Origin of the sequence: Streptomyces longispororuber (assembly GCF_014656095.1) — a bacterium.
Taxonomy (GTDB): Bacteria; Actinomycetota; Actinomycetes; order Streptomycetales; family Streptomycetaceae; genus Streptomyces; species Streptomyces longispororuber.
Genome location: NZ_BNBT01000060.1, coordinates 1 through 44,612, shown reverse-complemented (window position 1 = coordinate 44,612; position 44,612 = coordinate 1). Strand labels below are relative to the sequence as shown.

General features: G+C 74.8%; 33 protein-coding genes and 2 pseudogenes. 16 read left to right on the top strand and 19 right to left on the bottom strand.

Features of this window, described 5'->3' with window-relative positions; translation table 11 throughout:
- The 14 genes and pseudogenes from IE330_RS40150 to IE330_RS19695 all read right to left on the bottom strand — a co-directional run.
- Positions 1-1,113 (bottom strand): annotated as a pseudogene (locus IE330_RS40150) (FHA domain-containing protein); the annotation flags it as partial.
- Between the two features lie 184 nt (positions 1,114-1,297).
- A complete protein-coding gene (locus tag IE330_RS19755) occupies positions 1,298-2,641 on the bottom strand; it encodes a vWA domain-containing protein (protein WP_190137384.1) in 1,344 nt (447 codons plus the stop codon).
- A gap of 141 nt (positions 2,642-2,782) precedes the next feature.
- Positions 2,783-4,372: a protein phosphatase 2C domain-containing protein gene (locus IE330_RS19750; RefSeq protein WP_190137383.1), complete on the bottom strand. Its 1,590-nt coding sequence runs from the start codon at positions 4,370-4,372 to the stop codon at positions 2,783-2,785.
- A gap of 2 nt (positions 4,373-4,374) precedes the next feature.
- On the bottom strand, positions 4,375-7,050 hold the full coding sequence (locus tag IE330_RS19745) for a serine/threonine-protein kinase (protein WP_190137382.1): 2,676 nt from the start codon (positions 7,048-7,050) through the stop codon (positions 4,375-4,377).
- A complete protein-coding gene (locus tag IE330_RS19740; protein WP_190137381.1) occupies positions 7,047-8,366 on the bottom strand; it encodes a coiled-coil domain-containing protein in 1,320 nt (439 codons plus the stop codon). The genes IE330_RS19745 and IE330_RS19740 overlap by 4 nt, the downstream gene beginning before the upstream one ends.
- Positions 8,367-8,522: 156 nt before the next feature.
- The gene (locus tag IE330_RS19735) at positions 8,523-9,575 is read right to left on the bottom strand and encodes a glutamate ABC transporter substrate-binding protein (protein WP_190137380.1); all 1,053 of its coding nucleotides are present in this window, start codon (positions 9,573-9,575) and stop codon (positions 8,523-8,525) included.
- A 283-nt stretch (positions 9,576-9,858) separates the two neighbouring features.
- Positions 9,859-11,250, bottom strand: coding sequence for a GlnX family signal transduction membrane protein (locus IE330_RS19730; RefSeq protein WP_190137379.1), 1,392 nt, complete (start codon positions 11,248-11,250; stop codon positions 9,859-9,861).
- Positions 11,251-11,759: 509 nt separating this feature from the next.
- Complete coding sequence (locus tag IE330_RS19725; RefSeq protein ID WP_229925780.1) at positions 11,760-12,752, bottom strand: N-acetylglucosamine kinase; 993 nt, start codon at positions 12,750-12,752, stop codon at positions 11,760-11,762.
- Positions 12,743-14,008: a 6-phospho-beta-glucosidase gene (locus IE330_RS19720; protein ID WP_190137378.1), complete on the bottom strand. Its 1,266-nt coding sequence runs from the start codon at positions 14,006-14,008 to the stop codon at positions 12,743-12,745. Before IE330_RS19720 ends, IE330_RS19725 begins: the two co-directional genes overlap by 10 nt.
- A gap of 7 nt (positions 14,009-14,015) precedes the next feature.
- Positions 14,016-14,927: a carbohydrate ABC transporter permease gene (locus IE330_RS19715; protein ID WP_190137377.1), complete on the bottom strand. Its 912-nt coding sequence runs from the start codon at positions 14,925-14,927 to the stop codon at positions 14,016-14,018.
- A 6-nt stretch (positions 14,928-14,933) separates the two neighbouring features.
- Positions 14,934-15,869, bottom strand: a complete 936-nt coding sequence (locus IE330_RS19710) for a carbohydrate ABC transporter permease (RefSeq protein ID WP_190137376.1) — start codon at positions 15,867-15,869, stop codon at positions 14,934-14,936.
- Between the two features lie 13 nt (positions 15,870-15,882).
- Positions 15,883-17,223: an ABC transporter substrate-binding protein gene (locus tag IE330_RS19705; RefSeq protein WP_190137375.1), complete on the bottom strand. Its 1,341-nt coding sequence runs from the start codon at positions 17,221-17,223 to the stop codon at positions 15,883-15,885.
- A 134-nt stretch (positions 17,224-17,357) separates the two neighbouring features.
- Positions 17,358-18,536, bottom strand: a complete 1,179-nt coding sequence (locus IE330_RS19700; protein WP_190137374.1) for an ROK family transcriptional regulator — start codon at positions 18,534-18,536, stop codon at positions 17,358-17,360.
- Positions 18,537-18,770: 234 nt separating this feature from the next.
- On the bottom strand, positions 18,771-19,865 hold the full coding sequence (locus IE330_RS19695; RefSeq protein ID WP_190137373.1) for a mechanosensitive ion channel family protein: 1,095 nt from the start codon (positions 19,863-19,865) through the stop codon (positions 18,771-18,773).
- A gap of 289 nt (positions 19,866-20,154) precedes the next feature.
- Here IE330_RS19695 and IE330_RS19690 point away from each other — a divergent pair, with 289 nt between their 5' ends.
- On the top strand, positions 20,155-20,691 hold the full coding sequence (locus tag IE330_RS19690) for an HNH endonuclease (protein ID WP_190137372.1): 537 nt from the start codon (positions 20,155-20,157) through the stop codon (positions 20,689-20,691).
- Between the two features lie 136 nt (positions 20,692-20,827).
- Here the strand turns inward: IE330_RS19690 and IE330_RS19685 are convergent, their stop codons facing one another.
- Positions 20,828-23,770, bottom strand: a complete 2,943-nt coding sequence (locus tag IE330_RS19685; protein ID WP_190137371.1) for a glycoside hydrolase family 84 protein — start codon at positions 23,768-23,770, stop codon at positions 20,828-20,830.
- 454 nt (positions 23,771-24,224) lie between these two features.
- On the opposite strand from IE330_RS19685, the gene IE330_RS19680 reads away from it, so the two are divergent.
- From IE330_RS19680 to IE330_RS19660, 5 genes are all read left to right on the top strand, one after another.
- Positions 24,225-24,461: a hypothetical protein gene (locus tag IE330_RS19680; protein WP_190137370.1), complete on the top strand. Its 237-nt coding sequence runs from the start codon at positions 24,225-24,227 to the stop codon at positions 24,459-24,461.
- 8 nt (positions 24,462-24,469) lie between these two features.
- Complete coding sequence (malQ, locus tag IE330_RS19675) at positions 24,470-26,827, top strand: 4-alpha-glucanotransferase (RefSeq protein WP_190137369.1); 2,358 nt, start codon at positions 24,470-24,472, stop codon at positions 26,825-26,827.
- Between the two features lie 48 nt (positions 26,828-26,875).
- On the top strand, positions 26,876-27,115 hold the full coding sequence (locus IE330_RS19670; protein ID WP_190137368.1) for a hypothetical protein: 240 nt from the start codon (positions 26,876-26,878) through the stop codon (positions 27,113-27,115).
- A 370-nt stretch (positions 27,116-27,485) separates the two neighbouring features.
- Positions 27,486-28,376 carry a DMT family transporter gene (locus IE330_RS19665; protein WP_190137387.1) on the top strand — a complete coding sequence of 297 codons (891 nt, stop codon included), beginning with the start codon at positions 27,486-27,488 and terminating at the stop codon, positions 28,374-28,376.
- 48 nt (positions 28,377-28,424) lie between these two features.
- On the top strand, positions 28,425-29,315 hold the full coding sequence (locus IE330_RS19660) for a LysR family transcriptional regulator (protein ID WP_190137367.1): 891 nt from the start codon (positions 28,425-28,427) through the stop codon (positions 29,313-29,315).
- A 405-nt stretch (positions 29,316-29,720) separates the two neighbouring features.
- Here the strand turns inward: IE330_RS19660 and pepN are convergent, their stop codons facing one another.
- Positions 29,721-32,297, bottom strand: coding sequence for an aminopeptidase N (gene pepN, locus IE330_RS19655; RefSeq protein ID WP_190137366.1), 2,577 nt, complete (start codon positions 32,295-32,297; stop codon positions 29,721-29,723).
- 190 nt (positions 32,298-32,487) lie between these two features.
- Between pepN and IE330_RS19650 the strand changes: the two genes are divergently transcribed.
- The 5 genes from IE330_RS19650 to IE330_RS19630 all read left to right on the top strand — a co-directional run bounded on the left by IE330_RS19650 (position 32,488) and on the right by IE330_RS19630 (position 37,398).
- Entirely contained in the window at positions 32,488-33,498 is a 1,011-nt protein-coding gene (locus tag IE330_RS19650; protein WP_190137365.1) for an ABC transporter substrate-binding protein, read from the top strand.
- Between the two features lie 24 nt (positions 33,499-33,522).
- Positions 33,523-34,392, top strand: a complete 870-nt coding sequence (locus IE330_RS19645) for an ABC transporter permease (protein WP_190137364.1) — start codon at positions 33,523-33,525, stop codon at positions 34,390-34,392.
- Positions 34,392-35,153 carry an ABC transporter permease gene (locus IE330_RS19640; protein WP_190137363.1) on the top strand — a complete coding sequence of 254 codons (762 nt, stop codon included), beginning with the start codon at positions 34,392-34,394 and terminating at the stop codon, positions 35,151-35,153. Before IE330_RS19645 ends, IE330_RS19640 begins: the two co-directional genes overlap by 1 nt.
- Before the next feature lie 149 nt (positions 35,154-35,302).
- Positions 35,303-36,127, top strand: coding sequence for an ABC transporter ATP-binding protein (locus tag IE330_RS19635; protein WP_190137362.1), 825 nt, complete (start codon positions 35,303-35,305; stop codon positions 36,125-36,127).
- Positions 36,124-37,398, top strand: a complete 1,275-nt coding sequence (locus IE330_RS19630; protein WP_229925778.1) for a flavin-dependent oxidoreductase — start codon at positions 36,124-36,126, stop codon at positions 37,396-37,398. Before IE330_RS19635 ends, IE330_RS19630 begins: the two co-directional genes overlap by 4 nt.
- A gap of 569 nt (positions 37,399-37,967) precedes the next feature.
- Here IE330_RS19630 and IE330_RS19625 read toward each other — a convergent pair.
- Positions 37,968-39,146: an MFS transporter gene (locus tag IE330_RS19625; protein ID WP_229925777.1), complete on the bottom strand. Its 1,179-nt coding sequence runs from the start codon at positions 39,144-39,146 to the stop codon at positions 37,968-37,970.
- A gap of 293 nt (positions 39,147-39,439) precedes the next feature.
- Between IE330_RS19625 and IE330_RS19620 the strand changes: the two genes are divergently transcribed.
- Positions 39,440-40,327: a LysR family transcriptional regulator gene (locus IE330_RS19620; RefSeq protein ID WP_190137385.1), complete on the top strand. Its 888-nt coding sequence runs from the start codon at positions 39,440-39,442 to the stop codon at positions 40,325-40,327.
- 19 nt (positions 40,328-40,346) lie between these two features.
- On the opposite strand, the gene IE330_RS19615 is transcribed toward IE330_RS19620, so the two are convergent.
- Positions 40,347-40,880 (bottom strand): DUF1203 domain-containing protein, encoded by a 534-nt coding sequence (locus tag IE330_RS19615; protein WP_190137360.1) that lies wholly within the window; start codon positions 40,878-40,880, stop codon positions 40,347-40,349.
- A gap of 150 nt (positions 40,881-41,030) precedes the next feature.
- Between IE330_RS19615 and IE330_RS19610 the strand changes: the two genes are divergently transcribed.
- Both IE330_RS19610 and IE330_RS19605 read left to right on the top strand, forming a co-directional pair.
- Positions 41,031-41,615, top strand: coding sequence for a DUF2975 domain-containing protein (locus IE330_RS19610; RefSeq protein WP_190137359.1), 585 nt, complete (start codon positions 41,031-41,033; stop codon positions 41,613-41,615).
- Positions 41,615-41,872, top strand: coding sequence for a helix-turn-helix domain-containing protein (locus IE330_RS19605; RefSeq protein ID WP_190137358.1), 258 nt, complete (start codon positions 41,615-41,617; stop codon positions 41,870-41,872). The genes IE330_RS19610 and IE330_RS19605 overlap by 1 nt, the downstream gene beginning before the upstream one ends.
- 483 nt (positions 41,873-42,355) lie before the next feature.
- Here IE330_RS19605 and IE330_RS19600 read toward each other — a convergent pair whose 3' ends face one another.
- Positions 42,356-43,369 carry an aspartate-semialdehyde dehydrogenase gene (locus IE330_RS19600; protein WP_190137357.1) on the bottom strand — a complete coding sequence of 338 codons (1,014 nt, stop codon included), beginning with the start codon at positions 43,367-43,369 and terminating at the stop codon, positions 42,356-42,358.
- 331 nt (positions 43,370-43,700) lie between these two features.
- On the opposite strand from IE330_RS19600, the gene IE330_RS19595 reads away from it, so the two are divergent.
- Together IE330_RS19595 and IE330_RS19590 are read left to right on the top strand one after the other, a co-directional pair.
- Positions 43,701-44,228: a sigma-70 family RNA polymerase sigma factor gene (locus tag IE330_RS19595; RefSeq protein ID WP_190137356.1), complete on the top strand. Its 528-nt coding sequence runs from the start codon at positions 43,701-43,703 to the stop codon at positions 44,226-44,228.
- Positions 44,225-44,612: pseudogene (locus tag IE330_RS19590) on the top strand (hypothetical protein); the annotation flags it as partial. The gene IE330_RS19595 and the pseudogene IE330_RS19590, both read left to right, overlap by 4 nt.

Sequence of the window (44,612 nt, the reverse complement as noted above, 5' to 3'; positions counted from 1 at the left end):
GAACGGACCGGGCCCGCCGGGCCCACCGTGCGCGCCAGGACCGCCGGGGCCACCCGGGCCGCCGGGCCCGTCGGGACGGCCGAACGGACCCGGACCCCCAGGACCGCCAGGGCCCCCGGGCCCCCCGGGCCCCTCAGGACGCCCGAACGGACCGGGCCCGCCGGGACCACCCTGCCCACCGTGCGCGCCAGGACCGCCGGGGCCCCCAGGACCACCGGGCCCGTCCGGACCGCCGAACGGACCGGGACCGCCAGGCGCACCGGGACCGCCAGGCCCACCAGGACGACCGGGCGCGCCAGGGCCACCGGGACCACCGGGACCGTCGGGCCCACCGAACGGACCGTGCCCACCAGGCCCACCAGAGCCCCCGGGACCACCCGGCCCCTCAGGGCGGCCGAACGGACCAGGCCCGCCGGGCCCACCGTGCGCACCAGGACCACCAGGCCCGCCGGGCCCACCGGGACCGTCAGGCCCACCGGGCCCACCGGGACCGTCAGGCCCACCGGGCCCACCCGGACCACCGAACGGACCGTGACCACCGGGCCCGCCGGGACCGCCAGGCCCGCCCGGACCCCCGGGACCGCCAGGCCCACCCGGGCCACCGGGATGACCACCGGGACCCGAGGGCCCACCAGGCCCCGCAGGCCCGCCCGGGCCCCCCGGCCCGTCGAAAGCAGGGCGGCCCCCAGGTCCGTCGAAACCGGAGCGGCCCCCGGGCCCGTCGAAGCCGGGACGCCCGCCGGGGCCGCCCGGGCCCCGGCCGCCGGCGGGCATGCCGGGGGATGTGGGCAGCGGGGGGTTCGGCGCGGCGGGGGTGTAGGACGTCGCCGTGTTCGTCAGGAAGTTCCAGCGGCACTCCTCGCAGAACGGCGCGTTCGCCTCGCGGGGGGTGCGGCACTGGGGGCACAGCTCGGGCTCGGCGTCCGGAGCCGCCGAGGGGTGCGGGCGGCCGGGCGGCGGGCCGGGCTGTCCGGCCGCAGGCGGCGGATAGCCGTACCCGGCGGCCGGGGGCGGCGGGGGAGGCGGCGGTGGTACGGCACCAGCCATGCGGTGACCGCAGACCTCGCACCAGTCGTCGGAACCCGACTGGTGTCCGTTCGGGCAGGTCGGCATGTCGGCGCTTCCCCCTCTCCTTCTTCGGCCCGAGGGCCGTGTGCGGTGCTTGTCCGGTACGGGCGTACCTGCCGCTGCGGCAGACGTACTGCGCCGTCGTATCACGACGCCCCGTACCGTCGTATGACGAGGGACACGTCGCTTGCTCGTGCTACTCCACTACAGCGTGAGGCGAGCGGTCGTTCTACTTCTTCACACGAACGGTTTTCGTCGAGCGCGTCTCGAGTGTCATCTCGTCGGCCTCGGCGACGCGCGCCTTCAATCGAACAGTACCCGTCGTGGCGTCGACGACGTCCACCACCTTCGAAAGCAGCCGCGCGGTGTCCTCGTTGCCGGAGGCGCCGGCGAGCTGAACGGCGCGCCCCAGTTTGGCCGTTGCCCCGTCGAGGTCGCCCAGCTTGCGGGCGTCGAGGCCCTGCTGGATCACCTGGGCCAGCTCGGCCTGGCCGGTGTAGTGGGCGACCTGCGGGTTGATGGAGGTGGAGGCGGCCATGTCGTCCGTCCACACGGCCCGGACCAGGCCCTGGGAGAGCGTCTGCGCGGTGCCGTCGGCCGCCGGTACGACGAGGGAGACGCGGGCGGCGAGCATCTCCTGGCCGATCTCGGCGCCGGGGACGCGCACGCAGATGTGGTAGTCGCGGGACTCGTCGCCCCAGGAGCCGGTGGGGTAGTCGCCCGCGCGGGGCCCGGCCTCGGTGCGCCGGGCGGTCAAGTCCTCGACGGTCGGGGCCACTTGCTTGACGAAGACGATCTCCACGCCCATGGGGGTCCACAGCCGCAGACTGACGTCGGCGACCTCCTTGCCCATGGCGGCCTCCATCATCCGCGTGAAGTCGGCGGCGAGCCCGGCGGGGTCGGCGACGATGTCGGCGGTGCCGAGGAGCGCCGAGGCGATGCCTGTGACCTCTTTCACTTCCCAGTCGGTGCCGACGCCGCGGGCGTCGCAGGTGAAGCGGCCCGCGCAGGCGTCGAGGCTGGCGCGCAGCGCGTCGGGTGACTCGTGTTCGTTGCGGCCGTCGGTGAGCAGGATGCCGTGGCGGATCGATACGTCGGCGGTGGCGAGGAGCCGGTCGGCCAGGCGCAGCCAGGTGCCGATGGCGGTGCCGCCGCCCGCGCTGAGCTTGCGCAGGGCCTCCTTGGCCTGGGCGCGGGTCTGCGGGCTCGCGACGGCGAGGCGGCCGTCGCCGGGGTAGACCTCCGTGGCGACGTGGGTGCCGCCGATGACGGCGAAGTGCACGCCGTCGCGCAGCGCGTCGACGGCGGCGGCGGTGGCGTCGCGGGCGCCGCGCATCTTGGTCGGCGGGTAGTCCATGGAGCCCGAGCAGTCGACCATGACGGCCACGGCGGCGCTCGGGCCCGCGCCCGCCGCGTACAGGTGGGGCGCGCTGACGGCGGAGCCGATGGTGCCGCCGCCGGTGGAGGTGACGGTGGCGATCGCGTTGACCTCGCGGCCGCCCTCCGGCAGGTACGCGTTCTGGTAGACGTCGACCGTGAACTGCGGGACGGGCGACTTCGAGAAAATGGCCATGGACGCTGTTCCCCCCTCAGACTGTTCCCACGGCTGCCCCCACGGTGTGGGCGCACGGGTGACGTGCGGGCGTACGGCGGCCGGTCGCGGGCCGCTGTCGTCCGCGAACCCCGGCGCGGGCGTGGCGTCGCGCCCGGACCGCTAGGCCGATCCTGCCCCTCGCGGCGCGGCGGGGAACGGCAGGACCGCCACTGTTACGTTGTCGTGCCCGCCCCCGTCGAGCGCGTGGCCGACCAGGACCTGGGCGCTGTGCAGCGGCCGCTCGGCGGCGTCGGCGGGCACGGCCGCGGCCATCTCCTCGGCCGCCTCCGCGTAGTTCCACAGGCCGTCGGTGCACACCACCACTACACCCGCCCGGTCCGGTTTGAAGGAAGCGGTGTGCGGCTCCAGTTCGTAGGCGTCGGCGCCGAGCCAGCCGGTGATGGCGTGGGCGCGCTCGTCGGCGTAGGCCTCGGCCTCGCTCATCAGGCCCGCGGCGACCATCTGGGCGGCCCAGGAGTCGTCCTCGGTGAGGCGGACGGCGGGTCCGGTGCGGTCCACGGGCACCCAGTAGACGCGGCTGTCGCCGACCCAGCCGACGACGAGCAGGCCGCCGGTGACGACGGCGCCGACGAGGGTGCAGGCGGGCGCGTTCTGGTGCGGGTGGTGCTCGCGGGCCGGGACGGGCTCGTCGGCGAGGGCGTTGACGGCCTCCCCGGCGGCGAGGATCGCGTCGTGCATGGCCTGCTGCGGGTGGGTGCCGCGGACCAGGGCCGCCTCCAGGGAGGCGCTGGCGGCGCGGGAGGCGGCCAGGGACGCCTCGTCGGGGCGGGTGGCGGAGGAGACGCCGTCGCAGACGATCGCGACGGCGGCGGGGGTGCCGTCGGCGAGGGCGGCCGAGGAGATGGCGAAGGCGTCCTCGTTGCGGTGGTGGCGCAGCCCGCGGTCGCTGACGGCGGCGACGGCGTCGAGCTCCTGCTCCATGTGGTCGCGCTCGCGCGGCTGGGCGTGCCCGCAGTTCTCGCAGTAGCCGTCCGCGGCGACGCTGCCCGCGCGGCAGGCGACGCAGACCTTGGCGGGCGCGGGGGCCGCCGCGGGGGCGGTGGCGCGGGGGTCGGGGGCGGGCAGGGGGTAGTCGTCGGGCCCGGCCCCGGCGGGACCGTCCCAACCGTCCCGGCCACCCCGGCCGTCCCGCCCGTCCCGTGAGTCCAGACCATCCCGTACGCCCGGTACGTCCCGGCCGTCACCCACGCCCCGTACGCCGTCCAACCCCTGTCGGCCGTCGAGGCCTTGTCCGGTCGGCCCGGTCGGCCCGGTCTGCCCGCTCGGACTGCTCGGCACGCTCGGACTGCTCGGCCCGGCGTGCCCGAGCCGCCCGTCCTGCCCCTGGCCCTGACCCGGCCGCTGATTCTGACTGTGACTCTGATTCTGGTGGTGCACGTGCTGCCCGTTCCGCTCGTCGGCGCTGTCCCGTACGCGTACGTCGCCCGCGTCCTGCGTCTCGACCGTGCCGAGGCCGTTGTCCGGCTCCGCGGCGGCCCCGGGCGCGGTGGGCCAGTCGGCCGGGGCCGCGGGGGGCGCGGCGGCGTCGCCGGGGCGGCCGTTGACGGCCAGGGTGGGGTGGTCCCGCGGTGGCTCGGGGGCCGCCGAGAGGTCGTAGCCGCACGCGCCGCAGTACAAATCGCCCGATTCCAGGGGCCACTCGCAGCTCGGGCACGTCGACAGGGCCGCCGGTTGGTGCATCTCCGACATCCTCACACCCACGTCCGGGGGCGGAAGCGGTTGGCCCGCTCCACCAGTTCGATCCTTTCCTCGCCACCCTGGGCGAGCCGGGCGAGCGTCCGGTACGCGCGCTCCAGACCGAACCGGAGGCCGCGTTCGTCCAGATCGCTGCCGAGCAGTACGGTCCGCGTGTGCCCGTCGCCCGGGGGCGTCGGCGGGGCGGGGGCGCGACCAGAGTGCCTACCGGAGAGTACCCAGTCGAGCGCCGTGCCGAGGACCTCGGTGGACAGGCGTTCGCGCCGCACCGCGTCGAGGCCGAACCCGGCGAGCGCCTCGACCTGCCGGGCGGCGGCCCGCAGGTCGTCGAGGAACGCCGCGCCCGGGTCGCCCGTCGTGTCGAAGCTCATACGCCGGCGCAGCCGCGCCCGTACCGCCGCGACCCGGGCCGCCGTGTAGTGGATCGACGACTCCGGTACGGACTCCAGGGTGCGGACCGCGCCCGGCCGGTCGCCGGTGGCGAGCTGCACCCGGGCCAGGCCGAAGGCGGCGCTGACGTAGCTCGGGTCGGTCGTCCACACCAGGCGGTAGTACTCGGCGGCGTTGTCGAGCTGGCCGAGTATCTCGGCGCACAGGCCGAGCGCCAGCTTCGGCGCGGGCTCGCCGGGGAACGCGTCGTAGATCGCGTCGAAGGACAGCGCGGCGTGCTCGTGGTCGCCGGTGGCGAGCGCGGCGACGCCGCGGTACCAGACGACCCGCCAGTCGTCGGGGTGGTCCTTCTCCAGCTCGTCCAGGGCGTGCGCGGCCGCGACGTACTCGTGGAGGGTGAGGCGGGCGCGCAGTTCGCGCAGGCGCAGTTCGGGGGAGCGGGCCGGGGCCGCCTGGAGGGCGGTGATCAGCTCGCCGCCGCCCGCGGTGTCGACGAGACCGGCCAGGAAGCCCGCGTTCGGGTCGCCGGGGTCCACGCGCGGCACGGGCAGGGCCAGGGCCGCCGCCGGGGCGTCCAGGGGGCGGACCGGGACCGGCACCGGGACCGGCACCGTGGCCGAAGCCGAAGCCGAAGCCGAAGCCGAAGCCGAAGCCGGGGCCTGGGCCTGGGCGGGGACGGTGCCCGCGGCGGGAGCGGTGCCCCCGGCGGCGGTGCGCGGGGCCGGGACGGTGGCCGCGGCGGGCGCGCCGAGGAGGGAGACCTCGCCCTCCAGCTCCTCGAACAGCTCGGTGTCCGTCACCTTCAGCTCCGGGCCGAACAGGGTCGAAAGGGCCGGGCGCGGGCGGCCGCTCTGCAGGGCGACGACCTCGCGCAGGACCCCCGTGAGCTGTTCGGACATCTCCTGCGCGGAGCCGAAGCGGCGGGCCGGGTCGGGGTCGGTGGCCCGGACGAGCAGCCGGTAGAAGGACTCGTACCGCTGGAAGACCTCGATGTGCTCGGGGTCGGGCAGGGAGTCCACGAAGACGTTGGTGTAGCCCTGGAAGTCGAACGTGAGGACCGCGAGCGTACGCGCCACCGTGTACAGGTCGGAGGCGACGGACGGGCCGACCTCGGCGACCTCCGGGGCCTGGTAGCCCACCGTGCCGTAGATCGCGGACTCTTCGTCGTCCATGCGGCGCACCGCGCCCATGTCGATGAGCTTGAGCTGGTCCTCGGTCTGGATGGCGTTGTCGACCTTGAAGTCGCAGTAGAGCAGGTTCCTGCTGTGCAGGTGGCCCAGCGCCTCCAGGGCCTCGATGCCGTAGGCGCAGGCCTGCTCCACCGGCAGCGGGTCGCGCTTGCCGGACTCGGTGCGGCGGCTGTTGGCGATCTCCTTGAGGGACTTGCCGCCCACGTACTCCATGACGATGTAGCCGTCCATGGAGCCGGTGCGCTGGTCCAGGTGCTCGACGAAGTTGTAGATGCGCACGATGTTCGCGTGTTCGATCTCGGCGAGGAAGCGGCGCTCGGCGATCGCGGCGGCCATGGCGTCCTGGTCGCCGGTGTCGAGCAGCCCCTTGAGGACCACCCACCGGTCGGAGACCGCGCGGTCCACGGCGAGGTACACCCAGCCGAGGCCGCCGTGCGCGAGGCAGCCCACGACCTCGTACTGGCCGTGCACGATGTCGCCCGGGTTCAGCTTCGGCACGAAGGAGTAGGGGTGGCCGCACTTGGTGCAGAACCCCTCCGTGCGCCCGGGCCGGTCGCCGCGCGGCCGGCCCACCGGGGCGCCGCAGTCGGAGCGCGAGCAGAACCGCTTCCGCTCGGGCACCTCGGGGTCGTGCTGCACCGCGCCGCGCGGGTCCGGGCGCGGCACCGCCGGCACCGTGACGAGGCCCATGCCGAGCCGGGAGCGGGCCGAGGCACCGGTGGACGAGCCCGAGCTGCGCACCGACACCGACCGCGACGACGCCCGGCCCGACAGGGAGCGGGAGAGGCGGCCGGAGACCGAGCGGCGCGAGGACTGGGAGCGCGAGGAGCGCGCGCTGCCGCGCGTGGAGCGGGACGCGGCGGACGACCGGCTCGAACCGCCGGGGGCGCCCGCGCCCCCGGCGGCGTCCGCGTCCGCGCCGGGGAGCCCGGCCCCGGCCGGGACCGGCACGCCGTGCTGCGGCAGGACCGGGGCGAGACCGCAGGTGTCGCAGTACAGCTCGCCGCCGCCCACGTCCTCGTACGCGCCCGCGCAGCCGGGCCGCTGGCAGGGCGCCCGCCCGCCGGCGGACCCGCCGTTCCGCTCGCTCATGCGTCCTCCCTCCGGTCGACGGGCCCGCCCGGCCGCGGGACCCTCGGCGCCAGTGCCTCGGCCGCCGCCTGCTGGAAGCGGAGCACCGCCTGCTCGGCGACGCGCAGGTCGCAGGGCGCGCTCCACAGCATCCGGCGGGCCGCGTCGTACCGCTCGATGAGCAGCGGGTCCTCGGCGAGACCGTGCCGGGCGACCTTCGCCTTGTACGCGTCCAGGCGCCCGCGCAGCTCCGCGCGGACCGCGAGCGGCGCGGTCACGGCGGTCAGCGACGCGCGGGCGCGCTCCAGTTCGTCCTCGGCCTTGCGCTCAAGGGACTCCAGGAGCGGCGACAGGCGGTGCCACTGGGCGTTGCGGCGGTACTCCGCGGCCTGGGCGAGCTGTTCCTGGAGCGCCGTCGGCGGCCCGGAGACCGCGGGCACCTCGGAGGCGGCGATCTTCGCCAGCACCTCGCCGCGCGCGGAGCGGGCCTCGGCGAGGGTGCGGTCCGCCCGCGACAGCAGGTCACGCAGCTTGCCGAGGCGGGCCTCGGCGTCCTGCCTGACGGTCAGGACGGCGTCGATCTCACGGCGTACGTCCTCCAGGGCGCGGGCGGCGTGGTCGTAGCGGTCGGTGTGGGGGCGGCCGCCGCCGGGGGCCGAACTGCCCGGCGCGGGCTGCCAGAACGCCAGCGGGTCGGAGATCACCTGCTCGCGCAGCAGGGCCAGCTCCGCGGTGATGTGCTCCAGGTCGTCGCCGGAGGGGTGCTCGCCGGGGCGCACGCCCACGGAGTGCGCGAGCTGCCGGGTGCGCTGGAGCTCGGCGGCGAGCAGGTCGATGCGCGCGGGCAGCGCCGACCACACCGCGTCGGCGGCGACGACCGTGTCCAGGGAGCGCGCGTACAGGTCGTTCATGCGCGCGACGAGTTCCTCGAGGGTGAAGCGCTCGGTGAGCTTGGCGGGGCCCGTGGCCGACGGGTCGGCGCCGGACGTGGAGCTGCCCGCGACGGTGACGCTCTGCCCGCGCAGCAGCAGCGTCAGCTCGGCCAGGTCGTCGCGGTTGGGCCAGCGCCGGCGCTCGCGCACCTCGCGGGCGGCGCGCAGGGCGCCCGCGTACGCGTCGAAGTACGTCCACAGGAGCGTGATCCGGCGCTCGGTGGCCTGCCAGCGCTCCTGGGTGGTGCCGGTGAGCCGGGCACCTTCCAGCAGACGGCGGCCGGCGTGGTCCTGGAGGGCGAGGAGCGACGTCTCGATCGCCTCGTGTTCGGCGTCGAGGCGGGCAAGGGCACGGTCCACCTCGTCCCGGTCCAGCACAGGCCCGGGGGGTCCCGCGACGCTCATCGATCACCTCTCCGCTCTGCGCTGCCGCGCGTGCCCGGTCCGCCCCGGGGTCCGGGCGTCTCCGGCGTCTTCCGTAACTCTTCAGTGGTATCAGGTCCGTTACCCACCCCAGGGGGGCCGGGATGCCCCGGGGCGCCGCCTTCCTCCGGGGGCGGATCAGTCCTTGTACAGCGGCTTCGGCGGGCGGGCGTCTTCGCGCAGGCCGGCGGCGAGCCACCGGTCGTAGGACTGCTTCCAGCCGTCCTCGCGGTAGTCCTCCAGGACGTCGTTCACGCGCCGCACGAGGTCGTCGGCGCCCTTCTGCATCGCCACGCCGTAGTACTCCCTCGTGAACGGCTTGCCCTTGAGTTCGACCGTCGGGTCCTGCGCGGCCTGGCCCGCGGCGAGCGCGCTGTCGGTGAGGACCGCGTCCACCTCGCCGAGCTGGAGCCGGACCAGACAGTCGAGTTGGTTCGGCACCGTGGTCTTGGTGTCGGCACCGAAGCTCTTCTCCTTGAGGGCCTGCCACGCGATGGAGCCCTCGGCCGTGCACACCCGCTTGCCGCGGAGGGACGCGTCGTAACCCGTGATGGCCGAGGACTTGGGCGCGAGGATCTGCTGACCGGTCTCGAAGTAGGCGGTGGAGAAGGCGACGTCCTTGATGCGCTCGCAGTTGATCGTCATCGTGCGGACGACCATGTCGACCTGGCCGTTCTGGATGGCCCGGATGCGCTGGCTGGTGGGGATCGCCCGGAACACCACGGCCTCCCGGTCGCCGAGCAGGCGTTCGGCGATCTCCCGCGCGAGGTCGATGTCGAAGCCCTCCAGCCGGCCACGCTCCTTGTTGGGGTCGCGGTAGCCCCAGCGGTAGCTGTTCTGGTCCACGCCGACGACGAGCTTCGCGACCTTGCGCTTCTTGATGGCCGCGAGGACGGGGCCGTCCTTGGGCGAGGGCCGCAGGCTCGCCTCGGGCGTCCTGCACTCCTCGGCGCGCGTGGGCGCGGCCTGCGCCATCCGCCGCACGTCCTGCGCGCCGCCCGCGGCCGCCGTGCCGCCGGTGTCGCTCAGCCGGGGCAGGACCAGCACGAGCGCGGCGGCGAGCAGACAGGCGAGCGCCATGGTGGCCACGCCTCCCCAGCCGCGCAGCCGCGCCACGCCCCCGCGCGGGGGCGCCCCGGCGCCGTGCTCCCGTGCCCGTACCCGTGCCCGTGCCTCGCGTCGTGCACGCATCGTCCCCATGCCTCCCTTCACCGTGTCACCTGCGTCGTGTGCGTCATGCACTGCACGTGCGTCATGTGTGTCATGCACTGCACGTGCCTCATGTACGTCATGAGCGTCGTCCGAGTCGACCGCGTCACCCGCGGCACCCATGTCACCCGTGTCACCTGCGACATCCACGTCACCCATGTCGCCCGTATCACCCGCGACATCCGTGTCGTCCGCGTCACCCGTGCGGCGGGTGTGGCGCGCGCCGCGGGTGCGGCGGGTGCCGCCCAGGTTGCCCGTGCCCCGGTCACCGGTACTCCGACAGCCTGCGGCCGATGCCGAGGACGGCGGCGACCGCGCCGAGCACCGCCAGGATCGCGGCGCCCACGGGCAGGCCCGCCATCGCGCCCTTGCCGTCCTCGGCGGCCCGCTGGAACTCCCGCTGCTCGTGCGCGAGGGCGGCGTCGAGGGCCGCGTCCACGGTGTCGAAGGACTCGCCGGTCGACTCCTTGTTCGTGGCTGTGGGGGAGCCGATGACCTTGTTGAGCGCGCCCTCGTAGTCCCCGGCGTCGTCGCTCGCCCGGGCCGACTTGTGCCGCGCCTTCCACTCGCTCACGCTGCTCGCGGCGGTCCGCACCGGAGCCAGGCCCTTGTCGTCGTCGGCGAGGCGCGAGGCCCGGGACAGCAGCCCGGAGTCCCCGGCCAGCTTCCGCATCTGGTCCTGGTAGGCCATGTCGAACTTGTCCTTGGCCCCGCCGGCCGTGGCGACCGTCTCGGCGCCCCTGCTGACCAGGGTCAGGTTCTCGTTGCCCCGGGCCTTCAGGGAGTTGACGCGGGCGTCGTTGAGGACGTGCAGGGAGCGTACGCCGTCGTCGTACGACTGGCCGAGCCCGGCGCGGGCGACGGTGTGGCCCACGAGCAGCCACAGCAGGGCGACGGCGGTGGCCGTGGTGGCGGCTACCAGGCCGGGGTTGAACACCCGGTTGGTACGGCGGTAGTTGCGGCGCTGGGCCCAGCCGAGGGCGGCCAGGGTGAGCACGCCGAGGCCGATCGCGGCCCACGGGTAGGGCTCGGCGTCGTCGTAGTCGTCGTCCAGGCGCTCGTTCTCGGCCTGGTAGAGCTTCTCCGCGGCCGGGAGCATGCGGGTCTGCATGGTGTCGTTCGCGTACCGCAGGTAGGCGCCGCCAAGCGGCAGGCCCTGGCGGTTGTTGGCGCGGGCCCGCTCGATCAGGGACGTGTACTGGGGCAGCAGCTTGTTGAGCTCGCTGATCGCGGCGGCCGAGGAGCCGCTGCCGCCCGAGCCCGCGTTGGAGGCGGCCGTGGCCAGCTTCTCGCTGGCCCGCTCGATGTCCTCGCGGTAGCGGTCGCGGACCTTCGGGGGCTCCTGGCCGCCGCCCAGGAATCCGGTGGACGCCGCGGTGTTGGCGTCCGCGAGCGAGCGGTAGATCGCGGCGGCGTCCGCGCTCAGGGGCTGGCTGCGGTGCAGGACGCGGTCCGCGGCGTCGGCGCGGGACGTCGTCTCCCAGGTGGTGACCGCGCCGAACGCGAGGATCAGGGCGGCCAGGACCGCGCCGATGACGCGGAGCCTGCCGGGCTCGGTGGTGGCCGCCCTGCGCAGCCGGTCGACGCCTTCGGACCAGGCGCTCTGCCGGGCGGGCGCCTTGGGTGGTGCCTCTGGTGCTGCGGGCGGGTGTGTCACCTCGGCCTCGACCTCCCCCTCGGTCAGCGGACGTGGCGCCGTCTCCCGGCCCTCGGCCCGGGGCGGGGAAGCGGTGCTCGGCCGCAAGTATCGCCGTCGGGGCGGGGTTGCGCACGGGGCTTGCCCTGATCTTGCGCGGATGGTGGACGGGCCGGGCATAGGGGAACACGCACCGGAGAAGTGTTCGGTTCCCTGCGGGTGCCCCCATGCCCGCCCCTTTCCCGAAACCAGGGGGCTCCGCCCCCTGGACCCCCTTTTACGGCGCTCCGCGCCTCGTCCTCAAACGCCGGACGGGCTGGAACTGCCGTGCCCCGGCGCAAGGCTGGCGATACTGGCTGGGCCGCTGGGTATCGGCGCTCCGCGCCTCGTCCTCAAACGCCGGACGGGCTGGAACTGCCGTGCCTCGGCGCGGGGCTGACGACGGCGGTGCGAGCCGCTAGGTCGGGGCCGGGGTGGGGCGCCGGGGCCGGGCGGGTGGGTGGGTGGGAAAGAAGGGCCCCGGCGGCGGCTCAGCCCGAGGCGTAGTGTGCGCGGAGCCGGGCGTGGACGTGAGGCGGAGCCCCGAGGTGGTCGAGGCCCAGGAGGGCCGCGCCCAGGACCGGCCGCTCGGTCACCACGCGGGGCACCGCCTTGGGCGCCCGCTCCGCGAGGCGTACGCGGACACCGGTGTCGAGCCGCGGGTGCCGCGCGGCCAGGACGCCGCCCCCCAGCAGCACGGGTGCCGCCTCCTCCAGGAGGCCGAGCCGCTCCAGCGCCACCACGGCCATGGTGACGACCTCCTCCGCCATGCGGTCCACCAGCTCGCGGGCGATCGCGTCGCCCCCGTCCGCGGTGGCGAAGAGGACCGGCGTCAGCTCGTGCCGGCGCGCCGCCTCGATGCGCCCCAGGTGCAGCGCCTCGATGAGCGCGTACATGGAGTCGAGCCCGAAGTGCGCGGGCAGGCTCCGCATCAGGGCGGTGGGCCCGCCGCGGCCGTCCTCGGCGCGGGCGGCGTGCCACAGCGCCTCCAGGGCGAGCCCGGCGCCCCCGCCCCAGTCGCCGGAGATCTTGCCGATGGCGGGGAAGCGGGCGGTGCGGCCGTCGGGCAGCATGCCCGCGCAGTTGACGCCGGCGCCGCACACCACGGCGACACCGCGCGGCTCCGCGTCCTCCAGGAGGCCGGCCCGCAGCACCGCGAAGGTGTCGTTGCGCACGGCCACGCCCGCACCCCAGCCCCGGCGGCGCAGGGCGGCGGCCAACTGCTCCTCCTCGACGGGCAGGTCGGCGTTGGCCAGGCAGGCGGAGACGTGGTCGACGGACGGCGTCCCGGCCTCGGCAAGCGCCCGGTCGACCGCCTCCGCCAGCACGTCCACCGCCGGCTCCACGCCGACCAGCGGCGGCTGGAACCCGCCGCCGCGGGCCGCGCCGACGACCGTGCCGTCGGCCGCGACCACCGCGACGTCGGTCTTGCTGTTGCCCGCGTCGATGGCGAGCACGGTGCCCCGTGCGGTCCTCAGGCCCACGCGAGGTGCTCCCGGTTGTGGGCGAGCAGCTTGTCCGTGAGCTGGTCGGCGTAGGCGTACTGGCCGATCAGCGGGTGCGCGAGCAGCGCCCGGAAGACGCGCTCGCGCCCCCCGTGCAGCGCGGCGGCCAGCGCCAGGTCCTCGTACGCGGTGACGTCGGCGATCAGCCCGGCGAACAGCGGGTCGAGGGCGGGCACGGACAGGGGGGCGGCGCCGTCCCTGCCCACCGCGGCCTGGACCTCGATCACCGCGTCGTCGGGGAGGAACGGCAGCGTGCCGTCGTTGTACGTGTTGACCACCTGGTACGGGCTGCCGCCACCGCCGAGCAGCGACGCGGCGAGGTCCACGGCGGCCTCGCTGTAGAAGGCCCCGCCCCGCTTGGCCAGCAGCTCGGGCTTCTCGTCCAGGGACGGGTCGCCGTACATCTCCAGCAACTTCTCCTCCATGGCGGCGACCTCGGCGGCGCGGGACGGCTTCGTGGCCAGCTCCCGGACGACCTCGTCGTGCTGGTAGTAGTAGCGCAGGTAGTAGGAGGGGACGACGCCGAGGCGGTCCACGAGGGAGCGCGGCATGCGCAGGTCGTCGGCGACGGCGTCGCCGTGGTCGGCGAGCAGCTTCGGCAGGACGTCCTCGCCGTCGGGGCCGCCGAGGCGGACGCCCAGCTCCCACGTGAGGTGGTTGAGGCCCACGTGGTCCAGGTGCACCCGGGCCGGGTCGACGCCCAGGTGCGCGGCGAACTTCCGCTGGAAGCCGATGGCGACGTTGCACAGGCCGACGGCCTTGTGCCCGGCCTGGAGCAGGGCGCGGGTGACGATGCCGACGGGGTTGGTGAAGTCGATGATCCAGGCGTCCGGGTTGGCGCGGCGGACGCGTTCGGCGATGTCCAGGACGACGGGGACCGTGCGGAGGGCCTTCGCCAGGCCGCCCGCCCCCGTCGTCTCCTGGCCGACGCAGCCGCACTCCAGCGGCCACGTCTCGTCCTGCTGCCGGGCCGCCTGCCCGCCGACGCGGAGCTGGAGCAGCACCGCGTCGGCGTCGGCGACGCCCGCGTCCACGTCGGAGGTGGTGACGATGCGGCCGGGGTGGCCCTGCTTGGCGAAGATGCGGCGGGCGAGGCCGCCGACGAGCTCCAGGCGCTGGGCCGCCGGGTCGACGAGGACCAGCTCCTCGATGGGCAGCGTGTCCCTCAACCGGGCGAAGCCGTCGATGAGTTCGGGTGTGTAGGTCGAGCCTCCGCCGACCACTGCGAGCTTCATTGCTGGATCAGCCCTTTACTCCGGTGAGGGTGACGCCTTCGACGAAGGCCTTCTGTGCGAAGAAGAAGATGACGATGACCGGAGCCATGACCAGGAGCGTCGCCGCCATGGTCATGTTCCAGTTCACCATGTGGGCGCTCTTGAAGGACTCCAGGCCGTAGGAGAGGGTCCAGGAGCCCGGGTCCTGCGCGGCGTAGATCTGCGGGCCGAAGTAGTCGTTCCAGCAGTAGAAGAACTGGAACAGCGCGATCGCCGCGATGCCGGGCTTGGCCATCGGTACGACGATCTTCAGCAGCGTGCGCAGCTCGCCGCAGCCGTCGACGCGGGCGGACTCCAGGTACTCCTGGGGGATGGTGAGGAGGAACTGCCGAAGGAGGAAGATCGAGTACGCGTCGCCGAAGGCCATCGGGATGATCAGCGGCCACAGCGTGCCCGACAGGTGGAACTGCTGCGCCCACACCAGGTACATCGGGATCACGATGACCTGCGGCGGCAGCATCATCGTGGAGATGACGAGGAGCATCGCGGTGCGCCGGCCGCGGAAGCGGAACTTGGCGAGCGCGTACGCCACGGGGATCGCCGAGCACACGGTGAACAGGGTGCCGAGCCCCGCGTACAGCAGCGAGTTGCGCCACCAGGTGAGGAACCCGTCGGTCTCGAAGACGGTCCTGTAGTTCTCCCAGTGCCAGGAGCTGGGCCACAGGTCACCGCTCATGGCCTGCTCGTCGCTCATCACGGACGTCAGGAAGACGAACACGAACGGCAGGACGAACAGCAGGGCCACGGCGATCGCGACGCTGTGCACCGCGATCCAGTGCAGGACGCGCTTGCGGCGGGCGCGGGCGGCGGCGGGCCCGCGCTCCGTGACGGGGGCGGCGGCCGGCGTGGACGCGGGCGCGCCGAGGGTCGTGGATGTCATCGTCGATCAGTCCTCCGCCGCGAGCAGGCCCGAGCGCTTGCGCATGAGCAGCAGGGTCGCGGCCATGGCGATGGCGAAGAGCACGAGCGAGAGCACGCACGCCGCACCGGTGTTGAAGTTCTGGAAGCCCATCGAGTAGACGAGCTGGGGGACCGTGAGGGTCGAGTGGTCGGGGTAGCCGGGCTGGATCACCGAGCCGGGTCCGATGGACACCCCGGAGGCGACCTTTCCGGCGACCAGGGCCTGCGTGTAGTACTGCATGGTCTGGACGACCCCGGTGACCACGGCGAACATCACGATCGGCGTGATCGACGGCCAGGTGACGTAGCGGAACTTGGCCCAGGCGCCCGCGCCGTCCAGGTCGGCGGCCTCGTACTGCTCCTTGGGGACGTCGAGCAGCGCCGCCATGAAGATCACCATCAGGTCGCCGATGCCCCACAGGGAGAGCATCACCAGCGACGGCTTGGCCCAGGTCGGGTCGTTGAACCAGGCGGGCGCGTCGATGCCCACCTTGCCGAGGATCTCGTTGACGGGTCCTGTGCCCGGGTTGAGCAGGAACACGAAGGCGACCGTGGCCGCCACCGGCGGGGCGAGGTAGGGGATGTAGAAGGCGGTGCGGAAGAACCCGACGCCGCTCTTGAGCTTCGTCACGAGCAGCCCGAGCGAGAGCCCGAAGACCACGCGCAGGGCCACCATCACCACGACCAGCCACAGCGTGTTCCACAGGGCCGGGCCGAACAGCGGCATCTGCTCGAACACGTACCGCCAGTTCTTGAGCCCGACGAACGTGGGCTCCTTGATCTGGTTGTAGTGCATGAACGAGAAGTAGACGGTGGCGATCAGCGGGTACGCGAAGAAGACGCTGAAGCCGATCAGCCAGGGGGAGAGGAAGCCCAGCACGCGCAGTCGGCGGCGCGCGGGCCTGGAGAGGGTCAGGGCCATGGCGGGGCGCTCCTCAGTTCTCGGCCTGGACGTTGTCGGCGTCGATCTGGTCGTCGAGCTCCCGAAGGCCCTTGCGCAGGTCCTTCTCGCGCCCGGCCTCGACGGAGTACGCGAAGTCCCCGAGCGAGACGATGTACGCGCCGCCGTTGGTGGAGGGCGGCATCGCCCGGCTGTGCTCGTTCTCCAGGATCCGGAAGAACGTGCGGAAGCGCGGGTCGGCGTCCAGGCGGGGCGACTTGAGGGCCGCGTAGGTGGACGGCACGTTGTGGATGGCGTTGGCGAAGTCCACGACCTGGTCGGTGTCGGCGGTCAGGAACCGGACCAGTTCCCACGCCGCGTTCTGGTGCCTGCTGCTGTGCGCGATGCCCGCGACGGTGCCGGTGACGAAGCCCCGGCCGTAGGTGTCCGCCTGGTCGTCGGGGACCGGCAGCGGCGCCACGCCCCAGTCGAACTTCGCCTTGGCGTCCTTCAGCATCAGGCCGCGCCACTCGCCGTCCAGGTGCATGGCGAGCTTCCCGGTCAGGAAGGCGTTCTGGCTGGACATCTCGTCGCCGAAGGTGGCGCGGAACTTCTCCAGGTCCGCGTAGCCGCCCTGGGCGTCGATCAGCTCGTTGGTGGTCTTGAAATAGTCGTACGTCTTGGGGTCGTCGGCAAGGCGCGACTTGCCCTCGGCGTCGAAGTAGCGGGGGCCCCACTGGGCGAACAGCCGGTCCGGGCTGTTCTGGTACAGGCGGAAGTTGGGCATGAAGCCGACCCGCTCGTACGAGTCCTTGCCGCGGCGCACGGTGAGCTTCGCGGCGGCCTTCTTGAACTCGGACATGGTGCGCGGCGGGCGGGCGATGCCCGCCTCCTCGAAGGCGTCCTTGTTGTAGTACATGCCGAACGCGTCCGCGAGGAGCGGCAGCGCGCACTGGGTGCCCTCGTAGCTCGTGTAGTCGAGCAGGGTCTTGGGGAACGTCTTCTTCTTGTCGAGCCCGGTCTTCTTCATGAACGGGTCGAGGTCGACCCACATGCCGGAGTCGCAGTACTGGCCGACGTTGTTGGTGGTGAAGGAGACCACGACGTCGGGGCTCTCGCCGCCGCCCGCCCTGAGGGCCTGGTTGATGGTGGCGTCGGTGACGTTCTCGGTGGCCTTCACCGTGATGTTGGGGTGCAGCTTCTCGAACCGGTCGATGCTCTCGTTGATCGCCTCGACTTCGCTGGGCGCGGACCAGCCGTGCCAGAACTTCAGCGTCACCGGCTTGGTGGGGTCGTCGTCGGCGCTGCCGGTGCTCGGGTTGGCGCAGCCGGACAGGAACAGCCCGGCGGCGGCGAGCGCGACCGGCACGCGTGCGCGTATGCGCCATCGCGGCATGGCGGACTTCCTTTGCGGGAGGGGGCGGGGAGGAAGTGCGGGGTGCGGTGGTGCGGGGGCCCGGGGACAGGGAGACCCGGGGGGCGGAGAAGCGGGCGTACGCGCGTTCGGGGCGTACGGGTGTGCGGTGCGGCTCAGGCCGTGTCGAAGACGGTGTCGCGGGCCTGGGTGAGGGCCGTGCGCAGGGCGCCGGTGAGGATCGGGTCGCCCTCCAGTTCGCTGATGCGCAGCAGCGGGCACGGCAGGGCGAGGCCGGTCAGCTCCTCCGTCACGCGCAGCCGCAGCTCCTCGCCGCCCGCCTTGGCCACCTGGCCGGACAGGACGACCAGCTCGGGGTCGACGACCGCCACGACCGCGGCGAGGGCGGTGGCGATGTGCTGGGCCAGCTCGTCGCGCACGGCGGGGTCGGCGAGGGCGTCGGGCAGCTCCTTGCCGCCCGCGCGCTCGCGGACGACCGCGCCGGAGACGAGGCTCTCGAAGCCGCCCCGGTACGAGCCGGGCGTGCCCTCGGGGCCGCGCAGCAGCGGGGCGCCCGGCACCGGCATGTAGCCGATCTCGCCCGCGCCGCCGGTCGCGCCGCGCAGCAGGGTGCCGCCGAGCACGATGGCCGCGCCCACGCCCTCGTCGAGCCAGGCCAGCACGAAGTCGTCGTGGTCCTGGGCGGCGCCCTCGTACTGCTCGGCGATGGCGGCGAGGTTGACGTCGTTCTCGATGGTGACCGGGGTGCCGAGCACCTCGGCCAGCTCGGCGCGCAGGGTGCGCGAGTGCCAGCCGGGCAGGTGCGGGGCGTAGCGCAGGCGCCCGTCGTGCGGGTCGATGGCGCCGGGGGTGCCGATGACGGTGGCGCGCAGGTCGTCGTGGCCGAGCCCGGCCTGCGCGAGGGCGCCGTCCACGGCCTCGACGACGAGCTGGGCGGTGCGGTGGCGCACGTCCTCGGCGACGGCGTCGGCCTCCACCCGGAAGCGGCCCACCTCGCGCCCGGTGACGTCGGCGACCAGGGCGGTGAGCCCGTTCGGGTCGGCGGACAGCGCGGCGACGCTCCCGACGGCGGGGTCGATCTCGTACAGGACGGCGTTCGGGCCGGGGCGCCCGCTCTGCCGGCCCGTGGTGCGGACCAGGCCCGCGCTCTCCAGGCGGCTGAGCAACTGCGAGGTGGTGGGCTTGGACAGGCCGGTGAGCTCGCCGATGCGGGTGCGGGTGAGCGGCCCGTGGGCGGCGAGCAGGTCGAGCGCGGCGCGGTCGTTCATGGCGCGGAGCACGCGAGGCGTGCCCGGCACACCGGGCGACCCCGCGGAGGGGGAGGTTCCAGCCATCGCTGACGACACCTGCCTTTCGGCGGCCCGCCTCCCCACTTGACTGTTAGGAAGGCTTCCTATTGGTTGCGAGGAACGTAAGCCGCCGTGAAGGAACCGTCAAGAGTGGGCGGCGCGGGGGCAACCAAGTCGTTATCTCCGGCGGGCGCGCGGGGGCACACGCATACGAAGGGGGCGCCCGGCAGATGCCGGGCGCCCCCTCAGGGACGGTGTGGAGGGTGTCCGAAAACGCTCCTACTTCGACAGGTTCGGGTTCGGCGGCGGCGGGGGTATCGGGGACGCCGTCAGCGACTGCGGGGACGTCGCCGAGGCGAACGCGGACGGCGCGGCCATACCGGCCGTCGGGTCCGCGGCGGGTGCGTCCTCCTGCTGCGGCAGCGGGACGCCGCCCACGATGCGGATGCCCTCCGCGTCGAAGGCCCGCTTGATCCGCCAGCGCAGCTCCCGCTCCACGCCGAGCGACTTGCCCGGCATCGTCTTCGCCGCGACCCGCACCACCATCTGGTCGAGCAGCACGCTGTCCAGGCCGAGCACCTCGACCGGGCCCCAGAGCTGCTCGTTCCAGGGCTCCTCCTTGGCCATGCGCTCACCGACCTCGCCGAGCACCCGCTTGACCTGGTCCAGGTCCTCGTCCGAGCGCACCGTCACGTCGACCCCGGCCGTGGACCAGCCCTGGGAGAGGTTGCCGATGCGCTTGACCTCGCCGTTGCGCACGTACCAGATCTCACCGTCGTCGCCGCGCAGCTTCGTCACGCGCAGCCCCACCTCGATGACCTCGCCGGAGGCCACGCCCGCGTCGATGGAGTCACCGACGCCGTACTGGTCCTCCAGGATCATGAACACGCCGGACAGAAAGTCGGTGACCAGGTTGCGCGCGCCGAAGCCGATCGCGACGCCGGCCACACCGGCGGAGGCGAGCAGCGGCGCCAGGTTGATCTCGAAGGCGCTCAGCACCATCAGCGCGGCCGTGCCCAGGATCAGGAACGACGCCACCGAGCGCAGCACCGACCCGATGGCCTGCGAGCGCTGCCTGCGCCGCTCCACGTTGACCAGGAGCCCGCCGAGCGGAGTGCCGTCCACGGCCTGCGCCGTCCGGTTCATCCGGTCGATGAACTTGGTGATGGTGCGCCGTACGACCGCTCTGAGGACCATCGCGATCACGACGATCAGCAGGATGCGCAGCCCGATGGCGAGCCACGTCGACCAGTTCTCCTCCACCCAGCTCGCGGCGTTCTCGGCGCTCTGGTGGGCGTCGTCGAGGGTGACCGGCTTCGGTGTCTTCGTCGGGTCCGGGTCCGTCCCGGCGGCCGAGAGCACGGACAGGAACACGGCGGATACCTCCAGGCATAGCGGTCTGCGCAGAAGATGCTCCGGGCAGACACACCACACTAACGGGGCATTGTGTGGGGATCGTTGTCATGTTCGAAGAGGGCCGGACGATCAACCGGTGACCAGCGGCTGCTCCGCACCGAGGGGAGGTGCCGCTTCCGGGGTGTGGTCGAAAACACTTCAAGGCCGTTACGGGGACATGGTGGCGCTTCGACCAGGCATGAGGGGAAACTGGAGCGCAGATCGTCCCGGCGCGAGCCACGCGCCGCCGGCGTACAAGGAGGCATCCGTGCCGCATGTCCTGGTCCTCAACGCGTCGTACGAGCCCCTCGGCGTCGTACCGCTCCGCCGCGCGCTCGTCCTCGTCCTGGAGAACAAGGCACTCTGCCTCGAGGAGTCCGGCGCCTTCCTGCACAGCGCGACCCGCACCGTCCCCGCTCCCAGCGTGGTCCGGCTCAAGCGGTTCGTGAGGGTCCCCTACCGGGGGCCCGTTCCCCTGACCCGCCGTGCGCTGTTCGCCCGTGACGGCGGCCGGTGCATGTACTGCGGTGGCGTCGCAACCAGCGTCGACCACGTCATTCCCCGCAGCCGTGGGGGCCAGCACGCCTGGGACAACGTGGTGGCGTCCTGCCGCCGCTGCAACCACGTGAAGGCCGACCGGCACCTGATGGAGCTCGGCTGGCGCCTGCGCCACAAGCCCGCCCCGCCCACCGGGCTCGCCTGGCGCATCATCGGCACCGGGCATAGGGACCCGCGCTGGCTGCCGTACTTGCAGCCGTTCGGCGCGGACGACGCGATGGCCCGGATCGACGGCATCTCCGCCTAGGGGATCGGTTCGGGCCTTCGTCGTACGGCGTGCCGTCCCGCGGCGCGCCGTACGGCCGTACGGCGCGCAGGGCCGGGGGCGGCGGCTCCGCTCAGCCGTACCTTCCCTCCTCTTCCTCCGTGCCCCGGCCGCCCGGTCAGCCCGCCGCGCCCGGACCGGCCACCACGGCGTAGGCCTCCACGGACCACAGCGAGTAGCCGAACCGGGTCGCCCGGCGGTCGCCCTGGACCCGGACGAAGCGGGTGCCGGGCGCGTCCATCCGCACCGACTCGCGCCCGCCGCGCCCGTGGCGGACGGTGGCGGCCGTGCGCCAGGTCCGGCCGTCGGCGGAGGTCTGGATCCGGTACGCGGCGGCGTACGCCTCCTGCCAGCGCAGCACCACCTGCCCGAGACGCACCGGCCCGGCCAGTTCGAGCTGCCACCAGGCGTTGTCCTCGGCGGGTGAGGACCAGCGGGTCGCCGCGTCGCCGTCGACGGCGGCCGACGCGGGGAAGTCCGCCGTCTCCTCGCCCGACGAGGACGCCTCCGCGCCGCGCGCCAGGTCCGGGCCGCCGGTACGCGGCCAGGCCCGCACCGTCACCGTCCGATCCGCGCCCGCGAAGGACACCGGGACCTCATAGGTGCCCGCGCGCGTGCCGGCCGGGACGGTGAGGTCGAGCGGCACCGCCACCTCCGTGCCGCGCGGCAGCACCGCCACCTCCGGGACGCGCGCCTCGACGCCCCGGGCCGGCCGCTCGCCGACGCCGCCGCGGACGTCGCCCGGGCGCCGGGAGAGCAGCTTCACCGTCACCCGCTGCGGGCCGCCGCCGATCTCGGCGTCCACCTCGGTCCGGGCGGGGGTGAGCCGCGCGGCGGGCCCGTCGGCGAACCAGGGCGCGAGGTGCCGGACCGTTCCGCCGGACGCGTCGACCCGCAGCGCGTCGACGCGGGGCGCGCCCCGGGGGTCGGGCCGTGCCTCCGTGCAGCCCGACGGGGACAGCGCGGCCAGGCGGCGCCAGCCCGCGCCGGGCACGTGCGCCTCCACCGTGCCGCGCGTGCCCGGGTCGGTGAGGACCGTCACGGCGGCCAGCGGCCGGGCCCGCCCCCAGCGGGTGCCCGCGCCCTCGGCGGCGTGCTCGCCGTCCAGGCCCGCCCACGTGCCGTACGCCCGCTCGGCGCGCGCGAGGAAGGGGTCGAGCACACCCTGGCCGACCGTCACGCCGCCCCCGCGCAGCGCGGTGCGGAGTGCGCGCAGCGTCCGTGCCGCGCGCCAGGCGGCGGCGCCGTCGCCGTGGGCCGCCGCGCCCAGCATGTCGAGGGCCGCCTCGCCCGCCTCGCCGTAGCGCGCCAACCGGGCAGTCCACGGGGCCACTTCACGCGCCACCTCCGTCCCCGCCAGGTGCGCGGGCGCCGTCCGCAGGACGCCGAACGCCGAGGGCCGCTCCCGCGCCGCCGCCTCGGCCCACTGGGGGCAGCCCGCCGCGCGGGCCGCGGAGAAGGCCCGCAGCAGGGGCCGCAGATACGCCGACTCCTCCGCGCCGAGCACGGACGAGGCGCTGTTCCCGGCCAGCGCCCGCAGCGCGCGGCGCGCCCGCGCGTCGCCGCCCGCCAGGTCGTCGATCGCCGCGGACCAGGACTCCCGGGGGCGGTAGCCCCGGGGGTTCCAGGCGTAGTCGGCGGCCGTGAACAGCGCGACGCGGGACGCGGCCGGCTGCTCCATCGCGGTGCCGAGCAGCGCCGCCGAGCCCTGCGCGACGGCGGGCTCGCGGCCGGTGGAGGGGCCGAGGAAGACGCGGTCCCGCGCGAAGTCGTTCACCGGGTAGTTGTCCATCGTGACGAGCGGGTGCGCGCCGAACGCCTCGCGCGCGCCCGCCAGTTCGCGCCCGGTGATCGTGCGCGGCACCACGCCGACGCCCGTCCACGCCACCTGCACCCCGGGGTCGAGGCGGCGGGCCAGCGCCGCGCGGTACGCGGTCGCACCGTCCTGGAAGTACTCCGTCGGCATCAGGGACAGCGGCGGCGCCCCGGGGTGCCGGTCGGCCAGGTGCCGGGACACGGCGTTCGCGACCCGGGCCTGCGCCCGCGCCGCGGCCCCGGGGCCCGAGCCGAAGGTGTCCGCGTCCTCGCCGCAGTGCCACTCGCTGTAGCTCACGTCCTGGAACTGGAGCTGGAACGCCCGGAAGCCCAGCGCCCACATGGCCTCGACCTTGCGGACGAGGTCCCGCACGTCCCGGTCGGAGGACAGACACATGCCCTGGCCGGGGGCCACCGCCCAGGCGAGCGTCACGTGGTTGCGCGCGGCGCGCTCGGCGAGCGCCCGAAACTCCGCGCGCTGCGCCGCCGGGTACGGCTCGCGCCACCTGGCCTGGCGGTACAGGTCGTCCCCGGGGGCGTACAGGTAGCGGTTCTGCTTGGTGCGGCCCATGAAGTCGAGCTGGGCCAGGCGCTCCCGGCGGGTCCACGGGGTGCCGTAGAAGCCCTCCGTCAGGCCGCGCACCGGGGCCGCGGGCCAGTCCCGGACGCGGACGCCGGGGATCAGCCGGGTCGCGGGGTCCGCCAGTTGCCGCAGCGTCTGCGCCGCGTGGTACAGGCCGTCGGGCCCGACGCCGTCCAGGGCCACCGTGTCGCGGCCCGCGACCTCGCCCACCGCCAGGCGGTAGCCGCCCGGCGGCAGGTCCGCGCGCGGCGGCGCGCCGAGCGCCCGCAGGGCGTCGTCCGCGCCGGGGCCCCCGGCGCGGACGAGCAGGTGCGCGCCGGGGGGCGGGGGCGCGTGGGGGCGGACCTCGGTGATCCGCCGTGCTCCCGCCCGGCGCAGCAGGTTCCGCAGGGCCTCGACGGTGTGCGGGTCGGCGCCGTCCGCCTCCAGGGCCGCCGTGTCGCCCACGGTGACCGGGCCCGTGGCGGAGCGCTCCACGCTGTGCGGGCGGGGCCACACCTGCGGGGTCGCGGCGCCGCTGTGCGGGTCGTCCGGGGTGCCCGTCCGGGGGCCGTCCGGGGCGGGCGGGGTGGCGTGGGCGGGTTCCGGGGCGCCCGGGGTGAGGGTGCCCGCGAGGAGGGCGGCCGCGAGGGCGGCCGCGCTCCTTCCCCGGCGCAGGGGCATGGCGCCCTCCTCGTCACTGTCGTCGCACGCGTGGTTACGTAGCGCTCTGAGCCCACCATTGGGGCGGGGGAGGTGTCAACGCCACGCGGGTGGGGCCCTGCCGGGGGCTCCCCAGTCCCGCCCCTTCCCGTAACCAGGGGCTGCCGCCCCTGGACCCCGCTTTTCGGCGCTCCGCGCCTCGTCCTCAAACGCCGGACGGGCTGGAACTGTTCAGCGCGGCCCGGCGTACAGTTCCAGCCCCTCCGGCGTTTGAGGAGCGGGGTCTGGGGCGGAGCCCCAGTTTCGGGAAAGGGGCGGGACTGGGGCGCCCCCCGCGAGGCCCCCGGGCTGTGACCAGCGCCACGTTCCTCTACCGTTTACGGGTGCGGCCCCGCGCAGTGGGTATGCCCCCGGGAACCGGAAACCGCGAAATCCCACGCCCACCCGCGCCCACCCGCGAAACAAGGAGCGTTCCGTGCCCCCTTCGGCGAATCTTCTCCCGCCCGGCTTCCCCCGCGACGTCTCGCACCCCGACTCCGGCCTCGACGGCTCCTGCTCCTGCGGCTGCCTGGAGCCGCCGCTCACCAGCGAGCCCCCGCTGCCGGACGCCGCGCCGCTGACGAGTGAGCCGCCGCTGACCGACGCCGCGCCGCTGACCAGCGAGCCGACCTCCACGGGCGCGGCCGCGGGCCTGGACCCGGCCGTCGTCTAGGGGGCCGCGTGACCCTGGCCCGCCTCGCCGGCCTGTACGGCGTGGCCACGTCCTACTCGCCGTCGCCGGGCCGCACGGTCCCGGCCTCCGACGACGCGGTCGTCGCCGCCCTGGCCGCGCTCGACGTCGACGCGAGCACCCCCGACGCGGTCCGCGACGCCCTGGCCGCCCGTGAACGCGCCCTGCGCGAGCGGCTGTTGCCGCCGACGGTGGTCCTCTGGCAGGGCGACGACACCCAGGGCGACGACACTCCAAGCGGCACGGAGGACCGCCGGGGCCCCCTCGCGGACCTCCCGCCCCGCACCCGGATCGACCTGCGCACCGAGCAGCGCGAGACCCTCACCTGGCACGCCCCCGAGCCGCCCCCGCCCCTGCCCCTGGGCGCGCACCGACTGCGCGTCACCACCCCGGAGGGCACCACCGCCGAGGCGCACCTCGTCGTCGCCCCGCGCCGCGCACCGGGGCCGCGGGACCGGTCGTACGGGTTCCTGGTGCAGCTCTACTCCCTCCTCGGCGGACGCTCCTGGGGGATGGGCGACCTCGGTGACCTGGCGGAGCTCGCGACGTGGGCGGGGCGCGCGGTGGGGGCCGGGTTCATCCAGGTCAACCCCTTGCACGCCGCGGTGCCCGCGCCGCCGGGCGGCAGCAGCGACCCGTCCCCGTACCGGCCGTCGTCGCGGCGCTTCCCCGACCCCGTGCACCTCCGCGTGGAGGCCGTACCGGAGTTCGCGCACCTGCGGGGCGCCGACCGGGAGGCGGCGGGGGAGATCGCCGGGCGGGCCGACGCGCTGCGCCGCTCCGTCCTGGCGGAGGGGGCGCTGATCGACCGGGACGCCGTGTGGGAGCTGAAGTCGGCGGCCCTGGAGCTGGTCGCCCGGCTGCCGCTCGGGCCCGGCCGCTGCGCCGCGTACAGCGACTTCCTCGCCGAGCACGGCGAGGCCCTGGAGGCGCACGCCACCTGGTACGCCCTCGCCGAGCGGCACGGACCCGACTGGCACGCCTGGCCCGCGCCCCTGCGCGACCCGGCGAGCCGCGAGACGGCCCGCGCCCGCACCGAGCTGATGGACCGCGTCGACCTGTACGAGCGCCTCGCCTGGTACGTGGACGAGCAGCTCGCCACGGCCCAGCGGGCCGCGCGGGACGCCGGCATGGACATCGGCCTGGTGCACGACCTGGCCGTCGGCGTGCACCCGCACGGCGCCGACTCCTGGGCGCAGCGGCGCTACTTCGCGGCGCGCATGTCGGCGGGCGCGCCCCCGGACGCGTTCAACGCGCACGGCCAGGACTGGGGCCTGCCCCCGTGGCGGCCCGACCGGCTCGCCGAGTCCGGGTACGCGCCGTTCCGCGACCTGCTGCGCGCCACGCTGCGGCACGCGGGCGCCGTGCGCATCGACCACGTGATGGGCCTGTTCCGGCTGTGGTGGGTGCCGGAGGGCCGCCGCCCCACCGAGGGAACGTACGTCCGGTACGACGCCGAGGCGATGCTCGCCGTCCTCGTCCTGGAGGCCCACCGCGCCGGGGCCCTCGTGATCGGCGAGGACCTCGGCACGGTCGAACCGGGCGTACGGGAGGCGCTGCGCGAGCGCGGGATCCTCGGCACGTCCGTGCTGTGGTTCGAACGCGACTGGCACGGGGCGGCCTCCGGCCAGGGAGCGGACGAGGGCACCGAGCCGGAGACGGAGCCGGGCGGGAGCGCCGAGGCGGAAGGCGGTGCTGACGCGGAAGGCGGCGCTCAGACGGTCGTCGGCGCTGTCGCGGAAGTCGGAGCCGAGGCGCAAGCCGGCGCCGAGGCGGAGGACGGAGCCGAGGAGGAAGCGGGCGGTGGGGCGCGGGACGGGGGGCCGTTGCCGCCCGAGGCGTGGCGGGCGGACTGCCTCGCCACCGCCACCACCCACGACCTGCCGTCCACGGCGGCCCGCGTCACCGGCGAGCACGTCCGGCTCCGCCACGAGCTCGGCCTGCTGACCCGCCCCCTGGCCGCCGAGCGCGCCGAGGCCGACGCCGACGTCCGCGAGTGGCTGGCGCTGATCTCCCGGCTCGGGCTGCTCCCGGGCGGCGCGGGCAGCGAGGAGGACGAGGTCCGCGCGGTGCACCGGTTCCTGCTCGCGACCCCGGCCCGGCTGGTCGGCATCTGGCTGCCGGACACGGTCGGCGACCGCCGCCCGCAGAACGTGCCGGGCACCTGGGACCAGTACCCGAACTGGCGCCTGCCCATCGCCGACGCGAAGGGCCGCCCGGTGTCCCTGGAGGAGCTCACGGCGTCGCCACGGCTGCACGCGCTGCTCGACGTTTTCCGGGTTTCACGGGTCTCGCGGGTCTCGCGGGTCTCGCGGGCCGGGCGCCGGGGCGGGGGCGCCGCCCCCTGATGGCACCCCGGGCGCGCGGCCCGGGGAGCGGTTCGCTACGTTGGCATCGTGGACAAGAAGAATGCCCTGCGCGCCGGAGCCCTTGCCTCCGGAACGACGCTGATGATGCTGCTCATGTCGTCCCCCGCGTTCGCGCTCACCCGCGACGACGGCGACGACCCGGCGCCCAAGCTGAGCGTGGCGGAGACCCTCGGTCTCTACGTCGCGGCGCCGATCGTCCTCTTCCTGGTGATCGCGGGCCTGGTCATGGTGGGTGACAAGTCCCGCAAGCAGCAGAAGCAGGGCTGAGCCGCCCGCTGCTGACAACGCCGAGGGCGCCCCTCGGCGACGTACACGGTGAGACCTCGTCAGACGTCTCCCCGAAGGTGTACGCCGCCGAGGGGCGCCCTCGCGTGCGTACGCACCCGCGAAACGTTCAGCTCAGCTTCAAGGAACGCTCGAAAAGATTCGATGGACCTGAGCGGTGGGCCGGTGCGACGGTGGTCCGGCGAACGACGCACCCACCGCCCGCCTCCAGCGGGCAGAGAGGCAGGGGACACCCGTGGCGACCGCCCTGGACCGGACCACCGAGACGACCACCGGCGGCGCGGACCGCGCCCGGGGCGGCCCCGCCCGGCGCGCACCCGGCACCGGACTCGGGGCCAGGCTCGGCACCGGAATCGGCACCGGAATCGATACCGGCCTCGGCGCCGGGCTCGGGCTCGCGCTGGTCGCGACCGTCGTCTGGTCCGGCAGCTTCGTCACGTCCCGGGCCCTCGCCGACAGCGTGCCGCCCGTGCAGCACGCGTTCTGGCGCTGGATCATCGCCATCGCGGCGGTCGCACCCTTCGCGGCGCGCGCGACCTGGCGCCAACGGGCGCTCCTGCGCCGCCACATCGGCTACCTCCTGGGCGCCTCCCTGCTCGGCGTCACCGTCTACAACACCCTGGTGAACCAGGCGGGCGTGACCACCACCGCGGGCAACATGGGCATGATCATGGCCGCGTCACCGGTGCTGATGGCGGTGTACGAACGCCTCGGCGGGACCCGGCTCGGCGCGCGCCGCACCACGGGCATGGCGGTCGCCTGCGTTGGGGTGCTGCTCCTGGTCGGCAAGGGCTCGCTCGCGCTCGACTTCGCGGCGGGCGACCTGTGGATCATCGGCGGGGCGGTCGCCTTCGGCTCGTACAGCGCGCTGCTGCGGCGCAGGCCCCCGGAGATCGGGGGCCTGCCCTTCCTCTTCGCGACGTTCGTGCTCGGCGCGCTCATGCTGCTGCCCGCGTACGCCGTCAGCCTCGCGCTCCAAGGCGGGTTCAGCCCCACGCCCGGCACGGTGACGCCGCTCCTCTACGTGGGGGTGGTCTCCTCGGCGGTCGCCTTCTTCGCCTGGAACAAGGCGATCGCCCTGATCGGCGCGGCCCGCGCCGGAGTCGTCTACCACCTCCAGCCGGTGTGCGTGGCGCTGCTGTCCTTCGCCCTGCTCGGCGAGGGCATGGGGTGGCTCCAGGTCGGCTGCATGGGCCTCATCCTCGGCGGTGTGGTCCTCGGCTCGGCGGCCGGGCGGCGGTAGGCGCACGTGCCGCCGGGGGCGCGGCGGGCCCCCGGGTACGTTGGCGCCATGAGCGAGTGGGACATCAAGAAGCTGCGGATCCTGCGGGCGCTGCGGGACCTCGGCACGGTGACCGCGGCGGCGGGGTCGCTGAACATGACGCCGTCGGCGGTGTCCCAGCAACTGTCCAACCTCGCCCGGCAGCTCGGCGTGGAGCTCCTGGAGGCGCACGGGCGGCGGGTGCGGCTGACCGGCGCGGCGCACCTCGTGCTGCGGCACGCGGAGGCGGTGTTCGCGCAACTGGAGCGGGCCGACGCGGAGTTGGCGGCGTACGCGCAGGGGGAGGCGGGGGAGGTGCGGGTCGGGGCCTTCTCCACGGCGGTGCCCGCGCTCGTGGTGCCCGCGGTGCGGGCCCTGCGGGAGACGCACCCGGGGGTGTTCGTGCGGGTGCGGGAGGCGGAGGCCGCGCAGGCGTACGAGCTGCTGGCCGCGGGGGAGGTGGACCTGGCGCTGTCGCTGGCGGCGCGGGCCCCGGCCGGGGGCGACCCCCGGTTCACCCGGGTCACGCTGCTCGCGGACCCGCTGGACGTGGCCCTGCCGGCGGGGCACCCGCTGGCCCGCGAGCGGGGGCTGCGCCTGGCCGACCTCGCCGAGGAGCCGTGGATCTTCGGAGGGTCGGGGCCCTGGTCGGACATCACGCTGGCCGCGTGCGAGGCGGCGGGGTTCGTGCCCGAGCGGGCGCACAGCGCCGCCGGGTGGACGGCGATCCTGGCGATGGTGGAGGCGGGGATGGGGGTGGCGCTGGTGCCGCGGATGGCCTCCGGCGGGGGGCGGGGCGGGGTGGTGACGCGGGGCCTGGACGCGGACCGTCCCCACCGCCACGTGGTCGCCGCGACCCGCCGCGGAGCCGGGCCCGCGGTGGCCCACGTCCTTTCCGCCCTGCGGGCGGCGGCTCACTGAACCCCGGCCCCCTGCGAACAGCCGGGCGGCACCTGGGCGCTGTGCCCACCCGTCCCGCCCAGCGGGACGATTGCCCACAGCGGACAGGCCGGGCGGGCGAAGCCGGGTGGTCATGGGCGGGTGGGTGGGAAAGTCCGCCGCGGCAGCGGCGGGAACGGCCCACCCGCCCAGCGGGACGATTGCCCACAGCGGACAGGCTGGGCGGGCGAAGCCGGGTGGTCATGGGCGGGTGGGTGGGAAGCACCGCCGCGGCAGCGGCGGGAACGGCCCACTCACCTGGAGGGCGATTGCCCACAGCGGACAGGCTGGGCGGGCGAAGCCGGGTGGTCGTGGGCGGGTGGGTGGGAAGCACCGCCGCGGTAGCGGCGGAAGAGGCCCACCCACCCGCAGGGGGAAGCGGCGGCGTCAGCCCCGGTCGGCGGCCTGCGCCCGCAGGGCGCGTTCGACCCCGGCCCGGGCCTCGCCGACCAGCCGCCGAAGGGCCGGCGTCGGCGCAGCCGACGCGAGCCACGCGTCGGTGGCCTCCAGCGTCGCCGCGGACACCTGCACCGCCGGGTACAGCCCCACCGCGACCTGCTGCGCCATCTCGTGCGACCGCGACTCCCACACGTCCTTCACCGCGGCGAAGTACTTCTCGGTGTAGGGCGCGAGCAGCTCCCGCTGCTCGGTCTGGACGAAGCCCGAGATGACCGCCTCCTGCACGGCGTTGGGCAGCTTGTCGGACTCGACGACCGACGCCCAGGCCTCGGCCTTGGCCTCGGGGGTCGGCCGCGCGGCCCGCGCGGCGGCCGCGTGCCGCTCGCCCGCCGCCGTGCGGTCGCGCTCGTACTCGGCGGCGATCTCCGCCTCGTCGTAGCGGCCGACCGCCGCGAGGCGCCCGACGAGCGCCCAGCGCAGCTCCGTGTCCACGGCCAGGCCCTCGATGGTCCGGGTGCCCTCCAGGAGGGCCTCCAGGAGGTCGAGCTGCTCCGGCGTACGGGCCGCCGCGGCGAACGCCCGCGCCCAGGCGAGCTGGTGGTCGCTGCCCGGCTCGGCCGTGCGCAGGTGGGCCAGCGTGGCCTCGGACCACTGCGCGAGGAGCGCGTCCCGGCGGGCCGGGTCGGCGTACAGGTCGAGGGCGAGCTTCACCTGGCGGTGCAGGGACTGCACGACGCCGATGTCGGACTCCTTGGCGATGCCGGACAGCACGAGCGCCAGGTACTCCCGCGTCGGCAGCTCCGCGTCGCGGGTCATGTCCCAGGCCGACGCCCAGCACAGCGCCCGCGGCAGCGACTCCTCGAAGTCGCCCAGGTGCGCGGTGACGAAGGCCAGGGACTCGGCGTCCAGGCGGACCTTCGCGTACGACAGGTCGTCGTCGTTGAGCAGGATCACCGCCGGGCGGGCCCGGCCCACCAGCGCCTCGACGGCCGTCAGCTCGCCGTCGACGTCCAGCTCGACCCGGTCGGTGCGCACCAGCTTGCCGGTGGCGGCGTCGAGGTCGTACAGGCCGATGGCGATGCGGTGCGGCCGCAGCGTCGGCTCACCCGTGGCGCCCGTGGGCAGCGCCGGGGCCTCCTGCTTCACGGCGAAGGACGTGATGACGCCGGCCGCGTCGACGTCCACCACCGGGCGCAGCACGTTGATGCCCGCCGTGCGCAGCCACTTCTCCGCCCAGGTGCCGAGGTCCCGGCCGCTGGTCTCCTCAAGCGCGCCGAGCAGGTCGCTCAGGCGCGTGTTGCCGAAGGCGTGCCGCTTGAAGTAGGCCTGCACCCCGCTGAAGAAGGCGTCCATGCCGACGTACGCCACGAGCTGCTTGAGCACGCTCGCGCCCTTGGCGTAGGTGATGCCGTCGAAGTTGACGAGCACGTCGTCCAGGTCGCGGATGTCCGCCATGATCGGGTGCGTGGACGGCAACTGGTCCTGCCGGTACGCCCAGGTCTTCATGGAGTTGGCGAACGTCGTCCAGGAGTGCGGCCAGCGCGAGCCGGGCGCGTACGCCTGGCAGGCGATGGAGGTGTAGGTGGCGAACGACTCGTTCAGCCACAGGTCGTTCCACCACTCCATCGTCACCAGGTCGCCGAACCACATGTGGGCCAGCTCGTGCAGGATGGTCTCGGCGCGCACCTCGTACGCCGCGTCCGTCACCTTCGACCGGAAGACGTACTGGTCGCGGATGGTCACCGCGCCCGCGTTCTCCATCGCGCCCGCGTTGAACTCCGGCACGAAGAGCTGGTCGTACTTCGCGAAGGGGTACGCGTAGTCGAACTTCTCCTGGAACCAGTCGAAGCCCTGCCGCGTGACCTCGAAGATCGCGTCGGCGTCGAGGTACTCGGCGAGCGAGGGACGGCAGTAGATGCCGAGCGGCACGCTCTGCCCGTCCTTCTCGTACGAGGAGTGCACCGCGTGGTACGGGCCGACGATCAGGGCGGTGACGTACGTGGAGATGCGCGGCGTCGGCGCGAAGACCCACACGTCGCCCCCCGGGCCCGAGGGCTCCGGCGTGGGCGAGTTGGAGATCACCGTCCAGCCGCTCGGCGCCTTCACGGTGAACTGGAACGTCGCCTTCAGGTCCGGCTGCTCGAACGAGGCGAAGACGCGGCGCGCGTCCGGCACCTCGAACTGCGTGTACAGGTACGCCTGCTGGTCCACCGGGTCGACGAAGCGGTGCAGGCCCTCGCCGCTGTTGGTGTACTCGCAGTCGGCGACGACCCGCAGCTCGTTGCGGCCCTCGCGCAGGTGCCGCAGGGCGATGCGCGCGTCGCGGAAGACCGCGGCGACCTCCAGCGCGTGGCCGTTCAGGACCACCTCGTGGACGGCGGGGGCGACCAGGTCGACGAACGTCTCGGCGTCCGCCTCGGCGCTGTCGAAGCGCACGGTGGTCACCGACCGGAACGTGCCGCCCTCCTGCGCTCCGGAGAGGTCGAGATCGATCTCGTACGAGTCAACGGTGAGCAGCTTCGCCCGCTGCTGCGCCTCTTCGCGGGTCAGATTGGTGCCGGGCACGCGTCATCTCCTCGGTGCGACTTGCGACGTTTCCGTGATGTGTCCCGCCATCCTTCCATGCGGGACCACGGCGTGCCCGGGGCCCATTGTCCCCGGCCCGCCCTGCGGCTAGCATCCGCGCGTCGGCACAGGCCCGGGGCGCCGCACGGGCGGTCCGGGCGGTGGCGGGGACGGGCGGAAGCGGGTGTATATGGCACGGGGAGCACGGGGCCGGTTACGGGGGTCGCCCCCGCGGACGGTGCTGCCCGTCCTGGCCCTGCTGGCGGCCACCACGACCGGCTGCGGCGGCTCCGGCGACGGCGCCGACGGGGGCGGCGCGGACGGCCGGGGCCCGGAGAAGACGCGGATCACCGTCGGCACCATGCCCGTCGCCGACACCGCGCCGCTCCAGCTCGCGATGGACAAGGGCTTCTTCAAGGCCGAGGGGCTCACCGTCCGCACGACGACGCTCAGCGGTGGCGCCGAGTCGGTGAACCGGCTGCGCGCGGGCGCCCTCGACATCTCCTTCGGCAACTACGTCTCCTACTTCCTCGCGCACGCCAACAAGGCGGTGGACGTGCGGTTCGTCTCCGACGCCTTCGCCTCCGCGCCCCGCACCCACGCGGTCCTCGTCCCCAAGGACTCGCCGGCGCGGACGCTGAAGGACCTGGACGGCAAGAAGATCGGCGTCAACACGAAGCGGAACATCAGCGCCCTGCTCGTGCAGAAGGCGGGCAAGGCGGAGGGCGTCACCTTCGACGACGGCGACTTCGCCGAGGTGGACATGCCCGCCATGGAGACCGCCCTGACGTCGGGGAGCGTCGACGCCGTGCAGGCCGTCGAGCCGTTCGTCAGCGCGATCGAGGAGTCCGGCGCCGGCCGCGTCGTCGCCGACCTCGGCAGGCCGCCGACCGCGGGCTTCCCGATCGCCGGGTACGCCACGACGGCGGCCTTCGCGAAGAAGCACCCGCAGACCGTGGCGGCCTTCCAGCGGGCCATGGCCCGCGCCCAGAAGCAGGCGGCCCGCCGCGCGACGGTCGTGCGCACGCTCCCCGACTACACCCGCATCACCCCCGAGCAGGCGGACCGGCTCAGCCTCGGCGGCTACCCCGTCGCCCTGGACCCGGCCCGGCTGCGCCGCGTGGTGCAGCTCATGCGGGAGTTCGGCTACCTGGAACGGAACGTCGACGTGGAGCCGCTGCTGGTGCGGCCGGGCCCGTGACCGAGGGGGAGTGAGGGCGGTGCGGTGACGGGGCCGGCGCGCGCCGGGGCGGGTCCGGGGCCGGAGCCCCGGGCGCCCGCGCGCGCCCTCCTGCGCCCCGGCGCGCTGGTCTCCCGCCGCTGGGGGCGCGCCCTGCTCGGGGCGCTCGGCGCCGGCGGGGCGGTGCTGGTCCTGGAACTCCTCGCCCGCGGCGGAGCCGTCGACGACGACGCCCTGCCGCCCGCCACCTCCGTGCTGGCCCGCGCCGCCGGGATGGCCGTCGACGACGGCTTCCTCGGCCACCTCGGCACCACCGTCTCCGCCTGGCTCGGCGGGCTCGCGCTCGCCGTCGCCCTCGCCGTCCCTGCCGGGCTGCTGCTCGGCTCGCTGCCGTGGCTGGACCGGGCGGGCCTCGCCGTCGTCGAACTGGCCCGGCCCGTGCCGTCCGTCGCGCTGATCCCGCTGGCGATCCTGGTGTTCGCCGAGCCGGTCCGCGTCGAGCGGTCCCTCGTCTGCTACGCCGCGCTGTGGCCGATCCTCCTCAACACGCTGTACGGGCTGCGCGACGTCGACCCCGTCGCCAAGGAGACCCTGCGCGCCTTCGGCTTCGGGGCGCCGGCCGTGCTCGTCCGGGTGTCGCTGCCGAGCGCGGGCCCCTTCGTGCTCACCGGGGTGCGGATCGCCGCGTCCGTGGGGCTGATCGTGGCCGTCAGCGCGGAGCTGCGGGCCGGGGGCGACTCCGGGCTCGGCGTGTATCTGCTCCAGACGCAGTCCGGCGGCGGGCGGCCGGACCTGATGGTGGCGGGCGCCGTCTGGGCCGGGGCCCTGGGCACGGCCGCGAACGCGGTGCTCGTGGGGGCCGGGCGGCTCGCCTTCCCGCACAGCGCCCGCGCGGCCGCGGGACGGGGCGGGTGATGGCCGCCCGCGCCGTACGGTTCCTGCTGCTGCGGGGCTGGCTGCTCGCCGTGCTCGTCGTCGCCTGGGAGGTGGCCGCGCGGCGGGCGGAGGACATCTACTTCCCGCCGCCCGGCCGGATCGTGCGCACCCTGCTCGACGACCCCGCCCTCGACGCCCTCGCGCCCAGCCTCGGCCGGCTGCTGCTCGGCTGGGCGCTCGCGGGCGCCGTGGGCATCGCCGTCGGCGTGGGCATCGGCCTGTCGCGGGTGGCGTACCACGTCCTCGACCCGGTGCTCCAGTTCGGCCGTGCGGTGCCGCCGCCCACGCTCATCCCGCTGTTCATGGTCGTCTTCGGGCTCGGCACCTCGATGCAGCTCGCGACCATCGTCTTCGGCGTCGTCTGGCCCGTGCTGCTCAACACCGCCGACGGCGTGCGGTCCGTGGAGCCGGTGCAGCTCGACACGGCCCGCGCCTTCGGCATCGGCGGGGCGGCCCGGCTGCGGTACGTCGTGCTGCCCGCCGCCGCGCCGAAGATCTTCGCGGGGCTGCGCGTGGCGCTCGGCTTCGCGCTGATCCTCATGGTCATCGCCGAGCTGATGGGGTCGGGCGACGGCATCGGCGCCCGGCTCAACGCGGCCGAGCGGGAGTTCCGCCCCGACCGGCTGTGGGCGGGCATCCTGCTGCTCGGCGCCGTCGGCTGCGTACTCAACGGACTCTTCCTGCTCGTGGAGCGGACGGTACTCGCCTGGCACCGGGGCGCCCGGCGCACACGGACCTAGGGCGCGGGGGCGCCCGCCGTTCCCCCGCACCACCGGTTCACCCGGAGCGGCGGGAACGCCTGGAGCACGGGAGCACTCAATGCACATAGACCACGCGCTAGTTGGCACCGGCGGGCCGTCGGTGCCGAGGGCACAGGGGGACACAGGGCATGTTGGACATCACGGGGCTCAGTCACCGCTACGACGACGGGCACCAGGCCGTCGACGACATCGAACTCAGTGTCGAGGGCGGCGAACTGGTCAGCATCGTCGGCCCGTCCGGCTGCGGCAAGTCCACGCTGCTGCGGTGCGTGGCGGGCCTGCAGCGGCCCAGCGCGGGCCGGATCACCGTCGGGGGACGGGCCGTGGAGGGAGCGGTGCCGCCCAACCTGGCCGTCGTCTTCCAGGACTACACCCGCTCCCTCTTCCCGTGGCTGACCGTCCGCGACAACGTCGCGCTGCCGCTGCGCCGCCACGGCCTCGGCCGCGCCGAGCGGCGCGCCCGCGCGGCCAAGGCCCTCGCGCAGGTCGGCCTCGACGGCACGGGGAGCCGCTACCCGTGGCAGCTCTCCGGCGGCATGCAGCAGCGGGTCGCCCTGGCCCGCGCGCTCGCCTACCGGCCGTCGCTGCTGCTGATGGACGAGCCGTTCGGCTCGGTGGACGCGCAGACCCGGGAGGACCTGGAGGACCTGCTCCTGGCCGTACGGGGCGGCCCTGCGGGGGAGGGCGGCCCTGCGGGGGAGGGCGGCCCCGCGGGGGAGGGCGGCACGGCGAAACGGCCGCCGGGGCGCATGACCATCCTCCTGGTCACCCATGACATCGACGAGAGCGTGTACGTCGGGGACCGCGTCGTCGTCCTCACCGGCGCCCCCGGCCGCGTCCACAGCGACCTGCGGGTGGACCTGCCCGCGCCGCGCGACCGGGTCGCCACCCGGGGCCTGCCGGAGTTCGTCCGGCTGCGGGCCGAGGTCGGGCGGGCGGTGCGGCGGCCATGACCGTGGACGTACTGGTCGCGGGGGCGGGCATCGGCGGGCTCACCGCCGCGCTGAGCCTGCACGCGGCGGGCATCGAGGTCCGCGTCGTCGACTCCGTCGACGCGCTGCGGCCCGTCGGCGTCGGCATCAACCTCCTCCCGCACGCGGTGCGGGAGCTGACCGAGCTGGGCCTCGGCGACGCGCTCGCCGCGACCGGCGTACAGACCGCCGAGATGGTCCACTACGACCGGCACGGCAACCGCATCTGGGGCGAGCCGCGCGGCCGCGCGCTCGGCTACCACTGGCCGCAGTACTCCATCCACCGCGGCGAACTCCAGATGCTGCTGCTCGACGCGGTGCGGCGGCGGCTCGGGGAGCGGGCCGTGGTCACCGGTACGGCGTTCGTCCGCTTCCTGGAGGACGGCAGGGCCCTGCGGGTGGTGCTGCGGGACATGGCGCGGGGCCGCGAGCACGCCGTGCGGGTGCGGGCGCTCGTCGGCGCGGACGGCCTCTACTCCAGCGTCCGCGCCCGCCTCCACCCCGGCGAGGGGCCGCCGCTGTGGAACGGCATCCGCATGTGGCGCGGGGTGACGGAGTGGCACCCGGTCCTCGGTGGCCGCACGGTCGCCGTGGCGGGCAGCAACGCCCAGGCCAAGCTGGTCGTCTACCCGATCTCCCGGGAGGCCGAGCTGCGGGGGCGCGCCCTGCTCAACTGGGTGGCCGAGGTGCGGTTCCCGCCGGAGCCCGGCAGCGGTCCCGGCTCCGCCGACTGGAACCGGGGCGGGCGCCTCTCCGACGTCCTGCCCCACTACGCGGGCTGGCGCGTCGGCGACCTGGACGTGCCCGCGCTCTTCGCGGCGACCCGCCGCATCCTGGAGTACCCCATGGTCGACCGCGAGCCGCTGCCGTGGTGGGGCAAGGGCCCGGTCACCCTCCTCGGCGACGCCGCGCACCCCATGTACCCCGTGGGGTCCAACGGCGGCTCCCAGGCCGTCCTGGACGCCCGCGTCCTGGCCCGCTGCCTGGCCCGGGCCGACCCCGACCGCGTCGCGGGGCTGCGCGCCTACGAGGAGGTACGCCGCGAGGCCACCACGGCCCTGGTCCTGGCCAACCGCCGCATGCCCGCCGACCGCTACCTGGCCGCCGTGGCCGAGCGGGCGCCGGACGGGTTCGCGCGGGTGGAGGACGTGCTGACGGCGGAGGAGCTGGGGGAGTTGCGGGACGCGTACCGGTGGACCACCGGCACGGACGTCACCGAGCTCAACACGAGGCCCTCCTGGAGCGTCCCCTGACCCCGTGCTGAGCCTGGCCGTGGCTTTGGGGGGCGTGCTTTTGAGCCTGGCCGCGGCTTCGGGCCTGCTGCAGCGTGGCCTGTACGCAGGGCACGGTGCCCCCTGCGGGTCTGCTCCCACCCACCCGCCCCGTACGCAGGCGCGCGCCCGCAGGCCTGCCCCTGAGCCCATCCGGTACCCGCGGGCCTGCTCCCACCCGCCCGCCCACCCACCCGGCGCGCGGCGCCCACCGCGGGCTCACCCACACCCGCCCCGCACCCAGGGCGCAGTGCCCCCCCCACGGGTCTGCTCCCACCCACCCGCCCCCGACCCAGTGGCGGTAGCCGTCTCCGCCGTCGGAGCAACCGGCCCGACGGGGTGACGGCCAGCGCCGTGCCGGGAGCCCCTCCGACGGGCGTAAGCCCCAATCCACGCGGGACCCCGCCTAGTTGGCCGTACACCGCAAGCCCTAACTCCCCCTTCGCCCCGCGTAATCCCCGGTGCGCGAGGCCTCGGCCGGGTCGGGGACGTGTCCGAGCTGATCGTCGCGGATCGGCGGGGTCCCGCGGGCCGGGGGTCGGAGCGCGTAGCTAGCGGGTGGGCCGGGCCGTTGCCACCACGGCCAGGGCCAGTGCGGCGAGGCCTCCGCCCAGCCAGAGGGCGTACGAGGTGCCGTACGCGTCGGCGACGCGGCCGCCGGCCAGGGCGCCCACGGCGATCGCCAGGTTGAAGATCCCGGCGAACAGCGCGGACGCGGCCTCGCGGGCCTCGGGCGCGGCGGCCATCACCCAGTTCTGCGAGGAGACGGAGACGCCCCCGTACGCGAGGCCCCAGGCGACGAGCAGGGCCACCGAGACCGGGAGCGAGGCGCCCGCGGGGACCAGGAGCAGGACGACGGCGGCGAGGGCCGCGGAGATGAACAGCAGCGCGCGGCGCGGGTCGCGGGCGGCGGAGGTGCCGCTCAGGAAGTTCCCCGCGACGCCCGCCACGCCGTAGCACAGCAGGAGCGTGCTGATCAGGCCCGCGCCGACGTCCGGCACCCGCTCCAGGACCGGGCGGACATAGGTGTAGGCGGCGAAGTGGCCGACGACGAGGAGCGCCACGGCGACCAGGCCGGTGCGCAGCCGGGGCAGCCGGAGGAGGCCGGGGAAGGTCCCGAGGCGCACCGGCTCGCTCGGCGGCAGCGGCGGCAGTACGGCGGCGAGCAGCGCGGCGACGGCGATGCCGAGTCCGGCCACCGCGCCGAAGGCCCACCGCCAGCCCGCGAGTTCGCCGAGGAACGTGCCCGCGGGCACGCCGAGCACGGACGCCACGGCTATGCCGCTGAAGACCACGGAGGTGGCCCGGCCGACGGCCTCGGCCCGCACCAGGCGCACCGCCAGCGAGGCCGCCACGGCCCAGACGCCGCCGATGCACAGGCCGACGACGAGCCGCGCGGCCAGCAGCACCGCGAAGGAGGGCGCGAGCGCGGAGAGCAGGTTCGCGGCGCCGAGCAGCAGCATCAGCCCGCACAGGACGGTCCGGCGGTCCGTCCCGCGCACCGCGACGGGCAGCAGCAGCGCGGCGAGCGCCGCGACCACACCCGGCAGGGTGACGGTGAGCCCCGCGGTCCCGGCGGAGACGCCGAGCCCCGAGGCGAGCGAGGTGAGCAGGCCGACGGGCAGCATCTCCGTGGTGACGACGGAGAACGTGGCGGCGGCGAGGGCGACGACGGACAGCGGCACCGACCGCTGTCGCGCGTCCACGTGGGGAGGGGACAGGGTTTCCATGGGCGTTTCCATGGCACAAGCGAACGCCCGCCCCCCGACCGGGAACAACGCCGAAGATCTCATCCTTGAATGAGCGGGACTCATCGATCCGGATCACGTCGATCCGGATCACGTCGATCCGGATCACGTCGATCCGGGTCACGTCGAGCAGACCCGCGTCGATCCGGGCCACGTCGACCTGGGGCGCGTCGGGCAGACCCGCATCGACCCGGGTCGCGTCGACCCGGGGCGGAGTGTTCCGTGGGGCGGAGAGTTCCGTGGCGTGGACAGTCGAGGGCGGGAGCGGCGGGAATATGGGCGGGGTGGAGATACGGGAGCTGGAGTGCTTTCTCGCGCTGGCCGAGGAGCTGCACTTCGGGCGGGCCGGCGAGCGGCTGTACGTCTCCCAGAGCCGGGTGAGCCAGCTACTCGCCGCGCTGGAACAGCGGATCGGCGCTCGGCTCGTGGAGCGTACTAGCCGCCGGGTCCGGCTGACCCCCCTCGGGGAGCGTTTCCGTGCGGAACTACGTCCGGCGTACGACGAGTTGGCCGCCGTGGTGGACCGCGCGAAGGGCGCGGCGCGCGGGGTGGAGGGGCGGCTGCGCATCGGGTTCCAGGGGACGGCGGACGCGCGGCTCATGGAGGCCATCACCACGTTCCAGAAGCGGCACCCGGCGTGCGTCACGGAGATCGCGGAGGTGCCCTTCGCCGACCCCTTCGGGGCGGTGCGCGCGGGCGACGTGGACGCGGCGATCGTGCTGCTCCCGGTGGCCGAGCCGGACCTCGTCCTCGGCCCGCTGTTCTCCCGGGAGCCGCAGACGGTCGCCGTGTCCGTACGCCATCCCTTCGCGAAGCGCGCGGCGGTCGGCGCGGCCGAGCTGCGGGAGGTGCCGCTCGTCGCGGCGGCGGCGCCCGCCCCCGCCTACTGGCGCGAGGCGCACGCCCCCTCGCCCGTGCCCGCCCCGGCCGTGCGCACCCTCCAGGAGGGCCTCACGCTGGTGGCGGCCGGCCGGGGCGCGATGCTGCTGTGCCGGCCGACGGCCTCGTACCACGGCCGCGAGGACGTCGTCTTCGTACCGGTGCGCGGCCTGCCGGACTCGGTCCTCGGGACGGTCTGGCACCGGGACGGGGAGACGGAGCGGGTACGGGCCTTCGCGCGGGCGGTGGCGGACGCCACGGCCGTGGCCGACGCGGCGGCCTGACGGCCCGCACCCGGCTCGGTCACGCGCCCTCGGGGCGGTACACCACGAAGTGGAAGCAGCCGTACTCCACGGCGCGCACGTGCACCTGGCCGACCCCGGGGTCGGCGAAGGCCTCCGCAAGGGCCGCGTCGAAGCCCGCCGTGGTGTCCTCGGGGATCTCCAGGAGCCGGCCGCCGACGATGCGGCCCCGGGCGTCGTAGCGGCGCAGGGTGCGCAGGGCCCCGGGGCGGGCGAAGGGGTACGTGGCGCCGGCCGCCTCGGCGGGGCCGTCGCAGGGGTCCGCGTGGATGAACACGGGGCCCTGCTCGTCGTAGGCGCCCGGGCGCGCTCCGGTCGCCGCCGCCCAGCGGCGCAGCGGCGCGTACGAGACCAGGGCGACGCGCTCGCCCGGACGGACCGGGCGGAGGCAGCAGCGGAGCGGGTCGCCGCCCTCCTCGTCCACGAACGGCTCGCAGGCGCGGCCCGCGTCGTCCGTGTCGCGGAGCTCCTTGAGGACGGCGGGGTGGATGGGGCGGGGGACATAGGCAGTGACTGCCGTGGTCGCAGTGGTCATAGGGCCACTTTTCCGAGGAACCCGCCCCCGGGCTGGCGGTTTCCCGACGTCGACCTCCGCCCCGCCCCCGTTGCCTGTTGACCCCGTCCTATCGAATAACGATATGCTCCTCGCGCTCCATGCATATCGAAAATCGATAGGACGTAGACGATGAACACGCGACTCACGAGGGCCCTGGCCTCGGTGACCTTGGTGCTGGCGGCGCTGCTCGGGCTGGCCTTCGTCGGCACGGGGATCACGCACATGGCCGACGACGGGGCCGTCTGTGTGGAGACCGGCTTCTGGCGCAACGCCTCGCTGGAGGGCGGCCTGCCGGTCGGCAAGGGCGTCGAGGCGGCCAGCAGCGCCGCGCGCCTCTGCCAGGACAGCCCCTCGGTGGGGCAGCGCGCCGCCGACCTCGGGGGGCAACTGCCGTGGCTGCTGTTCGGCTCCCTGGCCCTGCTGCTCTTCTCCCGGCTGCTGGACGCCGTGGTGCGGCAGGGGCCGTTCACCGAGGCCGTGGCGCGACGGCTGACCGTCCTGGGCTGGTTCGTCGCGGCGGGCACGGTCCTCACCGGCCTCGTCGCAGGGTGGTCGCACTCCTGGCTCGTCGGGAGCATGGCGCCGATCGTGGGCTCCGGGCCGACGGTCGACGGGTCGATGATGCCCGTCCTCGCCGGCCTCGCCGCGGTGGTGATGGGGAAGATCATGCGTGAGGGCGTACGCATGCGGGAGGACCTCGAAGGGACCATCTGATGCCCGAAGAGGAAGTCCACGGGATCCGCGTCCACCTCGACCGGCTCCTGGCCGAGCGCGGCATGACGCTGACCGAACTGTCCGCCCAGGTGGGCATCACCGTCGTCAACCTGTCCATCCTCAAGAACGGCCGCGCCAAGGCCATCCGCTTCTCGACCCTGTCCCGCATCTGCGAGGCCCTGCACTGCCAGCCGGGCGACCTGATCACCCACGACCCTCCTGAGCCGGGGGCAGGCACAAGCCCACCCGACGCTTGAACACGAGCACGCGAAGCGGGGAATTCAGCCCGTCCGGCGTTTGAGGACGAGCCGCGAAGCGGCGTCAAGGGCCGCACGGGAGGGTGGCCGCGCCGCGAAATCGCCCCCGCCCACCCGCACCTGGAAAGGCACAAGCGGGAAGAATTCAGCCCGTCCGGCGTTTGAGGACGAGCCGCGAAGCGGCGTTAAGAGCCGCACGGGAGGGTGGCCGCGCCGCGGAATCGCCCCCGCCCACCTGGAAAGGCGCAAGCGGGAAGAATTCAGCCCGTCCGGCGCTTGAGGACGAGCCGCGAAGCGGCGTCAAGGGCCGCACGGGAGCGTGGCCGCGCCGCGAAATCGCCCCCGCCCGCCCGCGCCTGGAAAGGCACGAGCGGGCGGAGGGGGGAATGCAGCCCGTCCGGCGTTTGAGGACGAGCCGCGGAGCGGCGATGAGGGCGGGCGGGGGCCAGGCCCCCGCCCCGGGGACCGCTCGCCCGGCCGGCCTCAGGCCAAGGCCTTGGCCACCAGCTCAGCGATCTGCACAGCGTTCAGCGCAGCGCCCTTGCGCAGGTTGTCCCCGGAGACGAAGAGGGAGAGCCCGTTCTCGACGGTCTCGTCGCGGCGGATCCGCCCGACGAAGGACTCGTCGCGCCCGGCGGCCACCAGCGGCGTCGGCACGTCCGTGACGACGACGCCCGGCGCGCCGGAGAGCAGCTCCAGGGCCCGCTCGGGGCTGATCGGCCGCTCGAAGCGGGCGTTGATCTGGAGGGAGTGCCCGGTGAAGACGGGCACGCGCACACAGGTGCCGGCGACCTTCAGGCCGGGGATCTCCAGGATCTTGCGGGACTCGTGCCGGAGCTTCTGCTCCTCGTCGGTCTCGTTCAGCCCGTCGTCGACGACGGACCCCGCCATCGGCAGCACGTTGTACGCGATGGGCGCGACGTACTTGTCCGGCGCCGGGAACTCCACGGCCGAGCCGTCGTGGGTCAGCTTCGGGGCGTCCGCGCCGACCTTCTCGATCTGCCCGAAGAGCTCCTCGACCCCGGCGAGACCCGAACCGGACACCGCCTGGTACGTGGCGACGACCAGGGAGGTCAGCCCGGCCTCCGCGTGCAGCGGCTTCAGGACGGGCATCGCGGCCATGGTCGTGCAGTTCGGGTTGGCGATGATGCCCTTGGGGCGGTCGGCCACCGCGTGCGGGTTCACCTCGGAGACGACGAGCGGCACCTCGGGGTGGCGGCGCCAGGCCGAGGAGTTGTCGATCACCACGGCGCCCTGCGCGGCGACCTTCTCCGCCAGGGCCTTGGAGGTGGAGCCGCCCGCCGAGAACAGCACGATGTCCAGGCCCGTGTAGTCGGCCGCCGAGGCGTCCTCGACGGTCACGCCGTCGATCACCGTCCCGGCCGAGCGGGCCGAGGCGAACAGGCGCAGCTCGTCGACCGGGAAGTCCCGCTCGACCAGGATCTTGCGCATGACCGTGCCGACCTGACCGGTGGCTCCGACGATTCCGACCTTCACGGCGACTCCCTGTGTCCGTCCTCGGCTGGCTTTCAGCCTCCCCATGATGCGCGGGACCCGGGGGCGCCTGTCCAATTCGATACGTGCTCGACCAGGCCGGGACAGCGCCCGTGACCAGCAGATGAGACGCCGGGCGCGGCCCCGGCCGGGCCGCCTCCCCGGCATACGGCGGTTTTCGGCCTTCCGCACGGCCACGGCGCGTGAGCATCGTCTCGGTTTCGGCACCGGTGTGACGTACGCCTCTTCGGCGCGGGAGGAGGTCCGATCCCGCTCCCGGCGAACGTTTCGGCGCGCTCCCGCGTCGTAGGGGAAACGCAGGAGGGGAGGGGCTTTGCTGCGCAGAAGACCGCGCCAGGGGGCGCGCGACGCGGCCGACCCGCTCGACCCGGCCCAGGAGGACCGGGTGCGGGCCGTCCTGTCGCTCGGCGGCGTGCCGTACGGCGACCTCCAGGACGGCGTCCAGCAGGTCAGGCTGCGGCTCCTGGAGCGGGCGGCGAAGGGGGAGGGGGCGCCGCGCGACGTGGCGGCCTGGGCGGCGGTCGTCGCCTCGAACTGGGCCATGGACTGGCACCGGGCGCGCCGCCGCCAGGAGCGCCTCGGCGAGCGGCTGGCCGCGCTGCGCCCCGAGCGGCCCGAGGAGGACGGCGCCGAGTCCCGCGTCCTGTCGCTGGCCGTGGCACAGGGCCTGGACGAACTGCCGGACAGCCAGCGGCAGGTCGTCGTCCTGCGGTTCTACGCCGACCTGCCGGTACGGGACATCGCCGCCGAGCTCGGCATCCCGGAGGGCACGGTCAAGAGCCGCCTCCACACGGCCGTACGGATGCTGCGCACGCGGCTGCACGAGGGAGAGGTGGTGTGACCGTGGCGCACGACGACCGGCATGGCCCGTACGACCCGCACGACCCGTACGACGGGGAGGACCGGCCCGGCACACCCGGCACACCCGGCCCGCCCGGTGCGCCCGGCGGCCCCGCCGACCGGCACGACACCGACGGCACCGACTACGCCGACGGCACCGACTACGCCGACGGCACCGACTACGCCGACGGCACCGACTACGCCGACGACGCGCTGATGCTGGCGCTGACCGGCGCCCCCGTGCCCCCGTCCGCGCGCGGCGACGAGCGGTTCCTGGCCGAGCACGCGGTGGCCGTCGCCGACGTGGCGGCGCTGCGGGACCACCTGCGCACCGTGGGCGAGGTGCTGGCGCGCGGCCCCGGCGACACCGCCCCGCCGCCCCGCC

What these genes read in the sequence shown, in the direction of transcription:
- IE330_RS19750 (WP_190137383.1), bottom strand. Translation starts at nt 4,372, where the DNA reads ATGTCGGAGATGCACCAACCGGCGGCCCTGTCGACGTGCCCGAGCTGC.
- IE330_RS19710 (WP_190137376.1), bottom strand. Translation starts at nt 15,869, where the DNA reads ATGGCCCTGACCCTCTCCAGGCCCGCGCGCCGCCGACTGCGCGTGCTG.
- IE330_RS19635 (WP_190137362.1), top strand. Translation starts at nt 35,303, where the DNA reads ATGTTGGACATCACGGGGCTCAGTCACCGCTACGACGACGGGCACCAG.
- IE330_RS19605 (WP_190137358.1), top strand. Translation starts at nt 41,615, where the DNA reads ATGCCCGAAGAGGAAGTCCACGGGATCCGCGTCCACCTCGACCGGCTC.
- IE330_RS19615 (WP_190137360.1), bottom strand. Translation starts at nt 40,880, where the DNA reads ATGACCACTGCGACCACGGCAGTCACTGCCTATGTCCCCCGCCCCATC.
- IE330_RS19620 (WP_190137385.1), top strand. Translation starts at nt 39,440, where the DNA reads ATGGGCGGGGTGGAGATACGGGAGCTGGAGTGCTTTCTCGCGCTGGCC.
- IE330_RS19740 (WP_190137381.1), bottom strand. Translation starts at nt 8,366, where the DNA reads ATGAGCGTCGCGGGACCCCCCGGGCCTGTGCTGGACCGGGACGAGGTG.
- IE330_RS19745 (WP_190137382.1), bottom strand. Translation starts at nt 7,050, where the DNA reads ATGAGCGAGCGGAACGGCGGGTCCGCCGGCGGGCGGGCGCCCTGCCAG.
- IE330_RS19650 (WP_190137365.1), top strand. Translation starts at nt 32,488, where the DNA reads ATGGCACGGGGAGCACGGGGCCGGTTACGGGGGTCGCCCCCGCGGACG.
- IE330_RS19735 (WP_190137380.1), bottom strand. Translation starts at nt 9,575, where the DNA reads ATGCGTGCACGACGCGAGGCACGGGCACGGGTACGGGCACGGGAGCAC.
- IE330_RS19700 (WP_190137374.1), bottom strand. Translation starts at nt 18,536, where the DNA reads ATGGCTGGAACCTCCCCCTCCGCGGGGTCGCCCGGTGTGCCGGGCACG.
- IE330_RS19640 (WP_190137363.1), top strand. Translation starts at nt 34,392, where the DNA reads ATGGCCGCCCGCGCCGTACGGTTCCTGCTGCTGCGGGGCTGGCTGCTC.
- IE330_RS19720 (WP_190137378.1), bottom strand. Translation starts at nt 14,008, where the DNA reads ATGAAGCTCGCAGTGGTCGGCGGAGGCTCGACCTACACACCCGAACTC.
- IE330_RS19685 (WP_190137371.1), bottom strand. Translation starts at nt 23,770, where the DNA reads ATGCCCCTGCGCCGGGGAAGGAGCGCGGCCGCCCTCGCGGCCGCCCTC.
- IE330_RS19625 (WP_229925777.1), bottom strand. Translation starts at nt 39,146, where the DNA reads ATGGAAACCCTGTCCCCTCCCCACGTGGACGCGCGACAGCGGTCGGTG.
- IE330_RS19715 (WP_190137377.1), bottom strand. Translation starts at nt 14,927, where the DNA reads ATGACATCCACGACCCTCGGCGCGCCCGCGTCCACGCCGGCCGCCGCC.
- IE330_RS19660 (WP_190137367.1), top strand. Translation starts at nt 28,425, where the DNA reads ATGAGCGAGTGGGACATCAAGAAGCTGCGGATCCTGCGGGCGCTGCGG.
- IE330_RS19705 (WP_190137375.1), bottom strand. Translation starts at nt 17,223, where the DNA reads ATGCCGCGATGGCGCATACGCGCACGCGTGCCGGTCGCGCTCGCCGCC.
- IE330_RS19610 (WP_190137359.1), top strand. Translation starts at nt 41,031, where the DNA reads ATGAACACGCGACTCACGAGGGCCCTGGCCTCGGTGACCTTGGTGCTG.
- IE330_RS19755 (WP_190137384.1), bottom strand. Translation starts at nt 2,641, where the DNA reads ATGGCCATTTTCTCGAAGTCGCCCGTCCCGCAGTTCACGGTCGACGTC.
- IE330_RS19630 (WP_229925778.1), top strand. Translation starts at nt 36,124, where the DNA reads ATGACCGTGGACGTACTGGTCGCGGGGGCGGGCATCGGCGGGCTCACC.